Below are 51,105 nucleotides of genomic sequence, written 5' to 3'. Positions count from 1 at the left end.
CTGTGTTTGTGGACGCGTATTATAGCACCGAACTTTATCCTTGTCAAGGGTTTTTCGCGAAAATATGAAAATTTCTTGAAATTCTTTTTTTACTTACATTATATAAGGAAAATTTACTAAATACACGCTTATTATGGCTCAATTTTCTTCCAGTGCCCTACAGCACTTTAGTATGAGAATTCAGAAAAGAAATCAGTATAATTTTAGCCTATATGATTACTTTTATAATAGAAATATATAGGATGCTAAAATGAGAAAAAAATTGAAAAATTGAAATTATTTTTTAGTAAAAAAAGAAAATTTCATGCTTATTTATCTAAATGAGATGATTAAAATAGAAAGGAAAGGAAAGATTCTACATAGATTTTTGTTTTTCGTAGAATGATCTAGAAAATCTAAATGAGATTTTTACTCATATATAAAACATTGAACTTTTTTTGATTTATAAGGATTTGTGTAGAGAGATGTCCTACTAAACAGTAGTTGACTGAACGCAACAAAGCCGTTCAGTCAAAGAGTCTGTGAAGTAAAAAAATTAGATTTTTTCTGCCACTGGAACATCGTAAAGGATGTCATCCATTGGGTGTCTATACATAGGCATAGCAAGTCTCTTCTCATCAAGAATATGACCGATGAACCCGATAGATCTACCTACGATAAAGAATGCATTGAGTGTACCTGAAGCGATAAACTCATTGATCTCTTCTTCAGAGTAACCAAGTGCTCTCCACATATCAACCATAAGGATACCGATAGTACCATCAACGTTAAGAATGAGGTTCTCTTTCTTAGATGTTGTTAGTGCTTCAACTGTTCTTGCATAGTCAAGTAGTGGTGTAGCTGGGAAATGCTCAGCTGCGAAGTCCATAAGTCCTTTAACTCTCAAGTCAGGGTTTTTAAGAGACTTAATTCTGTGTCCGATTCCTGGAATTGGCACACCCTCACCTTTCATATAGTTCAAGAACTCTTTTGGCGTCATGTCGTTGTCATCTGCATGCTTGAAGTACTGTGCTGCACCATCGATCGCACCACCAAATCTTGGTCCAATCGTAAGAAGACCTGTTACAAGTGCTTCAACTACTGATTTACCAGCTCTAGCAGTTACTTTTGCATTGTGTGCACCAGATACAGCTGGACCATGGTCTGCAACTGTTTTCATCACAGTTTCAATGAACTGTGTTGCCCACTCTGGATACTGTTTTTTGAACCATAGAAGTGATACCACATCACCGATACCTTTACCAGTATCTGGAGTTGCCACTGAAGAGATAGGGAATCCAGCGTAAGTTGCTTCATCACCTCTGTCATCAGAGATAGTACAGATGAACTGCTTGCTTCTTCTTACTTTTGGAACCACATTGATCTCCGGCTCAGGAATAGCAGGGATGTTAAGAGATTCAAATACTTCTCTGATCTTTGCAGGAAGGTCATTGAATGTTGCAGGTACATGAATACCTGCTTCAGCCATCGCTTTGTTTTTCGCTTCAGCTGTTTCACGCTCAGCATTTGCAGATGCACCTGCATGACCGAATTGAACACCTGAATCATAGTACTTAGCGATCGTACCGATACACCATGCAATGATCGGTTTAGTGATCTTACCTGATTTAACAGCATCGATCACTTTGTACTCTTCTGTTCCACCTACTTCACCAAGAAGGATCATGTATTTTACATCTGGGTTCTCTTCCATTCTAAGAAGGTTGTCGATAAATACTGAACCAACAAATCTGTCTCCACCGATCGCTACACCTTCTGCAATACCATCAGCATTGATAGCAATGATGTTAGAAAGCTCGTTGAAAAGACCACCTGATCTTGTTACAAGACCACATGAACCTGCTCTGTGAAGTTTAGAGTTAACGATGTTCTCGATCGTACCACCAACGTTAGCAATTTTGAATGCACCAGGAACGATACCACCAACTGTAGCAGGTCCGATAACAACAACACCTGCTTCACGTGCAGCTTGATTCATACCACGTGCAAGTCTCTCAGGGATACCTTCTGCTGTGATCATGATCGTGTTGAATCCACCGATCTCCAATGCTTCCATAGTTACATCATATGCTGTTCTGAATGATGCAAAGTTCAAAAGTACATCAGCTTGAGGCTGAGCAGCTTTTGCTTCTGCAGTACTTTTATAAGTAGGGATCATCACTTCGTCTGCACCATAGAAGAATTTCTCAAATTTTCCAGATGCAGTTGGAGCAACGATTGCTGCTACTGAAGGTTTCTCTCTTTTAATTGTGTAATCATAGTCTAACATTCTTTGGATCGCTGTTTTATTGTTGTTCCAAAAAATAGCCTGTGTATCTCTAGTAAATAATTGTGCCATCTTCTCTCCTTATGCCTCTACTGCCATTCTAACGATATCAGTTACGTGCGTCTCTGGTCCGTATACATCTATCCATAGACCTAGTCTATCTGCTGCTTCTTTAATGTCTTTAAGACCTTTTTCGTAGTTTGGTCCACCACGTCTAACATAGATCTTTACACCAACTTCTTTTAGTTTATCTGCATACTCTTCAAATGCCTGGATAATACCTGTAAATGTTTTAGCAACATCTGTAAAGTTAGCGATCGCTCCACCAATGATAAGGATCTTATCTCTACCCTGTGCATCTTTTTCTCTTGTCATAAGATCAAAAAGTGTTTCTGCATAGAACTTAGTCTCACCTGTTGTTGGTCCACCTGAATACTCACCGTAGTTCGCAAGATCTTCGATTCCTGCAAGGTCAGCAATAGTATCAGCATAAACAACTGAAGCACCACCACCGGCAACCATTGTCCAGATTCTAGCTTCTGGTTTAAGGAGTGTCAACTTAAGTGAAGCACCTGTCTTAGCATCTGCTTCTTCCACAGCCAATACTTCCGGAGATTTCTCTTCCATACCGAATGCAGTTGGATACTCAACATCACCCCATGCATCTACCATCATAAATCCGGCAGTATCATCTAGTTTTGCAACCATGTCAAGAAGCTCGATCTTGTTACCTTGCATTACAAAAGGGTTGATCTCAAGGTATGCGAAGTTTAATTCTCTATATGCTTTGAAGAAACCGATAGCAAATTCAGCAAAGGCTGCTTTATCTTTCTCAGCAACATCAGCAGGAACATTCGCTCTGATTCTTTCAGCGATCTGCTCTTCAGTATCTGTGATCTTAAAAGCAACTTCAGTTACTTTCTCTTCCCAACCCTCTTCAACTTCCATTCCACCTTCGGCAGACATATAAAGCATATCATCATCACCTACACATGTAGCAGAGATATAATACTCTTCTTCTTGTGAGTGTGGAGTAAATGGCTCTACAATAAAGTGTGTCAGCATATCCACTGATGGTTCACCTGTTGGTGTATCACCGTCAAATGAGAAGTACACTGATTGCTCACTGCTTGATTTTTCATCGATCCAGCTGATTGCTTTTGCTAATGAAACATCACCTGGTTTAGCATCTTTGAAAAGTACCAAATCATTTTTACCTCTTTTACCAAAAAGCATATCTGGTTTTGCAACCAATGCTTTTTCGTTTAACCATGTGTTCTCTTTTGCAGCTTCTGCTAGTTCAGATCCATTTTGGACCATTACAGTTTGATATGCATAAGTAAAATCTGGGAAATACTTATCCCAATGTTTTGCTAGAATTGACTTTGCGTCATACTCTCTAATCGCCTTTTGAGCCATCGAGTTCTCCTTTAGTTTAGTTCTTGATAGTCTAGCATTAGATAAATTTAACTTTCGTAAAAGTAATATAAACTATAAGTATAAAAAAAATATTGTGTATTTTAGAAACAGTTTTCAAGGGTGTTGGGTACTTACTTACGAACAGGGTGGTATGTCATAATATCTTAACTGATAACGTTCTCTTCCATGTGCCCCATCGTAACACTCGATGCCCTGAGATTTTAACTTCTCTGCCAGCAGATAGGGTTTGTATATACGATCTGCAAAATGTCGTTTAGGATCTTTCAAGATCAAGTATAGTGCTTTATGTCCTACTATGACAAGAACACTTAATACAAGGAATGCCATCACTATTCTAAAACCTTGTTTATAGCGTTTCTGAAACTGTGGTAAACGTACGCCTATGGCATGATTAAAAACATCCAACATAAGCACGATAGCGATCATCACATAAGGAGCGAAATCAGTGATATATACACGCTGCCTAATGGACAGAAGTAAAGAAAAAGCCAGTGCAGTAAAAGAGATGTACCATACAAGTGTTTTTTCTCCTCTAAGCAAAATTCTATACATTGCGAAGAAAAAATAGAGAAACAGTAAAGGTGAAAAAACCGTTGCATACAATCCAAATATCTCCACGAAGTGCCCGGAAGGGCTTCCCCCTATCTCTATACCTTTAGCCAAATAAATAAAAGCCAATAGAAAACTAAGTGAAAAAATAGCCAATTGTTTCTCTTTGTGCATCACGGCATAAAACAAAACGGCAACAAAGAAAATGATGGAAGCTTCATGAATGAAAAAGAGAGCAAGCATGATCGGAGGGAGTAAAAGATAATGGCCCTTCTCATGAAGTAATACAAAAAGTAACACAAGCGGTAATACAATAATAGCGACATTAACCAAAGTGGTTGCAGTGAGGATACCAGGTAAAAGCATAAAGATCAATGTCGAAAGATAGACATCTTTGGTTTTTTCAAAATGACGTCGGCTGAGTGCATAAAAAAGGCCAATAGTCAGAAATCCGAAAAAGAGAAAAAAAGCCCTTAAGCCTATAAACCCGGCATCAAAACTTTCCCCCCACCTCATCAAAGACCCTACGATGTCATCTGAAGTATAGAGTATCTTGGCCTCATGCGGACTGATAGGCGTGGTTGTTGCAAGGTAAAAAACAGCGATAGCATAAAAAATGAATGCTAAGAAGAAATGCTGTTTTTTCATTCTGGGATCTTAGAGTTTTAAAAAATTATCTAACATTTCATGCCCATATTCACTCATAATGGATTCAGGATGAAACTGCACACCGTAAATAGGTTTATCTTTGATCTGCAATGACATGATCTCATCATCATCTGTACTGTGCGATGTTGCGATGACCGTATCAGGTAACGTCTCTTTTTTAACCGTTAAAGAGTGATACCGTGTAGCCCTGAACTCATGAGGCAGATCTTTAAAAATAGGTGTCTCTGCATCTACCACGATTTGGGACGTTTTTCCGTGCATCATATTTTTTGCTCTTATCACATCTCCGCCAAACGCCTGTGCAATACTCTGATGCCCTAAACAGATACCAAAAATAGGCGTAGTATCTGCAAATTCTTTGATCACATCGAGTGTCACTCCTGCATCATCAGGGGTGGAAGGGCCAGGTGAAAGAATGATCTTATCGGGATGTAATGCTTTAATCTCGTCTATCGTCATTTCATCATTACGTATGACCTTTAAGTCTGCACCAAGTTCTCTACAATACTGTACTACATTGTAAGTAAAGCTGTCATAATTGTCTATCATTAATACCATTTATTTCTTCCTATTTAAATCAACAGACCAAAAAAACTCAATCCATCTATCGGCTTCTTGTACATACCAATTGGGGACTATTTTAGCACTTTTCTTATAAAAAAGCGAAGCTGTTTTAAAGTTCACAGTAGGATACGCTTGATGCAGGACCTTCAGCACTTCTATCATCGTATCACCACTGTCTACGATATCATCCACGATAAGTACGTTTTTAGCCCCTGACAACTCTGGAACATTAAACACTTTAACCTGCTCTAATTTGACGGTATCTTCATACCCAATGGTGTTGATACTGTAGACTTCTCGGATATTGTAATATTCACCAAACAGATGGCCTAAAGAGAGCCCTCCTCTGGCGATCGCGATAATAGTGTCAAACTCCCAGTCGATCTTTTGAGCCAAAGCGTTTGTATCCGCTAAAAAATCTTCATAGGGATAATAGCGTTTTTCCATACTAATAGGCTTTTAATTCATGATAAAGACTGTCGCGCTCTATGGGTTGGAAGCCGGTGTTTTTGATCAAGGCTACAAAATCATTCAGATCCATTCCATGACTGCTCTGTGCACCTGCTGCAGATTGAATGGACTCCTTTTCTATCGTGCCGTCCAGATCATCACAGCCGAACTCTTGAGCGATCAGTGCCAGATTTACCGATGCCGTCACCCAATAGGCTTTCATATGAGGAATATTATCAAGCATAATACGAGAAATGGCATAGGTTTTGAGTATTTCTTGTCCAGAAGGGAAATCTGTCACTTTGAGGAAATTGTTGTCTCTTTGGTAGACCAGCGGTATAAACGCATTAAACCCACCTGTCTTGTCTTGCAGATCACGGAGTCTTATCATATGGTCTATACGGTGTGCACGCGTTTCCACATGTCCAAAAAGCATAGTAGCATTGCTTTCTCTTCCTCTTTCATGCCATTTTTGGTGTATCTCTATCCACTGGTCTGAAGTCACTTTTCCTTTACACAGATATTCACGTACCTCTTCATCAAAGATCTCAGCCCCGCCACCAGGCATAGAATCGACGCCATTTTCGATCATCATATCTAGAACTTCATCGTAACTGTATCCATACTCTCTTGTCAGAAAATCTACTTCTGCTGCTGTCATGGCTTTGACATGAAGGTCAGGAAACGCTTCTTTGATCTTTCTAAATGCACCCATATACCACTCTACACCATCATTAGGATTGTGTGCGGAGACAATGTGCATCTCTTTTGCACCGTTTTGAACCGATTTTTTTACAATATCCAAGATCTGTTCGTGTGTCATGGTGTATTGGTTTGGATTTTTTCTACTTGCAGAATAGGCACAAAATTTACACACATCTGCACACACATTGGTAGGGTTTATGTGGCGGTTTATATTAAAGTAGCTTTTGTTGCCGTATTTCTCTCTACGAATTTCATCGGCGAGCTCACCAAGCGTATAGAGATCTAAGTCATAAAGTGCTTCACCCTCTTTTTGAGTGAGTCTCTCTTTGTTACGTACTTTTTGTATCAAATCCATTCTGAGAACATCCATAGTTATTTTTGGGTATTATACCAATATAACATTATGGGGAGTAATAAATGAATACACTTGAAGCACAAATAGAAGAATTACTCTATAATAAAGCGGCAGATTTCGAGATCGCCAAAGTGCTTAAAAAAGATATAAAACTCTATTTTGATACACTTGAAGAAACTTTTGCCACTTCAGGAGGTAAAGATTTTCTTGTGAAGCATACAAAAAAAATAGACAGTATTTTAAAGATCATCTACAAGGTTGCAACCAGAGATATGTTCGGGGATTATCTTCCGATGAAAAACTCAATTCCTCTGGGGCTAGTCGCACTGGGAAGTTACGGAAGAGAACAACTATGTGTACATTCGGATATAGACCTCATGCTGGTCTATAAGGATATACCTGCTTACAACGTAAAAGAGATCATCGAAAAAATACTCTATATACTTTGGGATACAGGCTTAAAACTAGGACATAGGGTACACACTATTGATGACCTCTATGAAGTATCTAAAACCGATATTACGATCAAAACAGCACTGATCGAATCCCGTATGATCGAAGGCTCCATTTTTATTTGGACAGAAACACAAAATGCCATCTCTCAAATTCGTCATGACAATATAAAAGAATTCATACAACTTAAACTAGAAGAACGAGAATTACAACACCGCAGATTCCCCCTTACCATGGAGCCAAACCTTAAAGATGGATCAGGTGGTTTTCGTGATGCGAACCTTGTTTTCTGGATAGGAAAAATACTTTATAATGTGAATAATATCAAAAATCTTCCTGCTAATGTAGTGGATGAAAAAGAATATCGTACCTTCCGGATCGCATTGGAATTTCTTTTCCGGGTACGTTCCGCTTTACACTTAACTGCTGGCAAAAAAGAAGATCAGTTACGTCTTGAACTTATTCCTGACATTGCTCGTTTACTTGGCTATGAGGAGGGTAAAAGAGGTCAAATGAAATGTGCTAAAAAAGTGACTGAAAGTTTAAAGATCATCAGCCTTTATAGTACGATCTGGCTCAATATTTTAACCCAAGAGTATATTGCCGATAATCCTGAAAAAAACTATCTTTACCCAAAAAAAGGAAAGCAAAATTTCAATGCACTTCTTCAACAGCTCTCTACGCATGCACAAAAGCCTTTTTATGCACATCCAACCTTCATACAAAAGTTAATTACTGCAGAAAAACCGGAACGTCCTGATGAACTGCTCTATAAAACTATCAAAAGTATCTTCCATCAGCCATACAGTCACTCCACTCTCAAGGTACTCTCTTATGCAAGACTCATGGGCTATACGATTCCACCTATGAGAAAAGCGATTAATCTCCCCCAATTTGACGGATACCATCAATTTGCAGTTGATATGCACTCGATACGTTGTGTGTATCATTTGGAAAATATAGAGGATCCATTCATCAAAGCACTTTTTGAAGCACTGAACGATGAAGAAAAAGTCATGCTCAAAATTGTCACTTTCTTGCATGATGCAGGGAAAGGACGAGAAAGAGACCATCACCTTGTCGGTGCATCTCTCTTTAAAGTTTTTGCAGAGAAACTGAATTTAGATCCTCAACATATTGCGATGGGTGAGACACTCATTTTATATCATACATTGATGAGCAAAGTAGCCCAACGTGATGACATTTACAATGAAAACACTGTTTTACATTTTGCCTCACATTTTCAAACTAAGAAACTTTTGGATCTCATCTATATACTAACTTATGCAGATATGAATGGTGTAGGTAAAGACATATATAATTCATTTAATGCAAGACTGATCAGAATACTTTATCAACAATCACTCGAAATTTTGGATAATAAGACTAGGCTGGACGAAGCAGCAAAACGGGTCAAAAAAGAAGAGGCACTCAAACGGAATGCCGCATTCAAAACATTGACTCCAATAGAGCAAAAAAAAGTATTACAGATTCCTTCAGATCTACTCTTTTTACGTTATAGCCTGCAAAAAATAGTTTCCATCTCCAAAAACGCTTTTACAACGGAAGATTATACGTTCAAAATAAGCAATATAAACTACTTGACCATTGAAGTGACTCGCAGAAAACCATTTAATATTTCTTATCTTTTAGGGAAACTTTCAACACTTGAGGTGGTTCATATGGACATATGTAAACTTTTTGATGATCTTAAATATTTTAAAATCGATTTTTCTACCAAAGTAAACCCTGAAGAGGTACTGCATATTAAAGAAATTCTTCGTGATTCATTTGATGAGACAAAAAAGAGTACCCTGACAGTACCTGTTATAGGAAAAGACGAACTGAAGATCGATTGCGAACACTCGAAAACCTATGCAGTGATGTATCTAAACTGTAAAAACCAAAAAGGTTTGCTTGCTTATGTTATCAAACTCTTTGATGAGATGGGTATTGACATCGCTACTGCCAAAATTCATACGCTTAAAAGACGTGTAAGGGACTTGTTTCTTATTGAAAAGAATGGAAAGTTTTGTCATAATGTCGATACAATAATAGATAAACTTACAGGGAATCAATAATATGTGTGGAATTGTCGGATATATAGGACCAAAAGAGAAAAAAGAAATATTGCTTGAAGGCTTACAGGAACTTGAATACAGAGGATATGACTCGGCGGGTATCGCAGTCATTGAAGGGGATAAACTTTCTGAGTATAAAGCCATAGGTAAATTGTCCAATTTACGTGAAAAAACCAAAAAGTATGAAAGCGAAGGTTTTGGTATCTCTATCGGTCATACTAGATGGGCTACCCATGGTAAACCAACGGAACTCAATGCTCATCCACACTTAGGTGCATACTCTTATGTGGTACATAACGGGATCATCGAAAATTATCAAGAGCTTAAAAATGAACTACAAAATGAAGGTGTAAAATTTCTGAGCCAGACAGATACAGAAACGATCGTACATCTTTTTGAAAAATATTATAATACATCGAATGAAGCTTTTACTGCTTTTGAAAAAACGATCAAAAGGCTAGATGGCGCCTACGCGACACTGCTCATCACCAAGGCAGCGCCTGATACTATGTTCTTTGCAAAGAACGGTTCTCCTATGCTTATAGGATTTGATGAAGATGAAATTTATTTTGCTTCTTCGGACACTCCTGTGATCGGTAAAGCAAAAGAGGTATATTATCTTGAAGATGGTGAGTATGGTTATGTCCAAGATGGCAAGGTGCATCTCTTTGACAAAAATGGAAGTACGAGTTTCACCACACAAACACTAAGTGCTGATAAAATACTTGCACAAAAAGACGGATACCGATTTTTCATGGAAAAAGAGATCTATGAACAGAGTCGTGTGATGAGTGAAACGATGATGGGCCGTGTGGTTGATGATGCCATTGCTTTTGATGAACTCGATAAAAACTGCTTTGAAGGGATCTCAGCTATTAAGATCTGTGCCTGCGGTACCAGCTACCATTCTGCCCTGGCGTCTGCCTATCTCTTTGAACGTATCGCAAAGATCAGATGTGATGTAGAGATCGCTTCTGAGTTCAGATATAAAGAACCCTTACTGACAAAAGACACTCTCTTCATCACTATTTCACAAAGTGGTGAGACTGCAGATACACTCGAAGCCCTTAAAATGGCAAAGCGTGCAGGACTGAAGAGTCTGAGTATCTGTAATGTAGATAATTCTTCTATCGTTCGTGAAAGTGATGCTGCCATCTTAACAAGAGCCGGTATAGAAAAAGGGGTTGCAAGTACCAAAGCTTTTGCAACACAGACCATGGTACTGTGGATGCTGGCTCTTTATGTGGGTCAAGAAAAAAGCACGGTTTCAAAAGAGATACTCAAGAGTGAGATCGCTGCAATGCTGCAAACCCCAAAAGCATTGATAGTCACTGATACCTTGCATGCCAAACTAAATAGACTCTCTAAACATTATCTACATGGACATGGATTTTTCTTTATCGGTAGAGATATTTTCTTTCCTCTTGCACTCGAAGGTGCATTAAAACTGAAAGAGATAAGTTACTTACATGCGGAAGGGTATCCTGCCGGTGAGATGAAACATGGGCCTATCGCCCTTGCGGACAGTGAACTTTTTACCATCGCACTGATGCCAAAGACTATGCACTATGATAAGATCAAATCAAACGTAGAGGAGTTGAGTGCCAGAGATGCAACGATCTGTGCCATCTCTCCAGAACCTTTTGAACTCGCGGATGATTTCATACAAACAATATATGATTCTCATCCTATGTTGGAATTTTTTGAAATGATGGTAGTAACACAACTGCTTGCACTTGAAATTTCTGTAAGACTTGGGAATGATGTAGATATGCCTAGAAACCTTGCTAAGTCTGTAACGGTAGAGTAGGAAACCTATGCTTATAGAATATCATGAGATACCACAGGTCGATATGGACTTTATGAATGAAGTCCATAAAGAGGATGTGGATATCATTAACAATATTTTTGAACATATTTTAGCCTATGACGGAAGTGAAGAGAGTGCTGCAGTTATAGATGATCTGTATACTCAATGGATAGAACATACCGTGATCCATTTCCAAAATGAAGAGGTCAAAATGCAAGAGATGCATTTCCCTCCTTACCTTGCACATAAAGGTGAACATGACAGAGCACTCCAAGAGATGCGCGATCTATTTTCCCACTGGCAGCAGCATAGAGATATACAGGCATTAAAGATCTATTTTATAGAAACGTTACCTGCCTGGCTTCAAACACACATTTCAACTATGGATACCGTCACAGCACGTTTTTTTGCTACAGGCCAGTCACCTTGCGGATCAGGCGGCTGCTAATTTTAGCTTTTCTTCTCTAAGGTTTCAAACCATTGAGTGCATAAGGCTTTATAAATGATTTTATACGCCTTGAGTTTTTCATCATTAATTTCATTTTCTCTAGTAAAATAACGTTTTAAAAAATAAGCTTCATCTTCTTTGTTTAGATCAAACTCAACACATACCGATGCCAGATCAAAATACCTGTCGTTGACCGCGGCATCTTCCCAGTCTATCAATTGGATCGTTTCTGAAAAGAGTACATTACGAGGATTGAGGTCATTGTGACACAATACCCATTCAGAGGGGAAATTTTTTAGGGTTTCAAATGCATCCTCTACAGCTTTTGATCTTGTCTCTAGCAATGGTTCTAACAATAGAGGGTCCCTTTCTATTGTTAAAGTATGAACTTTTTTCAAGACTTCTGCAAACCGATGCAGATCGTTTTTTTCTAAACTCTCTTTATGTATACCCTCTACGTATGCTGATATTGCCAATGCATTTTCTTCATCCAAAAGTAAAGGCTCTGCTGCTATACCTTTTTGAAAGGCCATTTGTTGTATTTTAAATTCAAATTTTCTGTCTACATCTGTTCGAATGAACTTTCGTACAATATATCTTTTTTCTTCACTATGGATCACATAATTTTCATTACAATAACCCTGCTTTTCGAGTAAATGATATGAGTCTATCTCTTTGTTTTCAAAAAGTGTGTATTGTTTCAGCTGATCTATCATTGTTCCACAAGCTTTTGATTCTCTAATTTATACACTCTGCTTGCAATACGTTCACCATCTTCTATCTCATGCGTGATCATAATAGTGTGTAAGTTATTTTCATGTGTGATCTTTTTGACCAGATCAAGCATCGCAATCCTTGTATCGGCATCCAATCCTGTAAAGGGTTCATCTAAAAGTAATATAGGCTCACGGCGTATCAGTACACGTGCCAATGCAACACGCTGTTGTTGTCCTCCCGAAAGTGATGAGACAATGGTATGCTCATATTTTTCAAGACCTACTTCTTTGAGTATTTTTTTTACTTTTTCTAACGCTTCTTGAGTACTTTTGAGTGTTTTGCTTATGCCTAAAAGTATATTTTTTTGTACCGATAAATGCTCAAACAGGTTGTGGTTTTGAAATAAGATGCTAATGGGCCTACTTTCAACACTCTCTTCTGTCAATTCATGTTCATCTAACACAATACTGCCGCTTTGTACATGCAGGAATCCTGCCAATAAGTCAAGAAGTGTGGATTTCCCACTCCCGCTTTGACCCAGTATCGCTACTATTTCTTTAGGCTTCACGTACATAGAATACTCATAGATATCATCAGCATTTTTATGCTGGTACTTTAAATCAGTTATGTTTAGCAACGCTACTCCTAAATACTCTTGGTAACAAAATAAATACACATAGTGTGATGGCTAAGAGTATCAAAGCAACTCCCGCAGCATCACTTGTTCGGTAAGACCCCATAAGCTGATATAAATACCAAGGCAAGGTTGAAAAATCATCAGATCCAAACAATGCTATGATACCTAAATCCCCTAGTGAAAAACAAAAAGACAAGGCAAAAACATAGCCAATAGATGACTTTAAGTAAGGGTATTCACAATAAACCCATCTTTGCAATGGATTCAAGTTTAACGAAAAGACAAGCTTATCATATCTTTGTGCAGTCTTTTGCATCACAGGTGCTAAAACAGCCAAGGCAAAAGGCAATGACATGAGTACATTTGCCGTGAGAAGTGCTATAGTCGACCATACAGCCATCGGAGCTTCATAGGTTTGTGACAAAAGAAAAAACCCCAACCCCATGATCAATGATGGAACAGCAAGATACAGGTTCCCTGAAAAGGAAACGATGATATTTAGAATTTTTGAGAAAGTACTATCCGGCAAACGATGTTTCAGGGTAAAGTTTCTTTTTGTATCACTTAAAAAGAGTGCGAAAAGTACGGTCAATATACTTGAAACTGTTGCGAGTCCAATACTCGTAAAAAAAGATTTGATAAAAAGAGGTGCTGAGAGTATCCTTGTAAAATCTGCACCTATTCCATCAACGATGATAGCAAGTAGAGGTAAGATAAAAAACAGGGAAAACAGACTGATAATGGCTACTTGAAATCGTTTGACATGTTTTGACTCAGACCAAGGTATGATCAATGTGTTTGTTTTTACATTGCCTACACCGGTTCTAAAGTTGGATGAAAAAAGTACAAGTAAGGTAGTCACTGCAAGTTGGATCAGTGCTATTTTCAAAGCCATGCCTATGTCAAAATCAAGTTTTACCGCTTCATAGATAGCCACTTCCAAAGTATTATATGCAGGTGAACCACCAAGTACAAGTACGATGGCAAATGAGGTAAAGCACAAAAGAAATATGGTCGATCCGATGCTTAACAGTGTCGTACGCAGCGCCGGCCACTCCACATACATAAACCGTTGAAACGTTGTAAAGTTCAAACTTTTTGCAAGCTTGTACTTCTCTTTAGGGATAGATTCAAAAACATGCAGTAAGGACCTTGAAGCAAAGGAAGCATTCAGATAGACATGTGCTACCAGGATTCCGGTTAATCCATAAAGATAAGAACCAAAGGAGTGATCAAAAAGATATAGGTTCAGTTGGTTGACCCATCCATTACGTCCAAGTACAGAAATAAGTCCAAATACCACAATAAGTGTCGGTAAGACCAAAGAGGAGGAGAAGAGTGCTACCAGTAGAGACCGCCCTTTAAAGTTTGACTGATGTGCCAGACTCCAGGCTAAAACCAAACCTACCAACAGCGATAACAGTGTCGATAAAAAGGCTTGGTACAGTGTAAATTTTAAAAGTGAAAAGACTCTACTGTCAAGTTGTGCTACAGAGGCATCCTCTTGTGAGAAAAAAAGTATGAAGAACAATACAAAGGCAAACCCTAGCAATAAGAGAGAGACTAATCCTCCCGGAAGCAGCGAATATTTCAATCTTTTTGCTTCTTGTAACATCTTTATCTTTCCAATGAGTGAAGCCATTCGCTGATGATCGCTTTTCTATGAGTTTCAACTGTTTTACCATCAAGTAAGATCATTTTGGATGGCTGCGTCAGTGTTTTAAATACTTTCGGTAACCCTTGTTTTGTTTTAACAACAGGATAGGCCCAGTTTGCAGTAGGGATGATCTCTGCAAATGTTTCACTATGCAAAAAATGTAAGAATTTTTTTGCCAGATCTTTATGTTTAGAAGACTTGAGCATAGCTGCAACTTCTATCTGTCCATAATGTCCCTCTTCGAAATGTGCACTTTTAAAGTTCGTTCTGTTCTCTTCTATAATGTGATAGGCTGGAGATGTCGTATAAGATAAGACCATATCTGCTTCTCCTTTTAAAAACAGGCCATAAGCCTCGGACCAGCCTTTAGTGATGGTCAGTATATGAGGAGCAAGTCTTTTCCAATACTCCCCTGCTTTCTCTTTATAAATCTCCTTGACCCATAAAAGCAAACTAAGCCCGGGGGTAGATGATCTAGGATCCTGGATAACGATTTTAAAATCTTCCGGCATAGCAGCAAGTGCTTCAAATGACATTGGAGGATTTTTCACCTTATTTTCATCATAAACAAAAGCCATATAACTGTAATCATACGGTACAAAATACTCATCTGTATAGGGAACAGGCAAATCTAGATTCGAAGTATCCAGATCATGTTTGGCAAACAGTCCGGTTTTGTTGGCAGCTTGTGCAATGTTGGTGTCTAGCCCAAGTAAAATATCTGCCTTGGTGTTTTTACCTTCAAGCTGTATCTTTCTTAACGCACCTATGGAACTGGACATACCTACAAACTTTACATTACAGTTATGTTCTTTTTCAAAAGCTTCTTTTATCTTAGGTCCAGGGCCCCAAGAAGCTGTAAATGAATCGTACGTGTATATGGTAAGGGTGGGCTTAGTATCACTTGCTATTGAAGTGATACTAAAAAGTAGAGTTAAAAGTAAGATTTGGATGAGTTTAAACATCATATATTATAGCACAGATTAAAAATCGTATGCTACTGTAAAACCAACTGTTCTTGGTGCACCAAACTGTGTATAACGAGATTCTTCATACCCTATAGCAGGGTCTTGATACCAATAGAATCCTCTGACATAATAATCTTCATCAGTTATATTTTTCACCCATAATGTAGCTGTCCAATTCTCATGTGTATACTCCAAACTACTATTAAAGAGTGTATATGACTCTGATTCCTCATTATGTGTATTTGAGAAATAAAAACTATCTTTACCTTCTGCATTAGCTTTCAATGTCCAATTTTCAACGAATCTATAGTCAACCCCTATATTATACTGATATTCTGGGGCATGTGCTGGTGCTCTACCCTCCAAAGATGAAGGAACTAAGTCACCTTGATCATCATACTCTGCATACTCATCAAACTTTGATTTCAACAAACCAAGACTACCATAAAAATGTACATTATCATTAGGATAATAATCAAGCTCAGCTTCTAATCCATAATAATGACCTTCTGCTGCATTAGTCAAATAATCAGTGAATTCAAATTGCTCAGCTGAATAAACTTTAACTTGTTGATCCTTTCTTTTTCCATAAAAAAGGTTAAGTCTGCTGATCAACTTATTCTCAAAATAATTAGCATTTAATCCTGCATCAATATTCCACAGTGTTTCAGTTTGATAATCTTTATATTCAGGAGAAGGTACATCACCTGCATTCACACCACCAGGCTTATATCCTTTAGAAAGACTCACGTAATATAGGTGTGTATTGTCATGTTGATATTGTAACCCTATTTTCCCACCAAATAAATTTTCGTCAGTATTGATATTCACATTATCTGAATCGTTATAGCTTACTTCCCATTTTTCGGCTCTAAGACCTGTTGTCAGTGTTAACTTTGATGTTAAAGTACTATCTAATTGACCATAGATTGCTCTATTTTTAGTTTTATATTCATTGGTAAATAGAACGTATACATCTTCTTTTCTACGGTTTCTAGTTAAATCTTCACTGTAGTTTTTAAGATACACTCCCATCGTCCAATCTGTAGAACCATTAAAAATACGACCTTCTTCATCTGATACCAATCTTACATCCATATCTGTTTGCTCACGATCCCTAAGATACTGGTCAAAATAACTATAAGGCTCAAGGCTTGCATTAAACTCCCCAACATAAGACCAATCTTCATCATAACTATATTCAAGATCTGAAGCACTATGACTAACTTTAGATACTAAGTGCATCTTTGGATTGAGTTGATAGGTTGATTTTAAAGAAAATGCATCTGTTTCTTGTGTGTCTTTACCTTGTTCATCTGAATGCGTTGTTCTTGTATTATCAAGACTAAAAGCATCGTAACCGTTATCAACATCAAGATGCATATAATTCAGATCTATCGTATGATTATCAGATGCAAACCAACGTAACTTTGCTTTTGCTGTTAATTCGTCTATGTTATTGGTATCATCTTGACTAATTTCATTACCCTGACTGTCTATATGCCAATTTTTCATAAAACCATCACTGGTATTTTTATAGATTGAAAATCTACCCAGTAGCGTATCTTCAATAAGCGTTCCACCTACAGCTGCACCCAATGATTTAGTATTATAGTTGCCAACTGTTGCTTCGATATGACCTTCAGTCTCTTTTGTTGGTTCGTTGCTTTGAATATTGATAACCCCCGCCATACCGGTTGCTCCAAATGTTGTTCCCTGTGGACCACGTAAAACTTCTATTTGCTTGACATCAAAAAGTGTTACAGCTAAAGCACTCTGACTAAACTCAATCCCATCAATATTGATACCTACAGACGGATTAACAGGAGTTGCAAACTGACTTCTTTCACCAATACCACGAATTTGGATATAGTGTGCTCTTGATGCACCACTTGCAAAGTTTACATTTGGTGTTTTACCTATTACTTCTTCAAAACCAGCTGATGCTTTATCGTAAATTTTTTCTTCACCTATAACAGATACACTATTTGCAGTTTCTGATAGCTTTGCTTCCCTAAAATCAGCACTCACAACAATTGGATCAAGTGTTACCTCTTCTGCAAATGCCGGTGTGTTCAATAATGCATAGGCTGCAATAATCGAACCAGTTAAAATTTTTGTTTTCATTGTATTCCCCTTAAAATATGTATATGAAAAAAGGGAGAAAAAGTAGATAAAAAATGATACATGATGTATCGAAGACGTTTATATACGATTCTCTTCCCTACGCTGGTATTATCCAGTTCAAGTTCAACGGGTCAAGCTTTTTTAGGCTATCTCAGCTTAAATCTTAAAAGATTTAGCACCCCGAGAGATTGATACCCACTTATACAAGAAATAAGCTATCATAATCCTTAAATGCGCGTAGAGAAGTTTTATATTAATTAAACTGATGCCAAAAAGGTGTACCGACAGTAGGTGTAGAAGGTGAAGCGAACTCACGCTCTTTCATTACGCCTGCTTCATACCCCAAACGTCCGGCCTCAACAGCCAATCTAAAAGCATCTGCCATTTTTACAGGATCCTGTGCCAAAGCTATGGCTGAGTTAAGCAGCACACCATCGTACCCTAGCTCCATCGCTTGTGCTGCATGGGAAGGTTTTCCTATACCGGCATCAACAACCAATTGCAGGTCTGGAAACTGCTTACGAATGGCTACAAGGTTGTCCGGATTCATCAATCCCTTCCCTGAACCGATCATAGATCCCCATGGCATAATAATCTTACAGCCCACATCTGCTAAACGCTTTGCAACAACCAGATCATCCGTGGTATAAGGAAACACTTCAAATCCTTCTTTGATAAGGACTTCAGCTGCCTTTACCGTTTCAAAAGGGTCTGGCTGTAAATTGTACTGATCTCCTATCACTTCAAGCTTTACCCAGTTCGTACCAAAAACCTCTCTGGCCATCTGCGCTGTGGTGATAGCTTCTTTGGCAGAGTGTGAACCTGCTGTATTCGGCAATACCTCTATGCCTAAAGATTTGATAATATCCCAAAATGGGTTACCCCCACCTTCACCTGCGGCTTGCCGTCTCAAAGACACTGTAACAATTTGGGCACCTGAAATTCTAATAGCATCTTCCATATTGGCCGGACTTGGATAAAGTGCAGAACCTATAAGCAGTCTACTGCTTAACGTTTTTCCGCCTATCTGCCATGTATCATTGGTCTCTATGTGTTTAGTCATTTTATCCACCTTGTACGGGAGCCAAAATATCTATGGTATCTCCCTCTTTTATAATTGTCTGATCATACTTGGCAATGGGAACAAAAGTAGTATTGACAGCAACAGCAAAACCTTTGACTTTATATTCAAGTGCGTCTATCATCTGACTTACATTTAAATTTTCTTCAAGCTCTTTTACTTCACCGTTCACTGATACTTTTATCATCTGTTTACTCCTCCATTCAACGCTTCTTCTACTACCGCCGGTGCCAATAGATAACCATGTCGGTATAGTCCATTAATACGTGTCATTTTTGTAGTATGTTCAATCTTTGGCAAATTATCTCTAAGTGTAGGACGACAATTTGTAAGCATATTGACAATACGTGCTTCTGCAAATCCTGAGTGCATACTATAGACTGCTGAGAGTAACTCCAGACTTGAACGTACAGACATTGGACTTTTATCTTCACTCTCTATCTCAGTCGCACCGATGACATACCTGTTATTAGGCCGTGGGACGATATAGATTTTATAGCGGGGGTGCAACATACGTGTGGGTCTGGTTATGTTTACCTCAGGAGCATCAAGCCAGAATACCTCCCCACGTACACCACGCAAACCATCCATTTCTTCTTGAGCACCAAGTCCTCGTGCATCAAATACCCAATCAAATGTTTTACTCTCATCACCTACTGTAACAGTACCATCTGAGACATGGGTCACTTTAGACTCTTGGTGCCACGTAACGTCAGAATGTGCAAGCAAATAATCACTTGAAGCTTTCATAAAACGCTGTGCATCTACCTGTCCTTCATGTGGTATATAGAAAGCTTTGGCATGTTGATCCAAATCTGGTTCAAGTTGTGTCAATGCTTGTCTGTCCAGAAGTTTTATTTCTGATGCTTTTTCTACCTTCGATTTTAACGTATCGATAAAATGATCTAACTCATTATAATCTTGAGGATGTGCTGTAATAATACTGCCCTCTTGCTGATACGCATCTGCAATACCAACCTGTTCTAACAGAGCCGGCCAAAGGGAAATAGAGCGATTTCCATGGTCAAAAATGACAGACTCTGCACTCTCTAATTCAGCAAAGACAGCCAACATACCAGCTGCAGTCATTCCTGCAGCTTTATCTCCATAGGCTGTATCTTCATCAAAAAGTGTGACTGTGTGGCCACGTTGCAGTAGATTAAGTGCTAACACCCTACCTACTAAACCAGCACCTGCAATACCTATATTCATGTTTTTACTTTTCTTCTATCTTGTCTGCTTCAACATAGACTTCTGAACCCATCTCTTTAAACTTCATAGACATTTCATCCATCCCTTGTTTCTTGGCACTCTCTACATCTGTACCTAAACTATCTGCATACTCACGTACATCTGCAGAGATTTTCATAGAACAGAACTTTGGTCCACACATTGAACAAAAGTGTGCCACTTTTGCTGCTTCCATAGGAAGTGTCGCATCATGGTAATCACGTGCACGTTCAGGATCAAGACCGATATTAAACTGATCTACCCATCTAAACTCAAATCTTGCCTTACTCATCGCATCATCTCTGGCACGTGCTCCAGGGTGTCCTTTAGCAACATCTGCAGCGTGTGCAGCTATTTTATAGGTAATCAGTCCCTCTTTTACATCTTCTCTATTTGGAAGTCCCAAGTGCTCTTTAGGTGTTACATAACAAAGCATCGCACACCCGTACCAACCGATCATTGCTGCACCGATCCCTGACGTGAAGTGGTCATATCCTGGCGCGATATCTGTAGTTAGGGGCCCAAGTGTATAGAACGGCGCTTCATGACACCACTCAAGCTGTTTATCCATGTTATCTTTGATCATATGCATTGGCACGTGACCAGGACCTTCGATGATCGTTTGAACGTCATGCTTCCAAGCAATTTGTGTTAAACGTCCCAGCTCTTTAAGTTCAGCAAACTGTGCTTCATCATTTGCATCTGCTCCAGAACCTGGGCGTAATCCATCACCAAGAGAGAAAGTTACATCATACGCTTTCATAATTTCACAGATATCTTCAAAGTGTGTATTTAAGAAGTTCTCTTGGTGATGATGTATCATCCATTTTGCCATGATTGCTCCACCACGAGAAACAATACCCGTCACACGCTTCGTTGTCATTGGTACATGGTGCAGTAAAAGCCCGGCATGAATGGTAAAGTAATCTACCCCTTGTTCTGCCTGTTCGATGAGTGTATCACGGAATACTTCCCATGTCAGATCTTCAGCGATACCGTTTACTTTTTCAAGTGCTTGATAGATAGGCACTGTCCCGATAGGCACTGGAGAGTTACGTAGGATCCAGTCACGGGTTGTATGGATGTTTTTACCTGTTGAGAGATCCATGACTGTATCTCCACCCCAACGTGTTGACCATACCATCTTCTCTACCTCTTCAGCAATACTTGATGTTGTTGCCGAGTTACCGATGTTTGCATTTACTTTTACAAGGAAATTACGGCCGATGATCATAGGTTCAACTTCCGGGTGATTGATATTACAAGGAATAACCGCACGACCGGCTGCTACTTCTTGACGTACAAACTCAGGTGTGATCACCTCTGGGAGGTTTGCACCAAAATTTTCACCTTTAAGTCTGGTTTCTCTCTCTTCATCTTGAAGGTACATTTCATTCATCGCTCTATCTTGGTTTTCACGAATTGCAATGAACTCCATCTCTGGTGTAATGATTCCTTGTCTTGCATACCAAAGCTGAGAAACGTTTTTGCCTTTTTTCGCACGAAGCGGTGTACGTACAAGCCCTTTTGCTCCTGCTGTTACAAATTCAAGTTGTTCATCAGTGTTGTAACCATTGTCTTCAGGCGCCATGATGCGTCCTTCATACTCTTCTACATCACCACGCCCGACGATCCACTCTTTACGGATAGCAGGGATCCCTTCACCGACATCAATATCTACACTTGGGTCTGTGTATGGACCAGATGTATCGTAGACTCTGAGTTTTGATTCATCACCTAAAGTGATCTCACGTACCGGTACTCTTATATCTTTATGTATTTCACCCTGTAAATATACTTTCTGTGAAGCCGGAAACGGATCACGAGTAAGCAACTCATTTGAAGTGGTTAATGTATCTTTGTATGGTTTTGTCATTGTATTCCCTTTTAATTATCTATTAAATTTATGGGAAGAGGAGTAAAAAAGCAGATAAATTCTAAGTTTTAAAATTTATATAATTAGTCACAATTCTCTTCCTTACGCTGGTCCTAACCAGTTCAAGTTCAGCGGGACAAGCACTTTTAATGCTATCTCAGCCCATACCCTTGTTAAAAGGTATTAGCGCCCCGAGAGGTTGATAACGAACTATAGTGTAAAAAGGCTAAAAATAGACTTAAGTTTAAAACAATAAAAGAGGGATAAAAAATTTATGAATTTATGAAGGGAAAAAATTCTCTAGTTATTATAGAAAATATAAAATTATTTTTAAAAAAAGTCTGTGGCCGCCAGAGAAAATCTGAACAGCCACCACAGATATATCTACTTAAAAAGTATACGTTACACCTACGTTGATAGCATCGACTGTAACATCTTCTTTAACAGCAACATTATCAAATCCTGTATCATCATACAGTTTTGTATAGTCTGCAAATACGCCGATATTTTCAGTCACTGCATAGTTTGCACCTAGACCCCATTGGAAACCACTTTCTGAAAATGAAGGACCCTTGTCAAATGTAGTTTCTCCGTATCCAAGCAGTGCGTATACTTTAGCATCACCGATTGGGTACATTGGCTTCGCATAGATAGCAGCATTCTCAAGACAGTCAGTTAAACCGGCATATCTAGCCTCTACACCGATATATTGGTTGAAGTTGTAACCTGCCAGTAAAAGTGTTGCATCACCATCGTGCTCACCAAAGTTCCCTGAAGCATCTAAATTTATATATGTATAACCTGCACCTACATAAAAAGATCCAGTTGATTCATCGACTTCTGGTATAGTGACCTGCGGTTCTACCGGAGTAGTGAAATCCCCACCTGCAAATGTAAATGTATTCATTGCCAATAGTGCAACGATTGATAGTGAAACTTTTTTCATTTTTTTTCCTTGTATTTTAAATTTTTAAAAAGCGGTGATATTATATCAATTAATATTAAAATGTCAATAGAGAAATCAAGTTTTGATCATTTTATAACTACAAACTCGCTCCGTTCCTTTTGAAAAAGGTTATACTCGCCTATTCTTCCGTCTTCATATCGACTAGTTCAGCAAGGAGTTCTTCTATCTCTTCTTCTTCAAGCTCATTACGTCCAAGTTCTTCGATGATCGCAAAACATTCTGTTCGCATCTCTCGCATCTCTTCGAGGTCTTCTTTTTGTTCTTTTGAAGCAGATTTTGCTTTGTCTATGGCTGCAAAAAGTTCGTCAATCGCTACTTCCAAATCTGGAATGATCTCAAGTTCTAATAGGTTTTTGAGTTTTTCTGCTGGTGTCATTGTGTTGTCCATATGTTTATTTTTATGTATTGTAGCGAAATAAATATGCAATCACTCAAAAAATGATCAGAGAGATCATTTTTTCTGCTCGCTTTTGGATGCCATCATGACGATAATAACAGTGAGAAGTGCACCCATAAAGACAATACTGTAACCTGTCGGTAAATCATAAAAATAAGATATGATAATGGCACCGATACTAAAGAACCATCCAAAAATAAAACTGCTGAACAATGGTCTTTGCACATTTAAAGAAAGAGAAACAAAGGGTGGTGCAATAAGAAGTACAAACACCACAAAAACACCTGCAAGTGAAACGGAAGAAGTGACTGTGATCGCAAGAAGCGAGAAGAAAAAGAGTTCCCTAAAAAACCCGCTTAGTTTCGGGTAGACAAAGTAGAGTGCCATGGCAATGAAAGTATAGATAATAATACTTTGCAAAACATCATTAAGGGGTGTGAAAAGTATATCGCTTGCAAGAAGTGATTTGAAATGCTCCATACCTTCAGAGGAGTGTGAAAGGACCATCATGATTCCACTGGCACCCAAAATATAAAGGATCCCTATAAATGCTTCCAAATGAAGTTTTCTAGTCGAAGTAAAAGCGATCAAAAAAGCGCACAACAAAGCAAAACTCAGGGTCAAAAGATAAAAGTACTCTTCATGGAAATACCCCAGGCTGATCGATGAACCAAGCGCTGCAAACTGAGCAATAGCAAGGTCTGTAAAGATAATCCCCCGCTTTAAAATTTCCATACCAAAGTAGGCATGAAGCATCACAAGCACAACAACCAAAAGAATGGGAATGAGCAAAATATCTATCATTTTATCGCACCTGTAAGATAGTCAAAAAGAGCACTCAGGTTATCAATATTTTCAAGTGCTTCTATATCATGTGGCATAAGAATGACCTTGATACCAGTTTTGTCGCTTATAAAATCAGCTGTTTTTGTCGAGTGATAAACATCATGTAAAATACAGCACGGCTGCTCTTTTTTGATAAGCTTAATGATCTCAATCGTATGTTTTGAAGAGGGTGGGATCCCCGGAAGCGGTTCAATCGTTCCTATATTCACAAGACCATACTCTTTATTAAAATACGCAAGATTATCATGAAACTGAATGACTTTCAAGCCCTTTTTGTCCTTCATTTTCTTCTTCCAAAGAGCCATTTTCTGATGCCAAACTTTAGAAAAATCATGATAGTTTTTTTTATACGTATCTCTGTTTTTTGTATCTATTCTGCTAAGAAACTCTTCTATGGTTTTTGCCAAGATCAAGATATTTTTCGGACTGATATGAAAATGCGGATTCCCGTCAGGATGAATATCCCCATGTTTCCTGTCAACACTTTTTGGCTTGTTGATAAGCTTGATATGGTGCGAAAGGTTTAAAAACGTTTTCGTATTGGGCATCGTTTTTGGATTACCGGCACGATTAATGATAGGAGGGAGCCAGCCTATCTCAAGCTGTCCGCCATTCATGATCACTGCGTCTGCATTTCTCATCTTGCTAATAAGTGAAGGACGAGGGATGATAAAGTGAGGGTCCCACTTGCCTTTTGCTAAAACTGTTACCTTGACATCTTCTCCACCTATCGTTTTTGTCAATGCACCAATATAGGGATAACTCACCGCTATAGTGAGTTTAGCGAACAAAGACAGAGGTAGAAGTGTTAGTAAAACAAGTATCTTTTTCATATTAGAAAGAGTGTGCCGCATGCGCACCGATAGCAATATTTGCCTGTAACATAATCGTATCGAGGTTTTGTCTTAAACCCGCTTCATTGTACATAGCTTCATTACGATTATATTGAAGTCTAAAACGTGCAAATTCGCTCGTGTGGTATTCAATCATTGCGGAGTACTTGTTGAAATCATCAACTTCATTCATATCGACACCATCCTTTGAAATATCATTTTGATAAATTGTATCATATCTAACGCCCATTCTCCAATTTTTGTCATGAGTATAGATCAGCTGAGAATAGAGTCCGCTCTGTTTTTTATTTATACTTGGAGATGTTTGGATGCTTGTTATATCATTAGGATCTAAATTATATTGTGTACCGTCCATCTCTCTGCTTAACCACTCAGTTTGCCATTTTATAGAGCTATATGAATCAATAGAATGAAGAACTACTAGATCAGCCCCATAAAGCTTGCTATCACCACTAAATACATGAGGATCTTCATGGTCGTCACTATGGTCTAGCATTGAATCTCCTTGAGCATATGACAGTCCACCAAAAATGGTAGTATCACCCATATCAAAAGAGGATTTCACATACCCAACGTATAGAGATGGTGCTGTTGAACCATCTATAATTGCTTCACCCTCACCATCCTTATATGATTCATTTCCAAACATCTGTTCATTTTCACCTTGAAGTGCCTCAAACCCTGCCATAAGATAAAATGGTGTTGGCGCTGTCCATTGCATCTGAGCACCCAATTCGTTGATCCCGTGCGTTCCCAAAAATGATTCATAGACGAGTGGCATATCCCCAAAATCCCAATAGTGATGGTGTTGCGCATTGATATATCCGAAATTTGAAAGCAGTTTACCACCTCTTAATCTCAGTCCGTGTCCCAGTGCTGTCGAGGTAAAATAAGCCTCCTCTACTTCGACACCATTTTCACTGAAGTGAAACGTAGCATCCATACTGAAAAATGGATCCACATTGCTTGAGAGTATCAGTTCCGCATAGTTAAAATTAAATCCCTGGTTTGCATTATATGTAGCCTCATTGCTTCCACCGTGCGCATGCTCTGCATAGAGTCCATGTGCGATACCAGGAAGTCCGAGATGAGACAACTCATCATCTTTAATGCTATTGTTTACATAAGAGAAATCCGTAATGAGCGAGATATCCGGAATATATTTTGAACTGTCAAACGTTCTTTTGTCTTCTTCTAAAAGTTGTGCTATATCACCATAAGAGAGTCCTGCACAAAGCATACTTGTTAATACTATTTTTTTCATAGTGTATTGTCCTTAATTATTAATATTTTTTGTTTTTGAAAATGGTTTTTGTTGAATTATTTCTTGATTATGCAAAATATACTGGAGGTGCAGTAGCATTAAACCCAAGTAATACGGAGTTATCATTATATTGTGAATGTTTCACAATATCAATCTGCTTAAATTGTGGTACACCTGTATAGTCAAAGCTTGAATTAACAACAACCTTTTCCACTTCTCTTCTTATTTTTACAGCAAGGTTCTCATTACTCACAACCACATGTCTATTGTGTTGATAAAGCTTCATCTTCTGGGATGTATCACAGACGTTACATTCTGAGATCTCCTCCAGCTCATGATGTTGAAAATGAATGGTTGTACTCTGAGATGTCCATACAAAAAGAGCAATAAGTAGTAACTTCACAGACTGTTTTAGTTTCATAAAAATTGTCTCCTTTCGTATGATTAAATTAAATAAGGTGTTAAACTATTCGTAAATTACACTGATGTTAAACATGACGGACATGTACCGTTGATAATCACATTATTAATTTCATAATGTGGCAATGTGATATCAATATTTTTAATGCACTCTACACTATTACACTTTACACAAACAAAATGTGCATGCGGATTTAATTTGACCTCAAAGTATCTTTTTTTATCATTGGACTCAAAAGCATTCAATATATCCTCTTCCTCAAATTTGGAAATATTTCTATAAAAAGTCGCTTTATCCATAGAGATATCATTTTTGATCTCTTCATAACATAAAGGTCTGTCCGCTTCTTTTAAGATCTCTAAAAGCTTTACTCTTGCAGTGGTAAGCTTGATATTTTTATCTTTGATAAGTTCTTCTATTTTCATGGCGGGATTATAACTGAAACTTTATTAAATGCGACTAAGTTGCACTTGTGTTAAATGATGTTTACTAGAGATTGGATTGAGTGGTATGAGTGAAGTGAGAGAGTATACTGAATATTTATGACCGAACGCAACAAAGCGATTCGGTCATAAATGCAAAAAAATGTGAAAATTTAGTGGCAGCCGCAGCCTGTTCCACAGCTTTCGCCTTCAGTTTTTTCCTTTGCTGGTGCAGAAGCTGCTCCTGCACCAGTACTACAAGCACTTACACCTGGAGGTGTTGTGGGTTGTACACTAGAGTTATCTGCTCCACCTTCAGCATTTACTTTATCTATAAATGCAAGAAGGTTCGTTGCAGCTTCCTGATAACGCTTAGCCGTTTCAGAGTCTGGTTTGTGATAGGTGACTGGCATACCAGTATCTCCACCTACTCTAATTGCTGGCTCTATCGGAATACGAGCGACCACATTTGTATCATACTCTTTAGCTACTGGTTCTGTTGTACCCATACCAAAGATATCAGACTCAGTATCACACGAAGGACAGATGAATCCGCTCATATTTTCAATGATACCCGCAGTTGGAATATGTAGTTTTTGGAACATGTCCAATGAACGTCTACTGTCATCAAGAGAAACCTCTTGTGGTGTTGTTACAGTGATACCCGCAGTCACAGGTACAGCTTGTGCAAGTGAAAGCTGTGCATCACCAGTTCCTGGAGGCATATCGATCACAAGTACATCCAGTTCAGACCAAAGAATATCTCTCAAGAACTGCTCGATCGCTTTCATAATCATAGAACCTCTCCAGATAAGAGATGTTCCTGGCTCCATCAATGAACCCATAGACATAATTTCAACACCATATGCTTTTAATGGTACTGCTTTGTTCCCTTCAATTTCCGGTTTTTGACCTTCAACACCCATCATACGAGGAATGTTCGGTCCATAAATATCTGCATCAAGAAGACCGACTTTCTTACCTTGCATTGCCATAGCCACTGCAATGTTTACAGAAGTTGTAGATTTACCAACCCCACCTTTACCTGAACTTACCATTACAAAGTTCTTAATATGTGGTGCAATATTCTTACCACTTACTGAGTTAGACATTTGTTTTGGTGCTTCTGGTGCAGTGATATTAATGTTCACATCTTTAAACCCGAGTTTATTGAGTTCAGTGGTTGCTTCAAGTCTAAGTTGTGCCTTTACTTCATCCGCTGATGATGTAATATCTATTGTCAAACCTATAGTATCTCCATTGATAACGATATCTTTGACAAAACCGAATGTTACGATATCTTTCGTGAAGCCCGGATATGTTACGTTCTTCAACGCTTCTAATACATTTTCTTGTGTCATGTTATTTATTCCTAACTTAATTTTTATTTCGTTAATGATATAGGAGTTATACCAATTGAATCTTAAATTAGATTGAAAAAAACGCCTAATATCGTAATTAAGAGTAAATTTGTCCGATAAAGTATGACTAAAGGGTTCTATGAGTATAATTCGTTACTATTTGATACACACTATACTTGGTATAGATATTTAGGAATGAACTTGTCAAACACTACTTTGGTACTTTTAGGTGCAGGAAGCTCCTCAAGATTTAAAACTCGGATGAAAAAACAGTGGCTCTATACTGGGGATATTCCTTTATGGTTGCACGTTGCTGAACACTTTGAAAAGAGTGCCGATTTTGATCAGATCATAATCGTATCCACACAGGATGAAATACGTCTTATGAAAAATTTTGCTTCCTTTACTTATATTGAAGGTGGAGACAGTAGACAGGCTTCACTCACCAATGCGCTTCAGAAAGTAACTTCAGAGTATGTACTTGTGAGTGACATCGCTAGGTGCTGTGTCCCTTCAGATATGATAGCCCGTATCATGGAAGCTAAAGAACAAGGGGCTTGCATCGTACCTGTACTCCCTGTGGCTGATACGCTCTATCTGGATAATACACCTATAGACAGAGACAAAGTAAAGATCATTCAAACCCCTCAACTCTCTGTTACTAAAATGCTCAAAAAAGCACTCGAAACTGAAACGATATTTACTGATGACAGCTCTGCGATCGCTTCTCTTGGAGAAAAGGTACATTTTGTGGAAGGCTCAGTGGATGCGCATAAACTTACGACCATGGAAGATCTGAAAAAACTCTCGTGCATTCAGGCACCTTCACCGAAAACACTCACTGGTTTTGGGTTAGATACACATCCTTTTGAAAAAAACAAAGCAATGTTTTTATGTGGTGTCAAGATAGATGTCGATTATGGATTTAAAGCACACAGTGATGGTGATGTTGCCATCCATGCACTTATAGATGCACTTTTAGGTGCTGCAGGCATGGGTGATATCGGTGAACTTTACCCAGATACTGAAGAGGCTTATGCTGGAGCAGACTCTAAAGTATTGCTTCAGGACACAGTAAAAAAGATCGAGTCTTTTGGCTATACCATAGGCAATGTAGATCTTACTATCATGGCTGAAGCGCCAAAGCTTTTACCTTATAAGGAAGCTATGAGAACCACACTCGCTTCCATACTCGGTATTAGAAAAAACTTTGTGAATATCAAAGCTACAACGGCTGAAAAACTCGGTTTTGTAGGACGAAAAGAAGGTGTGACAGTGCACTCCGTAGTAAACTTAACTTATTTGAATTGGAAAAACATATGAAAATAATCATTGTAGAAAATGAACTCTATTTGGCGCAAAGTATCGCCTCTAAACTAAATGAAAATGGCTATGAGACTGAAATATTCAGTTCCATTAAAGAGGCAATGGACAGTCAAGGTGATGTCTATCTGCTTTCGACAAATTTGCCAGGACAGAACACTTCACCGCTTATCAAACAGTTTAAGGATAAGATCATTATTTTGATGGTGAACTATATCAACAATGATACGGTCGGAGAGCCACTGAAGCTAGGTGCAAAAGACTACATCGTTAAACCGTTTATGTTAGAAGACCTTATGCGTAAGATAGAGCATTATAAAGAGTACCAGTCACTGAAACAACAAACCTCTTTGTATCAAGAATATATGCAAAACCTTCTTCAAGATATAGAAACAAGTTTTGATATAGAGCAGATCACTACGCCACTTGTCATAGAGACAAACTATCAAAGGCTTGTAGATAAGATCGTTTTTGAGCATGCAACACAAACAAACACCCGGCTTACCTTTATCCCTTTAAGTGATAAAAACTGGAAAGAAAAAATACAAAAAAGCAGTCCAAGCACCTTGCTTTATATTACCGAGATCCATCAACTCAAGAAAACAGACAAAGAAGCTCTGATGGAGATGTTGAAGGAGTATGATTTCATTTTATGCAGTACTGCAGACCTGGAGACTGATTTCGAGACCATTACCCTCAACACGGACTCTAAACTCTATGACCAAAATGAGATCTTGACCATTGATGACTATGTTAAATTCATTGTAAATAGTTTTCAATACAAATTTCCAGATACAGAACTCTCTAAAAAATTAGGAATCTCAAGAAAAAGTTTATGGGAGAAAAGGAAAAAATATGGTCTATTCAAAAAGAAATAAATCACTCTATATTGACACTGAGGCCTTATCTACTTTAGCATTGGTAAAAGCAGGGCTTATCTCTCCTGTAGAAAAGCTGATGAACAAAAAAGAAGCCCAAAATGTCGATGAGACTAAAATGTACAAAGGTGTACCTTTCCCTTTTTCTTTTATACTCGCACCTCAAGGTAAAAAAAATCATCAAACCCTAAAGGATCTACAAAAAGATGACGTTGTTTCACTCATCAATGATGGAAAAATAGTGGGTGAACTCATCGTAGAAGAGACATTTGAAGTCGATCCAGTACAGCGTCTTCAGAATATCTATGGTACTTCAGACACTACACACCCAGGCGTGAGAAATACCATATTAAGACTAGGTAAAATAGCGGTATCCGGAGAGTATACTGTCACCTATCCACTGATAGAAGACAACATCAAGCGTATCAAAAAGATGATCACAAAAACAGGTGCCAAGCATATCTCATCTATGATGCTTGCAGCGAACCCTTTAAACCGTGCACACGAAAGAATGATCCGTGAAGCTATCAGTAACTCCGATCTTCTTGTGATCTTTTTACGAAAACCTTTTACCTCTGAAGGACTTCGTTATGATATACGTCATAATGCACTAACTACCTTTGTCGATAACTTTTTACCACGCAATAAAGTCATCATCATTCCATTTGAGAACACCTATATCTTTGCAGGGTATAATGAACTCATTTTAGATGCGCTTTTAGCGAAAAATTATGGGTGCAGCCAACTGGTCATCGGTAAAAATCATGGTGGGCTGGGTCTGTATTATGATAAAAACCGTCTAAGTTCTGTCTTCGATCGTTGCCAGGACATCAATATTGACATTAAAACCATCGATGAGCTTGTCTATTGTGATACATGTAAAACGCTTGTCAGTACACAGACTTGTCCTCATGGACAACATCATCATGTACACTATGACTCAGCATCCATCATGAAACTTATACAGGCAGGACTCATTCCTCCTTCTATCTTGGTCAGAAAAGAAGTTTCAGCCAATATCCTCGCAGCACTTCTACCAGACAGATTTGAAAACCTGCAGGAGATGCATTACTCTTTGATGCCAGGTTCAGGTCTATTGGAACAACAGAGTGAAGAACAGTTTTATCTGAAACTTATCGAACTGTATCAAACATCATCACTGACGTAAAATAAGGGACCTTATGACAATTCAAAAACTTTTTCTCACATTCTTTGGTGCTGGACTTAGCCCCAAAGCACCTGGTACAGTAGGCTCACTTGCATCTCTTCCTGTAGGAGTCGCTCTACTCTACTACTTTGGCATGGAAACACTTTTTATGCTGACACTGGCTATTACCATTATAGGTATCTTTGAAGTGAACAAATATGAAAAAGCTACGGGTATTCATGATCATCAGCAGATTGTTATAGATGAAGCAGCAGGGATGTGGCTCAGCCTGATGATCGCATATGCAACGGCTGTGACTATGCATTACCCTTATGCCGAACTTTTAGCTATCGTGATCAGTTTTGCTGCATTTCGTCTTTTTGACATCTGGAAACCTTCAACTATCGGTTGGATAGATAGAGAGCTTAAAGGTGGTCTTGGCGTGATGCTCGATGATGTATTGGCAGGAATTGCCGGTGGATTCTTGAGTGCTGCGATACTTATGGGGCTCGAGAGACTTTTTTAAAAGTCTTTTTTTCTTCGACGCCATCCCCTCTTTACTCTTTTCTTAGGCTTATTTGGAAACGCTTCAAAAAACATCCCTATCACAGCTGCAAGCATTATCAGATAGGCTATAAACCTTGTCAATCCTGCTATCAAAGATTCATAAGCTAAAAGTCCCAGTGCACTGAGCATATAGTTAAAATCATGGATCGCATCTACACCTAAAAAAGATTTATGTGCCGGAAGTATGAGGCCTTCATGGGCTGTAGAAAGATACCATGCTGTGTACTGGAGAGAGAATCCTACAAAAAATAGTGCGATCAGGGCAGCAAACAGATTACCTTTCCTATAATAATAGTAGGCGATCAACCCCGGAAAAAGTAACTGAAAGATCGTTCCATTGGCCATAGTCAAAAACTCCGGACAAGGTAAGATATAACAGACACCATGTCCACCTTCATGCACAATACCCAAAGTCTGATTGGCTACAAAAAAATACAGGGTAAATAACCTCTGTACCAAAGAGCCATCTTGCTCATAGCCTGGCTCCCATGGTGCGTAGTGAGGGAAAAGTAGGAGAAATACGACAAAGATCCCTAAGGTGACTCTCTTTGCCATAGTTTTGGAGTGCAAAGAAGATTCTGTCGGCTCTCCCTCAACGTGATCTTGATGTAAATGTTTAAAAGGATTGTTTTCAGGCATCGATCAAATGCTTTAATATACGCTGAATGAGCGCTTCATACTCTTTGAGTTCCCCTGCTTCCAAAGCACTTCCTGAACGAAACTTCTTATGGTATTTTTCTAAAGACTTTCTTGACACATCATCCAACCATTTCTCTTTAAATGTCTGATCCATTTCAATCTCAAACACTTCTCTTTTGGCATGGGAAGTTTGTGCTACCTTCATGGTATGATAGATAGCACGTCCCAGTAAGATATAAGGAAAATTTCTATTTTCCATAGGTCCCATCTCTAGGTAGCGTTTACCCATGGTTTGACCCAAGACCTTTACTTCTGAAAGTTCATTGAAACCAAAATATGCACCTGCACCCCCTACCATTGCCCCTATGGCTCCGCCCAAAAGAAGTGTATGCCCTGCAAAAAGTAAATCAATACCTGCACCCGTGACTGCACCTGAAGTCACACCAGTAATGAGAAGTTCTTTACGTGTCAGTCCAAATACAGAGGCTGTCTCTTCCGAAAAAAGATCCATCCCTTCAAACGTTAAAGCTTTCTCTTCTTTTTGAAGGTGACCATGGTTCCAAATCTCTTCTATATGCTTTTGTGTGGTCACTTCTAAGTCTCGTAACCGGTCTTTATAATGACTTTCTATCTTCTGTCTCTCTTCTTCACTGGCCTCTTGGGTATAAAAAGGGAGTTTCTCTACAGTACTGACAGACTCAGACACCAATCCTGCTATGAGAGAGGCACTGCGTTCAAGCATTTGTTGCTGGTACTGTTTAAAAAGTTTGATCGATGCTTTGAGCGGGGCTATCCACTCTTCTTTAAGCTGAGCCATACTCTCCAGTATACTCATGTGCTGTTCGAAGCTTGTCTGCATAGGATTAAAGGTACGGACCATCTTAAAATAATGTTCCAGTGCCCGCTTCCACTCTTCACTGTAATCTGTCTCATCAATATGGTTGATCAGTGCCATAGAAGGCTGTCCTGTCCAGCGTAGAATTTCCATTTCGGTTTCGTACTCTTCCCCATAGGGTTGTGAACCGTCTACCACATAAATAATGCCTGCTCCATCCATGATAGGTTCAAGCAGTTCTATTTCATCATTAAAACGTTCATCCTCTTTATGCGTATCGATAAATGCCTGTACCACTTCATGTTTTTTATTTGCAGGGACATCATGTCTTTCTAGCCATGCAAGTACCTTTCGGGCTCTTTGAAAACCAGGTGTATCAAAAAGTTCATATAAAACCTTTCCATCTACCGTTAAAGGGAAAGAGCGTTTTTTTGTTGTGGTTCCCGGTGTATCAGATATCTGTACAGAGTCATCCAGTGCCAAAGCTGAGACAATGGAACTCTTACCTTTATTCGGATGCCCTACAACAGCAAATTTAGGGTGAGAAAAATCGATCTGTTTACGACTCTGCATTCAGTGCCTCCCTGCTCTGCACTTTAGCACTGGATCTTTTTAACCACACTTTGCTATCTCCAAGCATAGTGAGTTTATTTTCCCATACATCGATCTCTTTATGGGTTGCTTCATAATGATTTTCTGCCGTACCTATGGGTACCACTATCACTTTATCCACTTTGTCGGTCAATTCACTGAGATAATCTACAAAATCCATTGTCGGAGGCTCCCATGCTTTTACAAACAAAAGTATTTCACCATGACTTTTAAAGACGATCTCAGTGTCTTCCTCAAGCGTGTTTGCACCCCCAACTTCACAATGTGCAGGTGCAATGATCTTCAACCTTTCACCCAATACCAAAAGCTCATCATACGGTATCGCCCATCCTTGTATGCCATCATAAGAGGCATCTAATGTGTTTACAATTTGACTATAATGCCCCTCACCTGAGTGAAATACCTTTTCATTTTTATCAGCATGCGTAGAGATAATCGGTTCATTGATCTCTCTCAGTAATTTTATCGCTCCCTTTAAAGTTAAAAGCGATCGTTTTATGGCAGCGTTATATCCAAAAGAGGCAAGGATGAATATTACAAAACGTAAGAAAATCGCATAAAAAAGGGTAGAAAAAGCCAAAAACTTCCACCACTCTCCAAGCTCTGATGCATGTGCGATCATCTCTTCATCCAGTTTATCACCCAATCTGAAATATTGACTCTGTGCTATGAGTTCAAGTGATGGCACGGCAGACGGAGCGAATTCTCTCCATGGAAATGCTATCGTTTGTAAAAAACCATGAAATACCTCAGGAGAGATATGCAGGGTTGTACTCCATGCAAAGGCTATATCTTTGGTCACGATCACCCCCAAAAGTGCCAAGAGTAACCCCAGAGAAAAAAACAGAACAATGATCTGTGAACGTTTAATAATGATCCAGTTTGCAAGTAATGGATTGATCTTCAAACCTTTGATCTGCTCTTGTACCTTGCCGGGTAAAAACCCCAATATCTTTTCCATCCAAAAAGCAGGCGAAAGATGTATCAAAACATTCTCGGCACTACTGGCTCTAAGCATTGCAAAAAGTGTCAGTAACATCGTCAAGAGAGGAAGAAAAACAGCCACAGCCATAAAATAAATGACATTGACCGGTTCGTGTCCATGGTAAGAAAGTAAAGCCACACCCGATACTAGTCCCAAGACAAATGCAATCACAACAAGTGTAAAAGTGACCCTGTACAAATAAGAAGAAAAAGTATCACTTAAAAGTGGTTTTTTCAACCTGTCTTGATACTTCTCTACCCATGCTAAAAGTTGTTCAATAGGTTTATTTTTTAACATTACATGGGTTAAGCCAAAAGCACGGTTTTCTTCCCGTGTCGAATGATCTAACCCCAATAGCTCATAAAGATTTACATAAGATTTTATATTCATTGATCACTTGTTCTCAGGACGACCATAAATCATGTATCGTAATTGCTCTTTATATTCCTCATGATCATAATGCTCGACTCGCGCAACACCCTCATCATAGGCAGCTTTTGCTACGGCTGAAGCAACCCAAACCAAGGCTTCCTTGTTAAAAGGTAAAGGAATAATATGATCTTTCCCATAGGTGATGTTGTCATTATGATATGCACTCTTCACATAGTCAGGCACTGGCTCTTTCGCTAAAGCCGCCAATGCTTCAGCTGCTGCCATTTTCATACCTTCAGTGATCTTTTTTGCACGCATATCCAATGCACCTCTAAAGATAAATGGGAACCCCAATACATTGTTGATCTGGTTGGGATAATCAGAACGTCCTGTACCGACAATCGCATCGTCACGTACTTCCATCACCTCAGACGGCAAGATTTCAGGTACAGGATTGGCTAAAGCAAAGATAATAGGTTCAGGTGCCATTTTGGCTACCATCTCCTTACTCAATGCACCTGCAACACTCAAACCTAAAAACATATCTGCATTCTCTATCACATCCTCAAGTGTCTTAGCGTCTGAATCTATAGCGAAAGGCGCTTTATATGCATTTAAATCTGTTCTTGCCGTGGTAATGGGCCCTTTGCTGTCACACACAACGATCTTTTTGACACCCAGTCTTTGATACATTTTTGCACAGGAAAGACCCGCAGCACCTGCACCACTCACTACTATTTTGATCTCATCCACTTTTTTACCTGTCAATTCGAGTACATTCATCAATCCTGCAGTCGTGATGATAGCAGTACCATGCTGGTCATCATGAAACACAGGAATATCAAGTGCTTCTTGTAACTTTCTTTCTATCTCAAAACATTGAGGGGCTTTGATATCTTCAAGGTTAATGCCTCCAAAAGTGGGAGCGATCGCTTTACAGGTAGTGACGATCTCCTCTATGGTATGCACATCCAGTTCTATATCAAAAGCATCCACATTCGCAAACTTTTTAAAAAGTACTGATTTACCTTCCATAACAGGTTTAGATGCAAAAGGTCCAATGTCCCCTAGACCAAGTACTGCCGTACCGTCAGAGATCACTGCAACTAGATTGGAGCGATTGGTATATTCAAAAGAAAGACTTTCATCTTTTGCGATTTCAAGACAGGGTATCGCTACACCAGGGGTGTAGGCAAGTGAGAGTTCATGTTGCGTATCACAAGGTTTAGTAATGTCTATACCTATCTTCCCTTGCTTATGATATGCTAATACTTCTTCTTTGTTGATTTCAGACATACTGGACCTTACAATTTCAAGATAATCTATTATACTGAAAGAATAATAAGGGTAACTCTAATTATTCCGGGAAATACTCTTCAATGATTTGAGGGAAAAGTTTCATTGTTTTTCTGGCCTTGTCTATCTTAGGCTGAAATACTTCTGCAGAGTTTGGAAATTTTGTCATACACTCTGTATAAATAGCAATTTTATCTTCCATATGTGCTTCAAGTGCATCAAGTACAGCTTGCATATTCTCTCTGCTCGTTGCAAACTTCATGAGTAACTCAAACATACGTTTACGTGGATGGATCGCCATAGAGTCACCTGCTTCAAGAGCGATATCTTTAATGTCCCATCTTGAAATATAAATACCGCTTACATGCGGAGCGATAAGTTTCGCATACAGTGCTTCTGTATAGGACGGATAGTCTTTAAGATCTACCTCTTCATCAGCAGCACATTGTCCATCAGGACCAAATGCTGGATTCCCATTAAAATTTTTCTCATTAAAGTTTTCAAATTCTTTTCTTAAATCGTCTATATCTCTCATTCTTACTCTCCTATTAGTAGCGGAATATCATCCACATTAATTTTTGCATCAAACCATCTATTGGCAATAAGCATCATCTTTGTCACAAAAATGATCTGGTCATCCAGAAACTCCGGTTTGTCATACAGTACTTTTGCCTCATCATCCAGACAAAATCCTTTTACTTTTCCATCAGTAACTTCGATAAAGTCTACACGTCCCTCTCTCTGTGCACAACTGTCCAAACTTTCACAATAATGTACCGCTTTAGCGCCAAACTCTTTTTCGATCATCATTTGTGTGACTTTTGACTCTCCGACATTTGCCATGGTGTAATCAAAGTGTTCATCTTTAATATTCAGGGCAATGGCTGTTGCATTAATCCCATTGCGTTTCATGATCTTATTAAAGTATTTTCTCATATACCCTGTTTGGGCATTATACCCCAGTATGGTGCAGAGTCCTGTATCAGGTTTTATTTCATGTGGTTCCATTACTCTTCTTCCCCTCTCATACGTCTGGCATTATCATGAAGGAACATCGCTTCTTCTTCTTCCACTGCACAACGCGGACAAGTCTGTTCTCCACCTGTGTAGGTAAAGTTGTTACCGCACTCATTGCAACGTTTGATGTTAAACGTTGCAAGTGTTCTTTGTGTAGGTTCAAAGAATTCTTTGATCTCAAATCCGCTTTGCAGCTGTATCGCATCAGGTTCACATACATCATGACACAAACGACACTTTACACAAAGCATAGCATCAAAGTGTATGAGTGAGAACTTACCGTCGGTCGAAAGTGCACCGGTAGGACAGATACGATAACATATCTGACAATTGGTACAACTCTCATCCACGAACTTCTGAGAAGTGAAACTCACTTCTTCTTCGGGAAGTACTTCAAATACATCCGGTACTCCTGCACGTTTAAGTGTAGTAAAAAGTATCTTACGTTTATTTGGTAGATTTTTATCTTTTATCTTGGCTATGACGGATGCATCGATCTCAAAATGCTGTAATTCATCTTCCTCTACTGCATCATCGAATGCTTTTTTGTGTTTCACCACACCTTCAAGTGAAGCATTCCCTAAGAATGAGCGTCTTGATGTAACTTCCTCATCATTCTCATGCTCATTTTTTTGTTTGACTTCTTCAGATGCTACATGGTTTGTTGCAAGTTGTTTGTCAGAAAAACTCGATAAGACGAAATTAGCCTCATCTATGCGCTCTTCAATATGCTCGAAAAGTAATGAATCCTCATCATAAGAACTCAGATCGATCGTGATCGTCTCCTCGCTTGCCAAAGCCAGAGAGATCAAATGTTCCACACTCAACACTGAGATACAAGGGACGTTGAACTTTGGTGAAATGAGTCTCACTTTAGATTCTAAAAACGTAAAGAAAAACTCTGTGGTAGAAAAATCTGACAGTGCAAAAGCTTCTGTAGGACAGATACCCACACATGCGGCTGCTTCTACACCGGTCGACGCACTAAAACTAGGGAGATTGTCTACCAAACTTATGGAATCTGGACAAATATCCACACACTTAGTACACTGAGAAAATTTACTTGTCGCTCTTACACACGCACCCACATCAAAATGTAAACCCATAAACTACGCTTCATCCCCACAATGTGTCGATAACTTTTCTGTCACGTATTCAAAGTCACTGAGCAAGAACTCTAAAGCCAGTTCAGCACCATCATGATAAAGCGGTGTACGTGACTCACGTTTTGCATTGATCAAAAAGAGTGGTGCCCATTCTAAAAGATGTTCTTTTAAAAATGCACGTTGTACCTGAAGTAATTCACAGATACCATCTTTGTCATTCGCTGCTAAAGCTTTTTGCAGTGCAACACATAACATATACATAAATTCTAACTCCACACCTATATGGTCTGCACTCACTACCCTTGCAGTATCCAGTTGAACACGAAAATCCAAGTCATTATAGAGTTCTACGATAGGGTTATCTCCACCACTTTCTATCATTTGATCATCTCTTGTATAGAAACTCTCATACGGCACCAAGTGCATTAAAAAGAGGTTAGTAAAGTCCACATTATAGTATTGTTCTATAAGGTCTTTACGTGAAATTTCTTTGCGTTTGGCCCAATCTCTGTAATTAGGGAAAAAAGACAAAAGTCTTTCATCTTTCTCAATGTTTTCCAAAAATGTCTCATCTACTTCCACTAGCATCAATCTTGAGATCAAAGCATAAATTGCGATACGGTTTTCTATCTCTTGTTTCATTAAATCCATGTTCTATATATCTGCTTTCATGTTAAATATTTTGGCACTATACCACTTTCAAGATAAATAAGTAATAAGAAAATTAATTATCTGGGAAATTGTATAATGTAGATACTCCCAAGCAGATGCCTGGAAGTATGTCAGTAAGTGTAAACTTACTTGATTTTTACTGCGTATGCTTTGTCAGACAAAGGTACACAAGGACGTTTGATATGTTGAGGACGTCTGAGTGTATCTGTACTATCAAGTGGACGCGTTAATTTATCTCTCCAAGCTTGATATACTTTCATGTTGTTCTCATAGTTCACATAAATATCACCGATCTGGTCATCTTTTCCTGCAGGTTCCATCACAACTTTTTGATGCCAAGCATGGTTACCTGCAATTGGATCCGGATGAGAAGGTGCTACAGCATTTTGCCATGAACCAGAAAGACCATCCCACCAAATGTTGTCAAGGTCTCTATTGTACTCTTTAAACTGCCAAGAGTCTTTGTGCTCATCCATACCAGCTACGATACCTTGAGTTGGCTTAAGTGTACCCTCTTTACCATCCATGGTCATTTCATAAAGTGGTGCACCAAGACCCATCACACCTAGTTTATGTTCAAATCCAGGGATATCCACCGCATTTTTGAGTTTCCATCTACCTGCGTGGTGTGAACATGCAAGTACACCAGGCATTGTAGCTTCAGTTGGTACAGCCATAGCAATAAAGTAACCTGACTCAAGACCTGATACTGTATCTTGAATCGTAACCTTCACTGCATCACCTCTTTTAATGCCAAGTTTCTTCGCATCTTCAGTATAGATCCATACTGGATTATGGTTTTGTGAAATCTCCATAAGGTGTTTAGAGTTTACTGAACGTGTATGAATATTGTATGGTAATCTAAATACTGTATTCAACGCAAATTCATTCTCTTTTTGCATGAAGTCATGGTGTACTTGTGTTACAACATGCGTCATTTTCTTTCTATCTTCAGCATTGGTCGGATAGATAGGTATAGCGTACTCAGGCCATTTCCACTCTTTGAACCACTCACAGTAGAAGTCAAGTTTTTTAGTCAATGTATGGAAACCTTGTACCAATTCACCATCTACTTCTACACCGATCGCAGTCTCTTTACCATCATGCCCCGTAGCAAGAAGTACACCAAACTCATCTTTGGTTACTTCACTTTCATGATACTCGTGGCCATGAGCGATATATGTCTCACCTACTTTTTTAAGTGGTCTCTCTTGTGGTTTATAGATATTATCTTCTTCTAACCATGTACCTCTGTCTCTCATCATCTCATAGTTTGGATATCTAGAGTCAGGATAGGCCGCTTTTGCTGCTTTTCTAAGGTTTGGCAGATTATCAAAGGCTGCTTGATACCACTCAGCAATCGTTACACATCTACTTGGATCTTCTTTAGAAGCCCAATGCTTTCTGATACCCAATGAACCGTCTGGATCGACATAATGCGTCATAATGTTTGCCCAGAACTCTACCTCTTCCCATACTTCACCAAGACCTGCTTTAATGTGTGCTTCTAGCGTAGCTCTTGTTGGATCTTTTGGTTTCCAACCCATTTTTTCTAGTGCAACTCTCAGTGCCGGGTTACGGAAAGAAAGCCATCTTTTTGGTTCAGTTGCTTCTGAGTGTTGGTCATGTCTTTCACCAGCAAGTCCTACAGGTAAGATAAAGTCACAGTACCAGTTTGTCTCAGACCATGTTGGTGAGAGGTTGAATGACATTTCGATCTTATCTTCTCTTTTGAGTGCTTCAATCCATCTAAATCCATCCGGGTTGATCCAGACAGGGTTGTACATACGAGGGATCCAAACAGCCAACTTCTCAGGAACATTCAATCCTTTGGCATTCCATTTGTTTCTCCACTCATCATCCATAAGAAGGTGAGGCATGATGTGACTCATTTCATAAGAGCTCAACGGATACTCAGGTGGCCAAGCGATCTCATTCCATACGTCAACTTTTGCAGGTGCTGAACCATCCACAGTTGCAGCATTACCCTTACCGTTAACAGAAATAACATGCCAGTGGTGTAATCCAACACCACCTTTATCACCTGCCATTGCACCACGAAGAACAAACGGTAAGAATGCCGATCTAGCGATCATCCATCCACCTTTGTGACCTATCGGTCCTGCTCTCCAGATATACGTTGCAACTCTTGCGCCTGCATCGATGAACATATCATAAAGTTTTTCTACGATACGCTTTTCGATACGACACTCTTCAGCTACAAAGTCAAGTGTATAAGGACTATACATTTCTGAGATCATCTCAATGAATTCTTCATAAGAGTTACCTGCAGGTACTGACTTGATGTATCCTTTTTCTACAAGTAGGTTAAGGTACTCTCTGTCTTTCATGAGGTGGTCCCAGTTTACCCAGTTTTTCACAAAGTTGTGATTTACAAGATCTTCACCATTCACACCTTTTTCATTCAAGATTCTGTTTGCAAGATAGAGATAAAGTGCTGTCTCTGTTCCTGGCCAACATGGAACCCATAGATCCGCCATACCAGCAGAGTTTGACAAACGTGGATCCATAACAACAAGTTTCGCACCTTTTTTACGTGCTTCAGCAATACGACCTGCGGCCTGTTGGAAGTAGTGTCCCGCATCTGCAGCGTGAGAAGACTGAAGGAAGATCAACTTTGCATTAGACCAATCCGGAGAGTTTCTGTCATCGTTTGTCCACTGAATCGTACCTTGTCTTGCACCCGCAGAACAGATGTTTGTATGAGAATCATAACCATCGATCCCCATAGAGTGTGGTACACGGTGACCAAAACCATTTTCATTTGGACGACCCACATGGTACATGATCGACTTTTTAGAGATCTCATCACCTGTTTTAAGTGTATCGTGCATTTTTTGCCCGATCTCTTTCATCGCTTCATCCCAAGTTGTTCTTACCCATTTACCTTCACCTCTTTTTGAACCTGGAGCTCTTTTAAGTGGGAAAGGTATTCTATCTGGATCATACATTTGCGACTGTGTTGCATAACCTTTTGCACAGTTTCTACCACGAGAACCTGAGTGAAGCGGGTTACCCATGTATTTACGTACTGCAAGCTGTCCACCAGCTTTGTATGTAGAAAGGTCAACCCATGCAGTCAGACCACATGATGCTTCACAGTTTGAACATGCTGTAGGAACAAGCATGTATTCAGTCGCTTTGATCCCATCAGGGTTATCTTCGCTTTGAACACCATTTCTACTTGTACCACCTCTTTTCCAATCATCACCATCTAACTCAGTAAAGCTATCCCACTCATCAAGCGGCGGATAGAATGAAAGTGTCTTTGGTGTAGGTGTGAACTTTGTTTCTGCCATTGCTGGCGTATCAGCTACAGTTTTAAATACACCTGCAGCAAGTGTTGCACCTGCTACAGAGTAAGCTGTACCTTTAAGGAAACTTCTTCTACCTTCGATAAAATTTTTATCTTCTGTATTCATTGATTTTGTCATAGATATCTTCTCCTTAACTTAATGGTAACATTTGTGGGATCTTAAGCCATACATCTTTTACCAAGAATAGCCCTACTAATGCTAAGATAGCTGCAAATCTAAGCAGCGTTGTGTTTTCTGATTTCATGTAACTCATTCCTAAGAAGAATGGGATAATAAATCCAAGTGTCATACCGATCCAGAATTCAACACTATACGCTCCACCTGAGTGTACATATGCTAAAACAGCTTCTGCTTCTGAAGATTTGAATGAGAAGAAATACTCACCCATATACATCATGAAACTGAAGAATACAGCAAATGTAAGTACAAGTGCTAAATCTTTTCTTGCTTCTTTACTCCATGAACCAGATATGAAGATAAGTGCTGCAGAACCAGCCATAAGTGCCGCCCACATCATTTGCATGACTTCAGTAGGTGCTTGCCATAACTCTCTTGCACTGGATTGTGCCATAATGATCGCTGTATAGGTTGTAACAGGGATCGCTAAAAATACTAAAAATGGCATGATCTTTTCATACACTGCAGAGTTATTTCTAGCGATTTCAGCAAGTTTATTTTTCTTACCGCCAAGACCAGGGAATGCATCTGCAGCACCGATAACCATAAGGATCGTAATAAGACCTAAGAAAAGAGATGCCATCCAAGCACCCACCGTAATAGACGAAGTCCAATGCGGATGCGTAAATATATGGATCATTCTGTACGGCTGATGTAGATCTATCAATGTAAACAATAAAAACACATTCAGTGATACGAATGCAAGTACCGGCATAAGCCATCTTAAGTTAGGCATATCCTCTTTATTATGTCTAAACCATAGGAATGCTGCTAAAAATACAACACCTGTACCGATACTTTTAGCCCACATATTTACAGTAATAATACTACCCCAAACAATTCCTTGAATAGGTACGTCGAGTGTAACAACTGCTTGAGTTGCGTTAATTGTACTTTCTACCATCTTAGTGACCTCCCTCTTGTTCGTGTGAGTCAGCATCTATCGCTGATTCAATAAAACTTGCGTTATCTGTTGGACCATGATGTCCAGCAAACGGTGCTAAGAATCTATCAAGGATCCCGTGATTTTTATCCCCTACATGTTCTAGGTGAGTAATATCATTAAAGAGACTGAATCCTTCAATTCTCTGATGCGCTAGAGGGTTCAATGTTGCATTACCACCACCTACATAAAAGTGTGTTGGACTTGTATGCTTTTCAGGTTTACGTACTTGAACAGCACCTTTATGTTCCATAATATAGAGTGAAATGTGACTATGATCATCTTCAATATCACCAAAGATATTTGCTTCAACTGGACACGCAACCACACATGCTGGCATCATACCGCTCTCAATACGGTGTGCACAGTATGTACATTTATCTGCTGTGTTCGTTTCAGGGTCCATATAGATCGCTCCATAAGGACACGCCATCATACAACCAGCACAACCGATACATCTGTCACTATCAATATTTACAATACCATTCTCTAAATAATGTAATGCCGATACAGGACAAATACGCTCACATGGCGCATTCTCACAATGATTACAACGTAATGGTGTAAATGATCTTCTAGTATCCGGGAATGTTCCTAAATCTATATATTTAACACGTAAACGCCAAGTACTCAATGGAACTTCATTTTCCACTTTACAAGCAATCTCACAACCTTTACAACCCATACATAGGTTAAGGTCAACTAAGAAACCTAATTTCATGCTTCCTCCTTTAATTTAGCTAATCTTATAATAACTATAAGAACCCGTTAATCTAATCAGACGCGGGGTAAACGCATAGATTAATACTATTAAAGTTTGCTTTAAAAAACGGTTATTTGTTTAAAGAAACTTTACGTTTTTAATCTAGTGTAGCAAATGGAACATTTTTATCAAAAAAAATTGATAGGTGCCATCTGCTATTTATATTTCATCAAAAACGATATCTACGCTATCAACAGATCAGATTACTCAGTGAGTCCAGTTAATATCTTGTTCATACCTGCCTGTGCTTTTTCCAATACTTCCATATCTTCTTTACTCTCTATAGCCATAGAGCTCATCCAATTATAGACAGAAGGAAATCCTATATGCATCTCCTCTTCATCTTTCTTTTTACTAAGGTAGAGTGAACATGGCGCATAGGCTCCTGCTTCTGGTCTTGTTTTAGCGATAGTGTAGATCACCGGTAGTTTACAAACAGAGTAGACTTCATAAAAATTAAATGCTTCATAGTTTGATTCTTCAAAGTCATCACCCAAATTATTGTGCCCTGCGATGACAAAGCCATTAGGTGCAAGCTCACCTTCAAAGCCCATCTTAAATTCATCTAACTGATCTTCCCACTCATCCGGATCCATTTCCATACTAAAACTCGTAACAAGCTCACCTTTTGGCTCTGTTTGCACATACGGTAATGTTTCATATGAACCATTCGGCATTGCCTTTTTTAATGTTTGTTTGACAAGTGCTCTTAAGTCATGCAACGTTTTGTCATCACTTGGCGCTTTCATGATCTTAGCCATCGCTTCTGCCGTGAGAGAAGAGACTGAAATCTTTTTTTCACCTTTTTTAGTATAAATAGACATACTCATAGGCGCAAAAAGACCAACATTCGGGTATTTTTTCACCAGTTCCAAAACGGCATCCGGCTTATAAAGTGTAAAGAGATTATAGATATCAAAACCTGATTCTTTAAACTGTATCTCAAAAGGGCCATTCATATCCCTATTAGCTGAAATGACAAAACCTGCATCTTTAAATGCCTGTTCTATACTTGCAGGTGTGATTTTACCATCTGCATTTTCTGAAGTAATTATTTCTATATCTGCAGCAGTACTTTTCATAGCAGTAGGCTCTTTAGCTGCTACTTTTATTGATTCTTTAGACTGTACACTTGACACGACCAATGATGCGCAAAGCATCCCCTTAATTAACAATTTCATATTTGAATTCCTTTTGATTTTATACCGTAATATAACAATCTTCTGTAAATAATATGTAAAAGTTTCAATCCAGGTTAGGGTTGGGCGTAAGTGTACCCTTGAAGTTGTCTTTCTATAATTTCAACGATCCCTGCGGTTGCAAATCCTATGTCATCAAGCAGATCTTTTTTATCTATATGAAGTGTTCTCATGGTATTTCCGCACGCAATAAACTCTACGTCATAGGTCATGAGTGCTTCTATACGTTTCCGTACATCGACATCACCTTTTTTAAGTAAAGACTTTAATCCCTGTCCATAGGCTACGATCACGATTTCCGTATTTTCTGGTCTATAAAACTTCATGACATTATTGACTGTGCTTAAAATACGGTTTATCTCTTTGATCTCACCACTTGGTATACCAAATACAAGCTGTCTAGGATTGTCTATCGCCGGTTTTGGTTCTGCGAACTCTGTCTCGGCTACAGTAAAACTGAGTAAACATGCTAATGCTATCAATATTTTTTTCATCTTTTATCCTTTACCTCTGTTTCGTTTTGGCTTCTCTTAATATGTCAAGAAAATCCATCTTATTCCATGCTCCGGGTATGTTTAATAATACTTTAGCATTTTTATCTATAAAAATAAAGCTTGGTGTCAATTCGGTTTGTAATCCCAAAGGAAGTTCTGTCGTAGAAATGTCGATCGAGACAGGGATAAAATCCTGTTCTAAAAACTCGACTATCTCTTTTTCTATCATTACTTCTCTCTCCATTTTTCTACAGAAATAACAATCTTTCGTCATCACTTTAAGCATAATGATCTTATCCTCTTGCTTTGCTTTTTGCAATGCTTTTTCGAAGCCTTCATAGTGTACACCTTTCTCTGCTAAGACCTTCTCATCAAAATCATAAATGTAGGTACTTACTGCTTCAAGTTCCTCTTCGCTGATCTTTCCTTCAAGACTGGGCATGGTTTGAAAAGACTGCATCACTTCGTCTAAACAGAGACTTTTTTGTCTGTCTGGATGCAGCACATACTCACTGATAAATGCTGCCACTTCCATACGATGTATCTCATTGTCACCTTTAGGATCTCCTATACTCTTTTTTAATCTATAAGAGAGCTGGTTTAACGTGGGTGCAGTAAGCTTCAGGAGTGTATTGTTATAGTCTTGAAAATTCTCTTTAAGTTTAGACATAGAGATATAGCCCGGATGACAAGAAGCACATTTTTTTTCATAGACTTCCTTTCCTTCCATCGCAAAAAGTGCATTTAAATAAATTAACATAGCCAATGCTATTCTCATTCTTCATCCTCATCATACATTTCAAGTTCTCGATACGCTTCAAATACATTGCGGCTGTGCAACACATCATAGAGTTTCATATCTTTATATTTTGGCATAGTTACTTTTTTAGTGACCTGTTCCATAGAGACGTCATTATCCAACGCATCGAGTACCTCTTCTTTCATTTCAAGCAGGTATTCTTTGAGTGCTTTTGTAGCATTGGCATCTGTTTTGTATCCATGCCCGCCTATGATGACATTAGGATGCAGTGCATCTATTTTTGCCAATGCCTTGATAGAACCTATGATTGAACCATCTCGTATAGACGTGACCCTGCCATTAAACACAAGATCTCCTGCAAATAGTACTTTTTCATTCGGTAAGTATACAATAAGATCACCTTGGGTGTGTGCTTTTGCTACCAATTGTTTAATTTTAAAGGTCTTGTCTCCGACATTGAGTGTAAGGTCGTCATCTACGATAGTGTCAAGATCCACGATCTCTGTTTTAGCGTAAATTTCACTGCCTAAAGTACGCTGCATTCGCGTTTCCATACCCACAACTACATTTTGTTCATACGTCCGTGGACCTATCAACAAAGCGCCTTTGCTTTTATAAAAACTATTGCCTAACCAATGGTCGTCATGATCATGCGTATTGATAACATACTTTACAGGGAGGTTTTGGATCTTTTGCATTTGCGTATATGCCTGTTTGGCATAGGCATAAGTAGGGCCGCTGTCTATGACAACAAACCCCTGTTTTGTTTGAACAAAACATGTATTAACCATATTACCACCGTTTTCTTTGGTGATATTTTCTAGTGCACCAAAAAAGCAATGTACATTTTCAGAGACCTTAACAGGCGTCAAATCATATTCGTACGCCTGTGCTGTCCATAAACATAAACAGAATGCTATGATGCTTTTCACTCTTACTCCTAGAAGAGGTAGTTAAACTCTAAACGATATTCATTATAAGAAGTATCTGTTTTTCCTGTTGAACCAACATCAGCATCAACCAAACCGATACGTGTTCTCATTTGAAGTCTTTTTGTGATATTCGTCCAAGTATCTAAGTGCCATACATTACTATCAGGTTGAATAGTTGTTTTAGCATCATCAAAATCCTGAATCGCATATCTTAAACTAGCTTTCCATGTTGAGTTGAACTTATACACAGCTCTAGCCATGAATGTTTCAGTATTTGCATACCAGTTATACTGTGCCATTGCTCTTGTAAATCCACCTGTAGGGAATCCTCTCCATGGTGCAACGATATCTGCTTCATCTGCCACTTTTGAGTAACCAAGTCTAAAGAAACCTTTTTTGTTTGGCATTTCTAGGTCAACTCTTCCACAGAAAAGACTACTATCAAGTGAAGTAGCTACGCCTGCATCATAACCTGTTGCAACCTTACCAGTCAGATTTGTATATCCGGCAACTTCCCCACCACCATCATCCATTTGATGGAAATATCTCACACCAGGTCTTACTGCCCAACCATTGTCTAGATTAAATCTATAGTGTGCTTCACCAACAACATCCGTCACTACACCAGGCACTGTTAAAGCACTTAACGTAAAGTCTAGATTGTCTATCGCTTTTGTCTTGATATCCCCTAGGAACATATCATGGTTCGGGTCTTCATTAATAGCTGGATCTGTAAAATTAGCATATGAAAGTCCTTTGTGAACCCCCGCATCATCATTATTATCCCAGCTCTCACCATCTACATTTTTAAATGTAACCACATCATGTGCATTTTCATGGTCTCTTAATTTTTGTTTAGCAAACCATGCGACTCTCGCTGTAGTTTTTGGTGCAACTTTTGCACTTACACTCACACCATCAAAGGTATTTGGTATCATTTTCGTGTCATTTGAAGCCGTAAAGACAGATTCAAAGAGTTGACGTCCAGCTTTCACATCAACAGTACCATTGTTGTATTCAAGGTATGCTTGACCTAGAACGTGCATACCATAAGCACCTGTTGTGTCAACTTTATGTCTACTGAATGTATCTTTACCCGCTTTTGCAAATCCGACTTCATCGTCATCCATTCTGAAGATTTCAGGATTTAATGAACCATAATAGCCCATCGTAAAGCTGAACCCGTCCAATACAGCTGATTTATAGATAAGGCTTCCACCTACACCCCAGTTTTTATTGTCTTTTTGCTTTCCGCCTGTTCCGTAATCCTCATTATCCCAATCCCAATAGAATGTATTCGATCTGAGTCTTCCGTAAAAGATACCTTCACCAAACATATCACGGATATTGTCTACGCTTCCCGGTAACACATTATATTCAACTACCATATTACCTTTGAGTTTACGTTTAGGTGTATCTTTTTTAACCGATACTACCGGCTCAACTGGAGCGATGTCTCCACCTGCTATAGCAGATGTTCCCATACATAATAGCACTGATGCTGCTAAACTGATTTTTATTCTTCCCTTGTTCATTTTTACCCCTTTTATTATTTTTTGTCATAATGACTTTATTAACACTGTGTTATAATAAAGTTGTGATTTTATCACAACTTCCAATGCCCCGTCTTTCAAAAGGAGACTACAACATTTCAAATAGAAAGACGAGGCACGGTTCTAACTTATGAACACTTAGCACCTTCGACCGGACATCCACAATCCATATCTAACACTTTCACATTAGATTCCATAGGAATGTCGATCACTTTTTGTCTACGAATATAATCACTGACCACCTCATAGACTGGACGTATCGCTTTTTCATCAAGGTTTTCACCTACATTCTGCAAGTTTCCTCCCCATGATGAGACCCTATAGGTTTTTTCCATATCGATAGGCTTTCCACCTATCATAAAGTCAGAAATACGCTTACCCGATGGAGCAGATATTTTGATGCTATAACTTGCACCTGTGATTCTACTCATGTCACCACCTTGTTGCAGAAGTGGATTTGCGTTAAATACATTATCTGCAATGTCTTCCATCAATTTTGCTATCACTTTACCTTTGAGGTCAAATGTATAAACCTCAGGGTATGTGATCGCCGTCATCTCATAGACATTGTCTTTTAAGATGTCATCACCCGGAAGTACTGTTGTACCCCATCTATATCCTGGATTAAAGTTGATATCACATTTCATCTCGTCTTGAATCGCCATACCTATAAGCGAATCAAACGTTGAGTAGAAAGTATCTCTTTTATACAGAAGTCCTTTGGTAGTACCAAGTACTTCATTGAGCTCTTTATTATAAGGCTTATACCATTTTTCAACTAAATCAACTCCCGCTTTATCCGCAGGGATAAGGTTTGAAGCTACAGGTATGAGTTTATAACTGTAATCAACGACTTTTTTATCTTGAATATCTAGATCAAGT

At 38.8% G+C, this 51,105-nt stretch carries 47 protein-coding genes and 2 riboswitches (1 of these 49 only partly in view); of the genes, 7 read left to right on the top strand and 40 right to left on the bottom strand.

Going from position 1 to position 51,105, the window contains the following annotated elements; all coding sequences use genetic code 11:
* Positions 1 to 535: 535 nt before the first annotated feature.
* The 6 genes from LDM93_RS11245 to mqnE all read right to left on the bottom strand — a co-directional run bounded on the left by LDM93_RS11245 (position 536) and on the right by mqnE (position 6,998).
* Entirely contained in the window at positions 536 to 2,338 is a 1,803-nt protein-coding gene (locus tag LDM93_RS11245; RefSeq protein ID WP_223892499.1) for a citrate/2-methylcitrate synthase, read from the bottom strand.
* Between the two features lie 9 nt (positions 2,339 to 2,347).
* Positions 2,348 to 3,685 carry an ATP citrate lyase citrate-binding domain-containing protein gene (locus tag LDM93_RS11240; protein WP_223892498.1) on the bottom strand — a complete coding sequence of 446 codons (1,338 nt, stop codon included), beginning with the start codon at positions 3,683 to 3,685 and terminating at the stop codon, positions 2,348 to 2,350.
* A 135-nt stretch (positions 3,686 to 3,820) separates the two neighbouring features.
* The gene (locus LDM93_RS11235) at positions 3,821 to 4,903 is read right to left on the bottom strand and encodes a hypothetical protein (protein WP_223892497.1); all 1,083 of its coding nucleotides are present in this window, start codon (positions 4,901 to 4,903) and stop codon (positions 3,821 to 3,823) included.
* Between the two features lie 9 nt (positions 4,904 to 4,912).
* The gene (locus LDM93_RS11230; RefSeq protein ID WP_223892496.1) at positions 4,913 to 5,482 is read right to left on the bottom strand and encodes an aminodeoxychorismate/anthranilate synthase component II; all 570 of its coding nucleotides are present in this window, start codon (positions 5,480 to 5,482) and stop codon (positions 4,913 to 4,915) included.
* Positions 5,483 to 5,935, bottom strand: coding sequence for a phosphoribosyltransferase (locus LDM93_RS11225; protein WP_223892495.1), 453 nt, complete (start codon positions 5,933 to 5,935; stop codon positions 5,483 to 5,485). It abuts the gene before it with no gap.
* Position 5,936: 1 nt separating this feature from the next.
* Positions 5,937 to 6,998: an aminofutalosine synthase MqnE gene (mqnE, locus tag LDM93_RS11220; protein WP_223892494.1), complete on the bottom strand. Its 1,062-nt coding sequence runs from the start codon at positions 6,996 to 6,998 to the stop codon at positions 5,937 to 5,939.
* Between the two features lie 62 nt (positions 6,999 to 7,060).
* Here mqnE and LDM93_RS11215 point away from each other — a divergent pair, with 62 nt between their 5' ends.
* From LDM93_RS11215 to LDM93_RS11205, 3 genes are read left to right on the top strand one after another with little or no spacing between them, the layout of a single operon-like run.
* On the top strand, positions 7,061 to 9,532 hold the full coding sequence (locus LDM93_RS11215; RefSeq protein WP_223892493.1) for an HD domain-containing protein: 2,472 nt from the start codon (positions 7,061 to 7,063) through the stop codon (positions 9,530 to 9,532).
* Between the two features lies 1 nt (position 9,533).
* Positions 9,534 to 11,342 carry a glutamine--fructose-6-phosphate transaminase (isomerizing) gene (gene glmS, locus LDM93_RS11210; RefSeq protein WP_223892492.1) on the top strand — a complete coding sequence of 603 codons (1,809 nt, stop codon included), beginning with the start codon at positions 9,534 to 9,536 and terminating at the stop codon, positions 11,340 to 11,342.
* A 7-nt stretch (positions 11,343 to 11,349) separates the two neighbouring features.
* Positions 11,350 to 11,790 carry a bacteriohemerythrin gene (locus LDM93_RS11205; RefSeq protein ID WP_223892491.1) on the top strand — a complete coding sequence of 147 codons (441 nt, stop codon included), beginning with the start codon at positions 11,350 to 11,352 and terminating at the stop codon, positions 11,788 to 11,790.
* 2 nt (positions 11,791 to 11,792) lie between these two features.
* On the opposite strand, the gene LDM93_RS11200 is transcribed toward LDM93_RS11205, so the two are convergent.
* The 17 genes from LDM93_RS11200 to LDM93_RS11120 all read right to left on the bottom strand — a co-directional run bounded on the left by LDM93_RS11200 (position 11,793) and on the right by LDM93_RS11120 (position 28,615).
* A complete protein-coding gene (locus LDM93_RS11200) occupies positions 11,793 to 12,506 on the bottom strand; it encodes a choline/ethanolamine kinase family protein (RefSeq protein WP_223892490.1) in 714 nt (237 codons plus the stop codon).
* Complete coding sequence (locus tag LDM93_RS11195; protein ID WP_223892489.1) at positions 12,503 to 13,144, bottom strand: ATP-binding cassette domain-containing protein; 642 nt, start codon at positions 13,142 to 13,144, stop codon at positions 12,503 to 12,505. Before LDM93_RS11195 ends, LDM93_RS11200 begins: the two co-directional genes overlap by 4 nt.
* Complete coding sequence (locus tag LDM93_RS11190) at positions 13,128 to 14,759, bottom strand: ABC transporter permease subunit (protein WP_223892488.1); 1,632 nt, start codon at positions 14,757 to 14,759, stop codon at positions 13,128 to 13,130. The genes LDM93_RS11195 and LDM93_RS11190 overlap by 17 nt, the downstream gene beginning before the upstream one ends.
* Positions 14,760 to 14,761: 2 nt before the next feature.
* Positions 14,762 to 15,766, bottom strand: coding sequence for a thiamine ABC transporter substrate binding subunit (gene thiB / locus LDM93_RS11185; RefSeq protein WP_223892487.1), 1,005 nt, complete (start codon positions 15,764 to 15,766; stop codon positions 14,762 to 14,764).
* Between the two features lie 18 nt (positions 15,767 to 15,784).
* On the bottom strand, positions 15,785 to 17,896 hold the full coding sequence (locus LDM93_RS11180) for a TonB-dependent receptor (protein ID WP_223892486.1): 2,112 nt from the start codon (positions 17,894 to 17,896) through the stop codon (positions 15,785 to 15,787).
* Between the two features lie 77 nt (positions 17,897 to 17,973).
* A riboswitch (TPP riboswitch) is annotated at positions 17,974 to 18,089 on the bottom strand.
* Positions 18,090 to 18,149: 60 nt separating this feature from the next.
* Entirely contained in the window at positions 18,150 to 18,959 is an 810-nt protein-coding gene (locus tag LDM93_RS11175) for a thiazole synthase (RefSeq protein ID WP_223892485.1), read from the bottom strand.
* 1 nt (position 18,960) lies between these two features.
* Entirely contained in the window at positions 18,961 to 19,164 is a 204-nt protein-coding gene (gene thiS / locus LDM93_RS11170; protein ID WP_223892484.1) for a sulfur carrier protein ThiS, read from the bottom strand.
* Positions 19,161 to 20,189 (bottom strand): FAD-dependent oxidoreductase, encoded by a 1,029-nt coding sequence (locus LDM93_RS11165; RefSeq protein WP_223892483.1) that lies wholly within the window; start codon positions 20,187 to 20,189, stop codon positions 19,161 to 19,163. Before LDM93_RS11165 ends, thiS begins: the two co-directional genes overlap by 4 nt.
* Before the next feature lie 4 nt (positions 20,190 to 20,193).
* A complete protein-coding gene (gene thiC / locus LDM93_RS11160; protein WP_223892482.1) occupies positions 20,194 to 22,083 on the bottom strand; it encodes a phosphomethylpyrimidine synthase ThiC in 1,890 nt (629 codons plus the stop codon).
* Between the two features lie 82 nt (positions 22,084 to 22,165).
* Positions 22,166 to 22,287: riboswitch (TPP riboswitch) on the bottom strand.
* Between the two features lie 184 nt (positions 22,288 to 22,471).
* Entirely contained in the window at positions 22,472 to 23,029 is a 558-nt protein-coding gene (locus LDM93_RS11155; RefSeq protein WP_223892481.1) for a porin family protein, read from the bottom strand.
* Positions 23,030 to 23,168: 139 nt separating this feature from the next.
* A complete protein-coding gene (locus tag LDM93_RS11150; protein ID WP_008245221.1) occupies positions 23,169 to 23,426 on the bottom strand; it encodes a hypothetical protein in 258 nt (85 codons plus the stop codon).
* Positions 23,427 to 23,501: 75 nt separating this feature from the next.
* Entirely contained in the window at positions 23,502 to 24,251 is a 750-nt protein-coding gene (locus LDM93_RS11145; RefSeq protein WP_223892480.1) for a metal ABC transporter permease, read from the bottom strand.
* Entirely contained in the window at positions 24,248 to 25,126 is an 879-nt protein-coding gene (locus LDM93_RS11140; protein ID WP_223892479.1) for a metal ABC transporter solute-binding protein, Zn/Mn family, read from the bottom strand. The genes LDM93_RS11145 and LDM93_RS11140 overlap by 4 nt, the downstream gene beginning before the upstream one ends.
* Position 25,127: 1 nt before the next feature.
* Complete coding sequence (locus LDM93_RS11135; RefSeq protein WP_223892478.1) at positions 25,128 to 26,411, bottom strand: hypothetical protein; 1,284 nt, start codon at positions 26,409 to 26,411, stop codon at positions 25,128 to 25,130.
* 67 nt (positions 26,412 to 26,478) lie between these two features.
* Complete coding sequence (locus LDM93_RS11130) at positions 26,479 to 26,832, bottom strand: hypothetical protein (protein ID WP_223892477.1); 354 nt, start codon at positions 26,830 to 26,832, stop codon at positions 26,479 to 26,481.
* Positions 26,833 to 26,888: 56 nt separating this feature from the next.
* Positions 26,889 to 27,257: a Fur family transcriptional regulator gene (locus tag LDM93_RS11125; RefSeq protein ID WP_223892476.1), complete on the bottom strand. Its 369-nt coding sequence runs from the start codon at positions 27,255 to 27,257 to the stop codon at positions 26,889 to 26,891.
* A gap of 170 nt (positions 27,258 to 27,427) precedes the next feature.
* Positions 27,428 to 28,615, bottom strand: coding sequence for an Mrp/NBP35 family ATP-binding protein (locus tag LDM93_RS11120; RefSeq protein ID WP_223892475.1), 1,188 nt, complete (start codon positions 28,613 to 28,615; stop codon positions 27,428 to 27,430).
* Between the two features lie 201 nt (positions 28,616 to 28,816).
* On the opposite strand from LDM93_RS11120, the gene LDM93_RS11115 reads away from it, so the two are divergent.
* The 4 genes from LDM93_RS11115 to LDM93_RS11100 are packed head-to-tail and all read left to right on the top strand — an operon-like array spanning position 28,817 to position 32,489.
* Entirely contained in the window at positions 28,817 to 29,938 is a 1,122-nt protein-coding gene (locus tag LDM93_RS11115; protein WP_223892474.1) for a bifunctional 2-C-methyl-D-erythritol 4-phosphate cytidylyltransferase/2-C-methyl-D-erythritol 2,4-cyclodiphosphate synthase, read from the top strand.
* Positions 29,935 to 30,816: a response regulator gene (locus LDM93_RS11110; protein WP_223892473.1), complete on the top strand. Its 882-nt coding sequence runs from the start codon at positions 29,935 to 29,937 to the stop codon at positions 30,814 to 30,816. The genes LDM93_RS11115 and LDM93_RS11110 overlap by 4 nt, the downstream gene beginning before the upstream one ends.
* Complete coding sequence (locus LDM93_RS11105; RefSeq protein ID WP_223892472.1) at positions 30,794 to 31,984, top strand: sulfate adenylyltransferase; 1,191 nt, start codon at positions 30,794 to 30,796, stop codon at positions 31,982 to 31,984. Before LDM93_RS11110 ends, LDM93_RS11105 begins: the two co-directional genes overlap by 23 nt.
* A 13-nt stretch (positions 31,985 to 31,997) precedes the next feature.
* On the top strand, positions 31,998 to 32,489 hold the full coding sequence (locus LDM93_RS11100) for a phosphatidylglycerophosphatase A (RefSeq protein WP_223892471.1): 492 nt from the start codon (positions 31,998 to 32,000) through the stop codon (positions 32,487 to 32,489).
* Here LDM93_RS11100 and LDM93_RS11095 read toward each other — a convergent pair.
* The 17 genes from LDM93_RS11095 to soxB form a co-directional block, all read right to left on the bottom strand.
* Positions 32,486 to 33,169 carry a hypothetical protein gene (locus LDM93_RS11095; protein WP_223892470.1) on the bottom strand — a complete coding sequence of 228 codons (684 nt, stop codon included), beginning with the start codon at positions 33,167 to 33,169 and terminating at the stop codon, positions 32,486 to 32,488. The two genes, LDM93_RS11100 and LDM93_RS11095, sit on opposite strands and share 4 nt — an antisense overlap.
* Positions 33,162 to 34,577, bottom strand: a complete 1,416-nt coding sequence (locus tag LDM93_RS11090) for a DUF3482 domain-containing protein (protein ID WP_223892469.1) — start codon at positions 34,575 to 34,577, stop codon at positions 33,162 to 33,164. The genes LDM93_RS11095 and LDM93_RS11090 overlap by 8 nt, the downstream gene beginning before the upstream one ends.
* On the bottom strand, positions 34,564 to 35,991 hold the full coding sequence (locus LDM93_RS11085) for a DUF2868 domain-containing protein (protein ID WP_223892468.1): 1,428 nt from the start codon (positions 35,989 to 35,991) through the stop codon (positions 34,564 to 34,566). The genes LDM93_RS11090 and LDM93_RS11085 overlap by 14 nt, the downstream gene beginning before the upstream one ends.
* 3 nt (positions 35,992 to 35,994) lie before the next feature.
* Positions 35,995 to 37,269, bottom strand: coding sequence for a malic enzyme-like NAD(P)-binding protein (locus LDM93_RS11080; protein WP_223892467.1), 1,275 nt, complete (start codon positions 37,267 to 37,269; stop codon positions 35,995 to 35,997).
* 61 nt (positions 37,270 to 37,330) lie between these two features.
* Positions 37,331 to 37,804: a hypothetical protein gene (locus LDM93_RS11075; RefSeq protein ID WP_223892466.1), complete on the bottom strand. Its 474-nt coding sequence runs from the start codon at positions 37,802 to 37,804 to the stop codon at positions 37,331 to 37,333.
* Positions 37,805 to 37,806: 2 nt separating this feature from the next.
* Positions 37,807 to 38,277, bottom strand: coding sequence for a hypothetical protein (locus tag LDM93_RS11070; protein ID WP_223892465.1), 471 nt, complete (start codon positions 38,275 to 38,277; stop codon positions 37,807 to 37,809).
* Complete coding sequence (locus LDM93_RS11065; RefSeq protein WP_223892464.1) at positions 38,277 to 39,392, bottom strand: 4Fe-4S binding protein; 1,116 nt, start codon at positions 39,390 to 39,392, stop codon at positions 38,277 to 38,279. The genes LDM93_RS11070 and LDM93_RS11065 overlap by 1 nt, the downstream gene beginning before the upstream one ends.
* Before the next feature lie 3 nt (positions 39,393 to 39,395).
* Positions 39,396 to 40,034, bottom strand: a complete 639-nt coding sequence (locus tag LDM93_RS11060) for a molecular chaperone (RefSeq protein ID WP_223892463.1) — start codon at positions 40,032 to 40,034, stop codon at positions 39,396 to 39,398.
* 155 nt (positions 40,035 to 40,189) lie between these two features.
* Entirely contained in the window at positions 40,190 to 43,519 is a 3,330-nt protein-coding gene (locus LDM93_RS11055) for a molybdopterin-dependent oxidoreductase (RefSeq protein WP_223892462.1), read from the bottom strand.
* 13 nt (positions 43,520 to 43,532) lie between these two features.
* Positions 43,533 to 44,483 carry an NrfD/PsrC family molybdoenzyme membrane anchor subunit gene (nrfD, locus tag LDM93_RS11050; protein ID WP_223892461.1) on the bottom strand — a complete coding sequence of 317 codons (951 nt, stop codon included), beginning with the start codon at positions 44,481 to 44,483 and terminating at the stop codon, positions 43,533 to 43,535.
* Position 44,484: 1 nt separating this feature from the next.
* On the bottom strand, positions 44,485 to 45,243 hold the full coding sequence (locus LDM93_RS11045; RefSeq protein ID WP_223892460.1) for a 4Fe-4S dicluster domain-containing protein: 759 nt from the start codon (positions 45,241 to 45,243) through the stop codon (positions 44,485 to 44,487).
* Between the two features lie 245 nt (positions 45,244 to 45,488).
* Positions 45,489 to 46,466: a DUF302 domain-containing protein gene (locus tag LDM93_RS11040; protein ID WP_223892459.1), complete on the bottom strand. Its 978-nt coding sequence runs from the start codon at positions 46,464 to 46,466 to the stop codon at positions 45,489 to 45,491.
* Positions 46,467 to 46,540: 74 nt separating this feature from the next.
* Positions 46,541 to 46,978, bottom strand: a complete 438-nt coding sequence (locus LDM93_RS11035) for a DsrE family protein (RefSeq protein WP_223892458.1) — start codon at positions 46,976 to 46,978, stop codon at positions 46,541 to 46,543.
* Between the two features lie 10 nt (positions 46,979 to 46,988).
* The gene (locus LDM93_RS11030) at positions 46,989 to 47,756 is read right to left on the bottom strand and encodes a thioredoxin fold domain-containing protein (RefSeq protein WP_223892457.1); all 768 of its coding nucleotides are present in this window, start codon (positions 47,754 to 47,756) and stop codon (positions 46,989 to 46,991) included.
* Entirely contained in the window at positions 47,753 to 48,670 is a 918-nt protein-coding gene (locus LDM93_RS11025; protein ID WP_223892456.1) for an MBL fold metallo-hydrolase, read from the bottom strand. The genes LDM93_RS11030 and LDM93_RS11025 overlap by 4 nt, the downstream gene beginning before the upstream one ends.
* An 8-nt stretch (positions 48,671 to 48,678) precedes the next feature.
* The gene (locus LDM93_RS11020; RefSeq protein ID WP_223892455.1) at positions 48,679 to 50,205 is read right to left on the bottom strand and encodes a hypothetical protein; all 1,527 of its coding nucleotides are present in this window, start codon (positions 50,203 to 50,205) and stop codon (positions 48,679 to 48,681) included.
* 146 nt (positions 50,206 to 50,351) lie between these two features.
* On the bottom strand, positions 50,352 to 51,105 hold the end of the coding sequence (soxB, locus tag LDM93_RS11015; RefSeq protein WP_223892454.1) for a thiosulfohydrolase SoxB. Its footprint extends 1,025 nt past the window's final position; only the last 754 of its 1,779 coding nucleotides appear in the window; the start codon falls outside the window, past its right edge — the gene reads right to left on this strand; it ends in the stop codon at positions 50,352 to 50,354.

It is taken from the genome of Sulfurovum sp. TSL6 (assembly GCF_019972115.1).
In the GTDB taxonomy this organism is placed as follows: domain Bacteria; phylum Campylobacterota; class Campylobacteria; order Campylobacterales; family Sulfurovaceae; genus Sulfurovum.
Note: the sequence above shows the minus strand (reverse complement) of the source record. Positions and strands in the feature narration are given on the sequence as shown.

Coding starts and splice junctions, on each gene's coding strand:
- LDM93_RS11245 (WP_223892499.1), bottom strand. CDS start 2,338: ATGGCACAATTATTTACTAGAGATACACAGGCTATTTTTTGGAACAAC.
- LDM93_RS11240 (WP_223892498.1), bottom strand. CDS start 3,685: ATGGCTCAAAAGGCGATTAGAGAGTATGACGCAAAGTCAATTCTAGCA.
- LDM93_RS11235 (WP_223892497.1), bottom strand. CDS start 4,903: ATGAAAAAACAGCATTTCTTCTTAGCATTCATTTTTTATGCTATCGCT.
- LDM93_RS11230 (WP_223892496.1), bottom strand. CDS start 5,482: ATGGTATTAATGATAGACAATTATGACAGCTTTACTTACAATGTAGTA.
- LDM93_RS11225 (WP_223892495.1), bottom strand. CDS start 5,935: ATGGAAAAACGCTATTATCCCTATGAAGATTTTTTAGCGGATACAAAC.
- mqnE (WP_223892494.1), bottom strand. CDS start 6,998: ATGGATTTGATACAAAAAGTACGTAACAAAGAGAGACTCACTCAAAAA.
- LDM93_RS11215 (WP_223892493.1), top strand. CDS start 7,061: ATGAATACACTTGAAGCACAAATAGAAGAATTACTCTATAATAAAGCG.
- glmS (WP_223892492.1), top strand. CDS start 9,534: ATGTGTGGAATTGTCGGATATATAGGACCAAAAGAGAAAAAAGAAATA.
- LDM93_RS11205 (WP_223892491.1), top strand. CDS start 11,350: ATGCTTATAGAATATCATGAGATACCACAGGTCGATATGGACTTTATG.
- LDM93_RS11200 (WP_223892490.1), bottom strand. CDS start 12,506: ATGATAGATCAGCTGAAACAATACACACTTTTTGAAAACAAAGAGATA.
- LDM93_RS11190 (WP_223892488.1), bottom strand. CDS start 14,759: ATGTTACAAGAAGCAAAAAGATTGAAATATTCGCTGCTTCCGGGAGGA.
- thiB (WP_223892487.1), bottom strand. CDS start 15,766: ATGTTTAAACTCATCCAAATCTTACTTTTAACTCTACTTTTTAGTATC.
- LDM93_RS11180 (WP_223892486.1), bottom strand. CDS start 17,896: ATGAAAACAAAAATTTTAACTGGTTCGATTATTGCAGCCTATGCATTA.
- LDM93_RS11175 (WP_223892485.1), bottom strand. CDS start 18,959: ATGACTAAACACATAGAGACCAATGATACATGGCAGATAGGCGGAAAA.
- thiS (WP_223892484.1), bottom strand. CDS start 19,164: ATGATAAAAGTATCAGTGAACGGTGAAGTAAAAGAGCTTGAAGAAAAT.
- LDM93_RS11165 (WP_223892483.1), bottom strand. CDS start 20,189: ATGAATATAGGTATTGCAGGTGCTGGTTTAGTAGGTAGGGTGTTAGCA.
- thiC (WP_223892482.1), bottom strand. CDS start 22,083: ATGACAAAACCATACAAAGATACATTAACCACTTCAAATGAGTTGCTT.
- LDM93_RS11155 (WP_223892481.1), bottom strand. CDS start 23,029: ATGAAAAAAGTTTCACTATCAATCGTTGCACTATTGGCAATGAATACA.
- LDM93_RS11150 (WP_008245221.1), bottom strand. CDS start 23,426: ATGACACCAGCAGAAAAACTCAAAAACCTATTAGAACTTGAGATCATT.
- LDM93_RS11145 (WP_223892480.1), bottom strand. CDS start 24,251: ATGATAGATATTTTGCTCATTCCCATTCTTTTGGTTGTTGTGCTTGTG.
- LDM93_RS11140 (WP_223892479.1), bottom strand. CDS start 25,126: ATGAAAAAGATACTTGTTTTACTAACACTTCTACCTCTGTCTTTGTTC.
- LDM93_RS11135 (WP_223892478.1), bottom strand. CDS start 26,411: ATGAAAAAAATAGTATTAACAAGTATGCTTTGTGCAGGACTCTCTTAT.
- LDM93_RS11130 (WP_223892477.1), bottom strand. CDS start 26,832: ATGAAACTAAAACAGTCTGTGAAGTTACTACTTATTGCTCTTTTTGTA.
- LDM93_RS11125 (WP_223892476.1), bottom strand. CDS start 27,257: ATGAAAATAGAAGAACTTATCAAAGATAAAAATATCAAGCTTACCACT.
- LDM93_RS11120 (WP_223892475.1), bottom strand. CDS start 28,615: ATGACACAAGAAAATGTATTAGAAGCGTTGAAGAACGTAACATATCCG.
- LDM93_RS11110 (WP_223892473.1), top strand. CDS start 29,935: ATGAAAATAATCATTGTAGAAAATGAACTCTATTTGGCGCAAAGTATC.
- LDM93_RS11105 (WP_223892472.1), top strand. CDS start 30,794: ATGGTCTATTCAAAAAGAAATAAATCACTCTATATTGACACTGAGGCC.
- LDM93_RS11100 (WP_223892471.1), top strand. CDS start 31,998: ATGACAATTCAAAAACTTTTTCTCACATTCTTTGGTGCTGGACTTAGC.
- LDM93_RS11095 (WP_223892470.1), bottom strand. CDS start 33,169: ATGCCTGAAAACAATCCTTTTAAACATTTACATCAAGATCACGTTGAG.
- LDM93_RS11090 (WP_223892469.1), bottom strand. CDS start 34,577: ATGCAGAGTCGTAAACAGATCGATTTTTCTCACCCTAAATTTGCTGTT.
- LDM93_RS11085 (WP_223892468.1), bottom strand. CDS start 35,991: ATGAATATAAAATCTTATGTAAATCTTTATGAGCTATTGGGGTTAGAT.
- LDM93_RS11080 (WP_223892467.1), bottom strand. CDS start 37,269: ATGTCTGAAATCAACAAAGAAGAAGTATTAGCATATCATAAGCAAGGG.
- LDM93_RS11075 (WP_223892466.1), bottom strand. CDS start 37,804: ATGAGAGATATAGACGATTTAAGAAAAGAATTTGAAAACTTTAATGAG.
- LDM93_RS11070 (WP_223892465.1), bottom strand. CDS start 38,277: ATGGAACCACATGAAATAAAACCTGATACAGGACTCTGCACCATACTG.
- LDM93_RS11065 (WP_223892464.1), bottom strand. CDS start 39,392: ATGGGTTTACATTTTGATGTGGGTGCGTGTGTAAGAGCGACAAGTAAA.
- LDM93_RS11060 (WP_223892463.1), bottom strand. CDS start 40,034: ATGAAACAAGAGATAGAAAACCGTATCGCAATTTATGCTTTGATCTCA.
- LDM93_RS11055 (WP_223892462.1), bottom strand. CDS start 43,519: ATGACAAAATCAATGAATACAGAAGATAAAAATTTTATCGAAGGTAGA.
- nrfD (WP_223892461.1), bottom strand. CDS start 44,483: ATGGTAGAAAGTACAATTAACGCAACTCAAGCAGTTGTTACACTCGAC.
- LDM93_RS11045 (WP_223892460.1), bottom strand. CDS start 45,243: ATGAAATTAGGTTTCTTAGTTGACCTTAACCTATGTATGGGTTGTAAA.
- LDM93_RS11040 (WP_223892459.1), bottom strand. CDS start 46,466: ATGAAATTGTTAATTAAGGGGATGCTTTGCGCATCATTGGTCGTGTCA.
- LDM93_RS11035 (WP_223892458.1), bottom strand. CDS start 46,978: ATGAAAAAAATATTGATAGCATTAGCATGTTTACTCAGTTTTACTGTA.
- LDM93_RS11030 (WP_223892457.1), bottom strand. CDS start 47,756: ATGAGAATAGCATTGGCTATGTTAATTTATTTAAATGCACTTTTTGCG.
- LDM93_RS11020 (WP_223892455.1), bottom strand. CDS start 50,205: ATGAACAAGGGAAGAATAAAAATCAGTTTAGCAGCATCAGTGCTATTA.